Annotated in this window: 40 protein-coding genes, 2 pseudogenes and 1 riboswitch (1 of these 43 running past the window's edge); of the genes and pseudogenes, 14 read left to right on the top strand and 28 right to left on the bottom strand. The window is 65.6% G+C overall.

The window, feature by feature from the left end:
- On the bottom strand, positions 1 to 763 hold the 5' portion of the coding sequence (gene ntrC / locus BMY90_RS13385; protein ID WP_092704614.1) for a nitrogen regulation protein NR(I). Its footprint begins 614 nt before the window's first position; 763 of the gene's 1,377 nt are visible here — the first part of the coding sequence; its start codon is at positions 761 to 763; its stop codon lies off the left edge, out of view.
- Positions 756 to 1,766, bottom strand: a complete 1,011-nt coding sequence (locus BMY90_RS13380; protein ID WP_092704613.1) for a two-component system sensor histidine kinase NtrB — start codon at positions 1,764 to 1,766, stop codon at positions 756 to 758. The genes ntrC and BMY90_RS13380 overlap by 8 nt, the downstream gene beginning before the upstream one ends.
- A gap of 219 nt (positions 1,767 to 1,985) precedes the next feature.
- On the opposite strand from BMY90_RS13380, the gene BMY90_RS13375 reads away from it, so the two are divergent.
- Positions 1,986 to 2,516, top strand: a complete 531-nt coding sequence (locus tag BMY90_RS13375) for an acyloxyacyl hydrolase (protein ID WP_139201747.1) — start codon at positions 1,986 to 1,988, stop codon at positions 2,514 to 2,516.
- An 8-nt stretch (positions 2,517 to 2,524) separates the two neighbouring features.
- Here the strand turns inward: BMY90_RS13375 and BMY90_RS13370 are convergent, their stop codons facing one another.
- The 7 genes from BMY90_RS13370 to BMY90_RS13340 form a co-directional block, all read right to left on the bottom strand.
- Entirely contained in the window at positions 2,525 to 4,666 is a 2,142-nt protein-coding gene (locus BMY90_RS13370; RefSeq protein ID WP_092704611.1) for an FUSC family protein, read from the bottom strand.
- 166 nt (positions 4,667 to 4,832) lie between these two features.
- The gene (locus BMY90_RS13365; RefSeq protein WP_092704609.1) at positions 4,833 to 6,362 is read right to left on the bottom strand and encodes a DHA2 family efflux MFS transporter permease subunit; all 1,530 of its coding nucleotides are present in this window, start codon (positions 6,360 to 6,362) and stop codon (positions 4,833 to 4,835) included.
- 37 nt (positions 6,363 to 6,399) lie between these two features.
- Entirely contained in the window at positions 6,400 to 7,926 is a 1,527-nt protein-coding gene (locus BMY90_RS13360; RefSeq protein ID WP_092704607.1) for a DHA2 family efflux MFS transporter permease subunit, read from the bottom strand.
- Positions 7,927 to 8,021: 95 nt separating this feature from the next.
- Entirely contained in the window at positions 8,022 to 9,215 is a 1,194-nt protein-coding gene (locus tag BMY90_RS13355) for an HlyD/EmrA/EmrK family protein (protein WP_008212464.1), read from the bottom strand.
- A 9-nt stretch (positions 9,216 to 9,224) separates the two neighbouring features.
- Positions 9,225 to 10,712: an efflux transporter outer membrane subunit gene (locus tag BMY90_RS13350; protein ID WP_092704605.1), complete on the bottom strand. Its 1,488-nt coding sequence runs from the start codon at positions 10,710 to 10,712 to the stop codon at positions 9,225 to 9,227.
- A 31-nt stretch (positions 10,713 to 10,743) separates the two neighbouring features.
- Positions 10,744 to 11,202 carry a MarR family winged helix-turn-helix transcriptional regulator gene (locus BMY90_RS13345; RefSeq protein WP_037099874.1) on the bottom strand — a complete coding sequence of 153 codons (459 nt, stop codon included), beginning with the start codon at positions 11,200 to 11,202 and terminating at the stop codon, positions 10,744 to 10,746.
- A 79-nt stretch (positions 11,203 to 11,281) separates the two neighbouring features.
- Positions 11,282 to 11,545: a hypothetical protein gene (locus BMY90_RS13340; protein ID WP_092704603.1), complete on the bottom strand. Its 264-nt coding sequence runs from the start codon at positions 11,543 to 11,545 to the stop codon at positions 11,282 to 11,284.
- Positions 11,546 to 11,742: 197 nt separating this feature from the next.
- Between BMY90_RS13340 and BMY90_RS13335 the strand changes: the two genes are divergently transcribed.
- Positions 11,743 to 12,585, top strand: a complete 843-nt coding sequence (locus BMY90_RS13335; RefSeq protein WP_092704601.1) for an AraC family transcriptional regulator — start codon at positions 11,743 to 11,745, stop codon at positions 12,583 to 12,585.
- 50 nt (positions 12,586 to 12,635) lie between these two features.
- Here the strand turns inward: BMY90_RS13335 and BMY90_RS13330 are convergent, their stop codons facing one another.
- Positions 12,636 to 12,890, bottom strand: coding sequence for a hypothetical protein (locus BMY90_RS13330; protein ID WP_008211612.1), 255 nt, complete (start codon positions 12,888 to 12,890; stop codon positions 12,636 to 12,638).
- A gap of 299 nt (positions 12,891 to 13,189) precedes the next feature.
- Between BMY90_RS13330 and BMY90_RS13325 the strand changes: the two genes are divergently transcribed.
- Positions 13,190 to 14,050 carry a helix-turn-helix transcriptional regulator gene (locus BMY90_RS13325; RefSeq protein ID WP_008211615.1) on the top strand — a complete coding sequence of 287 codons (861 nt, stop codon included), beginning with the start codon at positions 13,190 to 13,192 and terminating at the stop codon, positions 14,048 to 14,050.
- A gap of 105 nt (positions 14,051 to 14,155) precedes the next feature.
- Here BMY90_RS13325 and BMY90_RS13320 read toward each other — a convergent pair whose 3' ends face one another.
- Both BMY90_RS13320 and BMY90_RS13315 read right to left on the bottom strand, forming a co-directional pair.
- Entirely contained in the window at positions 14,156 to 14,962 is an 807-nt protein-coding gene (locus tag BMY90_RS13320) for an alpha/beta hydrolase (protein WP_092704668.1), read from the bottom strand.
- Between the two features lie 142 nt (positions 14,963 to 15,104).
- Positions 15,105 to 17,084, bottom strand: a complete 1,980-nt coding sequence (locus BMY90_RS13315; RefSeq protein ID WP_092704666.1) for a S1 family peptidase — start codon at positions 17,082 to 17,084, stop codon at positions 15,105 to 15,107.
- 236 nt (positions 17,085 to 17,320) lie between these two features.
- On the opposite strand from BMY90_RS13315, the pseudogene BMY90_RS17435 reads away from it, so the two are divergent.
- Positions 17,321 to 21,505: pseudogene (locus BMY90_RS17435) on the top strand (DEAD/DEAH box helicase); the annotation flags it as partial.
- A 147-nt stretch (positions 21,506 to 21,652) separates the two neighbouring features.
- Positions 21,653 to 22,174, top strand: a pseudogene (locus BMY90_RS17575) (Lhr family helicase); the annotation flags it as partial.
- Positions 22,175 to 22,461: 287 nt separating this feature from the next.
- On the opposite strand, the gene BMY90_RS13300 reads toward BMY90_RS17575, so the two are convergent.
- The 4 genes from BMY90_RS13300 to BMY90_RS13285 all read right to left on the bottom strand — a co-directional run bounded on the left by BMY90_RS13300 (position 22,462) and on the right by BMY90_RS13285 (position 26,234).
- Complete coding sequence (locus BMY90_RS13300) at positions 22,462 to 23,151, bottom strand: HAD family hydrolase (RefSeq protein WP_092704599.1); 690 nt, start codon at positions 23,149 to 23,151, stop codon at positions 22,462 to 22,464.
- A gap of 49 nt (positions 23,152 to 23,200) precedes the next feature.
- Positions 23,201 to 23,572, bottom strand: coding sequence for a nuclear transport factor 2 family protein (locus tag BMY90_RS13295; protein ID WP_008211504.1), 372 nt, complete (start codon positions 23,570 to 23,572; stop codon positions 23,201 to 23,203).
- A 68-nt stretch (positions 23,573 to 23,640) separates the two neighbouring features.
- Positions 23,641 to 25,224: a S10 family peptidase gene (locus tag BMY90_RS13290; RefSeq protein WP_092704597.1), complete on the bottom strand. Its 1,584-nt coding sequence runs from the start codon at positions 25,222 to 25,224 to the stop codon at positions 23,641 to 23,643.
- A 119-nt stretch (positions 25,225 to 25,343) separates the two neighbouring features.
- Positions 25,344 to 26,234, bottom strand: a complete 891-nt coding sequence (locus BMY90_RS13285) for a hypothetical protein (RefSeq protein WP_092704595.1) — start codon at positions 26,232 to 26,234, stop codon at positions 25,344 to 25,346.
- Positions 26,235 to 26,373: 139 nt separating this feature from the next.
- On the opposite strand from BMY90_RS13285, the gene BMY90_RS13280 reads away from it, so the two are divergent.
- The 3 genes from BMY90_RS13280 to BMY90_RS13270 all read left to right on the top strand — a co-directional run bounded on the left by BMY90_RS13280 (position 26,374) and on the right by BMY90_RS13270 (position 29,587).
- The gene (locus tag BMY90_RS13280) at positions 26,374 to 26,973 is read left to right on the top strand and encodes a DUF2239 family protein (protein ID WP_092704593.1); all 600 of its coding nucleotides are present in this window, start codon (positions 26,374 to 26,376) and stop codon (positions 26,971 to 26,973) included.
- A gap of 240 nt (positions 26,974 to 27,213) precedes the next feature.
- Entirely contained in the window at positions 27,214 to 28,650 is a 1,437-nt protein-coding gene (locus tag BMY90_RS13275) for an MATE family efflux transporter (RefSeq protein WP_245735043.1), read from the top strand.
- 52 nt (positions 28,651 to 28,702) lie between these two features.
- Positions 28,703 to 29,587, top strand: a complete 885-nt coding sequence (locus BMY90_RS13270; RefSeq protein WP_008211510.1) for a PhzF family phenazine biosynthesis protein — start codon at positions 28,703 to 28,705, stop codon at positions 29,585 to 29,587.
- 61 nt (positions 29,588 to 29,648) lie between these two features.
- On the opposite strand, the gene BMY90_RS13265 is transcribed toward BMY90_RS13270, so the two are convergent.
- The 5 genes from BMY90_RS13265 to zwf form a co-directional block, all read right to left on the bottom strand.
- Positions 29,649 to 31,457 carry a beta-1,3-glucanase family protein gene (locus BMY90_RS13265; RefSeq protein WP_092704591.1) on the bottom strand — a complete coding sequence of 603 codons (1,809 nt, stop codon included), beginning with the start codon at positions 31,455 to 31,457 and terminating at the stop codon, positions 29,649 to 29,651.
- A gap of 502 nt (positions 31,458 to 31,959) precedes the next feature.
- Positions 31,960 to 32,613: a bifunctional 4-hydroxy-2-oxoglutarate aldolase/2-dehydro-3-deoxy-phosphogluconate aldolase gene (gene eda, locus BMY90_RS13260; RefSeq protein WP_092704589.1), complete on the bottom strand. Its 654-nt coding sequence runs from the start codon at positions 32,611 to 32,613 to the stop codon at positions 31,960 to 31,962.
- 134 nt (positions 32,614 to 32,747) lie between these two features.
- A complete protein-coding gene (gene edd / locus BMY90_RS13255; protein WP_092704587.1) occupies positions 32,748 to 34,595 on the bottom strand; it encodes a phosphogluconate dehydratase in 1,848 nt (615 codons plus the stop codon).
- Between the two features lie 247 nt (positions 34,596 to 34,842).
- Positions 34,843 to 35,532 (bottom strand): 6-phosphogluconolactonase, encoded by a 690-nt coding sequence (gene pgl / locus BMY90_RS13250; protein WP_092704585.1) that lies wholly within the window; start codon positions 35,530 to 35,532, stop codon positions 34,843 to 34,845.
- Positions 35,532 to 37,001: a glucose-6-phosphate dehydrogenase gene (gene zwf / locus BMY90_RS13245; protein WP_008215145.1), complete on the bottom strand. Its 1,470-nt coding sequence runs from the start codon at positions 36,999 to 37,001 to the stop codon at positions 35,532 to 35,534. Before zwf ends, pgl begins: the two co-directional genes overlap by 1 nt.
- Before the next feature lie 348 nt (positions 37,002 to 37,349).
- Here zwf and BMY90_RS13240 point away from each other — a divergent pair, with 348 nt between their 5' ends.
- Positions 37,350 to 38,102, top strand: a complete 753-nt coding sequence (locus tag BMY90_RS13240) for a GntR family transcriptional regulator (protein ID WP_037101812.1) — start codon at positions 37,350 to 37,352, stop codon at positions 38,100 to 38,102.
- Positions 38,103 to 38,273: 171 nt separating this feature from the next.
- Here BMY90_RS13240 and BMY90_RS13235 read toward each other — a convergent pair whose 3' ends face one another.
- Positions 38,274 to 38,675: a type II toxin-antitoxin system MqsA family antitoxin gene (locus tag BMY90_RS13235; RefSeq protein ID WP_008215143.1), complete on the bottom strand. Its 402-nt coding sequence runs from the start codon at positions 38,673 to 38,675 to the stop codon at positions 38,274 to 38,276.
- 2 nt (positions 38,676 to 38,677) lie between these two features.
- Positions 38,678 to 38,974: a type II toxin-antitoxin system MqsR family toxin gene (locus BMY90_RS13230; protein WP_008215142.1), complete on the bottom strand. Its 297-nt coding sequence runs from the start codon at positions 38,972 to 38,974 to the stop codon at positions 38,678 to 38,680.
- A gap of 109 nt (positions 38,975 to 39,083) precedes the next feature.
- Here BMY90_RS13230 and BMY90_RS13225 point away from each other — a divergent pair, with 109 nt between their 5' ends.
- The gene (locus BMY90_RS13225; protein WP_092704583.1) at positions 39,084 to 40,652 is read left to right on the top strand and encodes a tetratricopeptide repeat-containing sulfotransferase family protein; all 1,569 of its coding nucleotides are present in this window, start codon (positions 39,084 to 39,086) and stop codon (positions 40,650 to 40,652) included.
- 98 nt (positions 40,653 to 40,750) lie between these two features.
- Here the strand turns inward: BMY90_RS13225 and BMY90_RS13220 are convergent, their stop codons facing one another.
- Positions 40,751 to 44,020 carry a TonB-dependent receptor gene (locus BMY90_RS13220; RefSeq protein WP_175481576.1) on the bottom strand — a complete coding sequence of 1,090 codons (3,270 nt, stop codon included), beginning with the start codon at positions 44,018 to 44,020 and terminating at the stop codon, positions 40,751 to 40,753.
- Between the two features lie 863 nt (positions 44,021 to 44,883).
- Positions 44,884 to 45,118, top strand: a riboswitch (cobalamin riboswitch).
- Between the two features lie 133 nt (positions 45,119 to 45,251).
- Between BMY90_RS13220 and btuB the strand changes: the two genes are divergently transcribed.
- The 3 genes from btuB (at position 45,252) to BMY90_RS13205 (ending at position 51,257) form a co-directional block, all read left to right on the top strand.
- Positions 45,252 to 47,171, top strand: coding sequence for a TonB-dependent vitamin B12 receptor (gene btuB, locus BMY90_RS13215; protein WP_092704662.1), 1,920 nt, complete (start codon positions 45,252 to 45,254; stop codon positions 47,169 to 47,171).
- 527 nt (positions 47,172 to 47,698) lie between these two features.
- The gene (locus tag BMY90_RS13210; protein WP_092704580.1) at positions 47,699 to 50,869 is read left to right on the top strand and encodes an efflux RND transporter permease subunit; all 3,171 of its coding nucleotides are present in this window, start codon (positions 47,699 to 47,701) and stop codon (positions 50,867 to 50,869) included.
- A gap of 94 nt (positions 50,870 to 50,963) precedes the next feature.
- Positions 50,964 to 51,257, top strand: a complete 294-nt coding sequence (locus BMY90_RS13205; RefSeq protein WP_092704578.1) for a DUF6916 family protein — start codon at positions 50,964 to 50,966, stop codon at positions 51,255 to 51,257.
- Here BMY90_RS13205 and BMY90_RS13200 read toward each other — a convergent pair.
- From BMY90_RS13200 to BMY90_RS13185, 4 genes are read right to left on the bottom strand one after another with little or no spacing between them, the layout of a single operon-like run.
- Positions 51,239 to 51,820, bottom strand: a complete 582-nt coding sequence (locus tag BMY90_RS13200) for a GNAT family N-acetyltransferase (RefSeq protein WP_092704576.1) — start codon at positions 51,818 to 51,820, stop codon at positions 51,239 to 51,241. The two genes, BMY90_RS13205 and BMY90_RS13200, sit on opposite strands and share 19 nt — an antisense overlap.
- Positions 51,820 to 52,359 (bottom strand): phage tail protein, encoded by a 540-nt coding sequence (locus tag BMY90_RS13195; RefSeq protein WP_092704574.1) that lies wholly within the window; start codon positions 52,357 to 52,359, stop codon positions 51,820 to 51,822. The genes BMY90_RS13200 and BMY90_RS13195 overlap by 1 nt, the downstream gene beginning before the upstream one ends.
- A gap of 40 nt (positions 52,360 to 52,399) precedes the next feature.
- Entirely contained in the window at positions 52,400 to 52,927 is a 528-nt protein-coding gene (locus BMY90_RS13190) for a phage tail protein (RefSeq protein WP_092704572.1), read from the bottom strand.
- A gap of 32 nt (positions 52,928 to 52,959) precedes the next feature.
- Positions 52,960 to 53,466, bottom strand: coding sequence for a phage tail protein (locus BMY90_RS13185; RefSeq protein ID WP_092704570.1), 507 nt, complete (start codon positions 53,464 to 53,466; stop codon positions 52,960 to 52,962).
- A 423-nt stretch (positions 53,467 to 53,889) separates the two neighbouring features.
- Between BMY90_RS13185 and BMY90_RS13180 the strand changes: the two genes are divergently transcribed.
- Positions 53,890 to 57,671: beta strand repeat-containing protein (locus BMY90_RS13180; protein ID WP_175481575.1), on the top strand; the 3,782-nt coding region annotated here is incomplete at its 3' end.

The raw sequence follows: 57,671 nt of genomic DNA, 5'->3' as shown, positions 1-57,671 counted from the left end.
CGGCCAGCACACGCAGCAGGCGCGTCTGCAGCGCCAGCGGCATGTCACCGATCTCGTCGAGAAACAGCGTGCCGCCTTCAGCCTGCTCGAAACGGCCGGCCACGCGGCGCGCCGCGCCGGTGAAGGCGCCGGCCTCGTGACCGAACAGTTCGCTTTCCAGCAACTCGGAGGGAATCGCCGCGGTGTTGAGCGCCACGAACGGCTTGCTGCTGCGCGCGCTTTCCTCGTGCAGCGCGCGCGCCACCAATTCCTTGCCGGTGCCGGTTTCGCCGGTAACCAGCACGTTGAGATCGCTGGCGGCGACGCGGCCGATCAGGCGAAACACCTCGCGCATCGCCGCGCTTTCGCCCAGCAATGCATGGCTGGGCAGCGCGACCGCCGGAGCAGGTGCATCCGCCTGCGGCGCATCGGCCAGCGCCCGCTGCACCGACGCCACCGCCTGATCGAGGTCGAACGGCTTGGCCAGGTAATCCACCGCGCCGGCACGGTATGCCGCGGCGGTGGTGGCGACATCGGTGTAGGCGCTCATCACGATCACCGGGCCGATCTCGCGTGCCTGCAGCTCGCCGAGCAAGTCCAGCCCGCTGGCGCCGGGCATGCGCACGTCGGTGACCAGCAACGCCGGCCGCCCCTTGCGCAAGGCTTCGCGCACCGTGGCCGCATCGCCGAATTCGCGCACGGACAAGCCCGCATCGCGCAGCGCCTCGGCCAGCACGAAGCGCACGCTGCGGTCGTCGTCGATGATCCAGATGTCGTCAGCCATGCGTGCGCTCCAGCGGCAAATACAACGAGAACGTGGTCTCGCCCGGACGGCTGGCGTAACGCAGCTCGCCGCCGTGCTCATGCGCGATCTCGCGCGACAGCGCCAGGCCCAGCCCGCTGCCGTCGGCGCGACCGGAAACCAGCGGTTCGAACAAGGTCTCGCGCAGCTCCGCCGGTACGCCGGGGCCGTCGTCGATCACGTCGATGCGCAAGGCGCTGCGCAACACACGCTCCCCCACGCGGATGCCATGCTCGGCGCGGGTGCGCAGGGTAAGCGTGCGCGCGCCGGCCTCGATCGCGTTCCGCGCCAGGTTCAGCAGGATCTGCTGCAGGCGATCGGCATCGCCGTGCACGTCGGGCAGGCTGGGGTCGTAATCGTGGCGCAGTATCGGCGGCGGCGACTCGGCCCGCAGCAGCTCGACCAGGCGCTCCAGCAAGGCGTGCGGATTGACCGCGCCGAGCCGTGGCGCGCCATCGTGATGCAGCAGGCGATTGGCCAGCGTGGTCAGCCGGTCGGTTTCGGCCAGCACCATCGCCGCCAGTGCTTTCAGGTCGTCATCGTGCAGGCGCCGCTGCAGCAGTTGCGCCGCGCCACGCAGGCCGGCCAGCGGGTTTTTCACCTCATGCGCAAAGCCGCGCAAGGTCGCTGACAACGGCGAAGCCACGGCCGGCAGTTCGGCCAGGGCATGCACTTCCAGCAGCAGATGGTCTGCATCGAAGGGCTGCAACGTGACGTCCAGCCGGCGCGTACCGCCAGTGGCCCCGCCCAAGCCCACGCCCCGCACTTGCAACAGCCGCTGCTCGGCCAGTGCCCGCGCCGCCTGTTGCGCCAGCTCCGGCGTGGCCACCAAGCCCGCCAATGGCACGCCGATGGCACTGCGCAAGCCCAGCTCCAGCCATTCGGCCAGCGCGGCGTTGTGCCACTGCACGCGCAAATCCGCGTCGACCAGGGCCAGCCCGGTTGCCATTTGCTCCGCCAGTGATCGCCACGGCATCGTTTCCATTGCACCACTATGGGCAATGAATTGATTTGGTGCAAATGGCGAAATCCAAACCGGGCTTGCAAACCTGTTCTCTCCCCTCTGCGCGGCTCCGCGACGAACGTGCATCTGGCGCAACACTGTGTTGCTTCCATGCGACTTTTGTAGGAGCCACAAGGGCTGGCACAATTAGTAAACTTACGAGTGCAGCAAGCATTCCCCCTTCCCCAAGGCCCGTTCCCCATGCGATCAAGCACCTTCCTCCGTCGGCTCGCTGTTCTTGCGCTGCTTGCCCTCCCCGCGCTGCCCGCTACTGCCGCCACCCGCATCGAAGTGCAGGCCGGTCGCAGTTACATGGACGGTTACGGCAGCAACGCCGCCTTCCTCGAAGGCGTGTTCGGCGAACACCGTATCGGCAGCACCCGCCTCACCTGGTCGCCGGATGTGTCGGTCGGCTGGATCAACGGCCGCGACGTGTCGCGTTACCGCAACTCGCGCTACACCACCAGCGATTCGGTATGGCTGGCGGCCGCCGGCGCACGCTTCCATTACGGCGATGCCGATGCTTGGTATCGCCCGCTGTTCTTCAGTTTCCAGCCCGCGTATCACAGCGGCCGCACACAGGCGCTGAGCAGTGGCTACGAATTCGTCAGCACGCTGGGTTGGCAGGGCAAGCACTGGAGCTTCCAATTGCGCCACATCTCCAACGGCAGCATGCACGAGCCGAACCGCGGCGAGACGATGGCGCTGGTCGGCCTGGCCTTCAACATCTGAGAACCAGCCTACGCGGGCGGCAATCGTTCGCCGCCCAGCGTGTAGGCCGCGTCGCGCAGTTGCGTGCGCAGCAGGTGGAGCTGGATCAGCAGCGGCCGTCGCCCGGGCGGCGCGTCCATCACGGCGATGCGCATGGCCTCGTCGAGTGAGGCCAGGGCACGTGCGTGGGTGCCCGCGCCTGGCCGTTCGAACAACTCGGCCAGGCGCGGCAGCGCGTCGTGCTGCAAGGGTTCGCTCAATACGGCCGGCGGCGGTGCCACCTGCATCCGCTCGCGCAGATCGAGCACGCCACGACCGATGTTCATCACCAGCTGCGCCCAGCGCAGGGTTTGCGCAGTGGTCTCGGCCGATGCGCCGGGCTGGGCCAGCAGCTTCTGCAGCAAATCACGCGGCGCCGTTTCCAGTCGCGCACGCTGGCCGCGCAGCGGCGCGATGCAAGCCTCCACCACATAGCCGCGCAGACGATGCAACATGCGCCGACGCATCCAGCGGCCACCCGCCGGCATGATGGTGGACAGCAACACCAGTGCCAGCAATACGCAGGACAGGTCGGCCAGCACGTCGTTGAGGATGCCGGCCCAGTCGAACACCTGCGGCGCGCGCACGCCCACCGCGTCGACGAAGATGATGTTGAAGCCCGCGCCGATCGCCGCCAGTGCCGGCCGCGTCAGCATGTAGCTGCCGACCATCAGGAACGGCACCAATGCACAGCTCAACATGACGAAGCCGTCGGCCTGCGGCAGCAGCACGGTGTAACAGAACAGCGCGCAGACCGAGGCCAGCAGGAAGCCGGTGACCAGATAGCGCAGCGACGCGACCGGATTGGGGCTGGAACTGTACAGCGCCACGAACACGGTGGCGAGGATCACCATGCCCAGTCCGCTCGGCCATGCGGTGAGGATCCAGATTGCCGCGCCGATCAGCAGCGCCAACCCGGCCCGTGAGCCGGCCACCAGGTCGACCAAGGTGTCGGTGTGCGGCACGAAGCGGTGCCGGCGCGAGGCGGGCGCCGCGTCACTGTCCACCGGCGCACTGCGCAAGGTGGCATAGGTGGAGGCGTAGCGGCGCAGCGCACGCGCGTAGTCATCGAGCAAGGTCAATGCCACGTCGAGATCGGGCCGGACGCGCGCGGGCAGGCCTTCGCGCAAACGGGTCGACTGCGCGGGCAGGGCGGCGCTGAAGCGCGACAGCGACAGCGCGAGATCACGCGCATGCTCGCCGGTATGCGCATCCAGATCCACGTCGAATGCGGTGGCCAACGGTTGGTACAGCGTTTCCACCGCCGTCACCACCGCGGCGACGGCGGCATCACGCGGCACCTCACCCGTGCTGCCACGCTGCTGGCGCAGGCGGTGCATCCAGTGATGCAGACGCAACAAGCGTGTATTCGCATCCATGAATTCCAGGTTCAGCCGCTGCACCATCGCGCTGCGCGCCCGGGTCTGCGGATTCTCGAAGATGGTGGAACTGCGCTGGGCTTCCAGCCCGATCGCCTCGATCACGAAATCGCGCCAGCGTGCCTCGATGCGGGCGTGGTCGTAGGTTCCGGTGAGCGCATCATGGCTGTAACGCACGAAGGCGACGAAGCGCGCGCGCACGCCACGCACCAGCGCGTCGCGCAGGCGCTGCGGGAAGATCACGTCGCTGACCACACCGGCGCAGAGGATGCCCAGCATCACCTCGGACACACGGGCCACCGCGTCCTCGAAGATGTCGGTGGGCGCGCTCACCGCGGGCAGGCCGATGATGCAGGCGGTGTAGCCGGACAGCACGAAGGCATACGCGGCGAAGTTGCGGTAACGCGCCGCGCCGAACGTGCATGCACTCACCCACAGCGCCAGCCCGAGCAGGAACAGCACGCGCTGCTGCGGCAGCAGTGCGTACAGCAGCAAGATGGCCGCCGCACCGGCCAGGGTGCCGATGGCACGGTAGAAGCTTTTGGCCAGCACCAGGCCCGACTGCGGACGCATCACCACAAACACGGTGAGCATCGCCGTATACGGCTGCGGCAAGCCGAAACGCAAGGCCAGCCACAGCGCCGACAGCGAGGCGAGCATGATCTTGGCCACGAACAGCCACGCCAGGCCCTCGCCGCGCAGCAGGTTTCCCCACGCGACCGATTCGCCAAAGCGCCGGATCATGGCATTCATGCCGTCATTGTCGCCACGCTACGGGGCCGATATGCAAGCGGATGCGCGTGTACGCTCCGCCCGGGGTGACACCGGGCGCGCGCAACAGATGCCCCGGTGTCTCTGACGAAGGGGGGACTTCCGTCGCCGGCAAGCCCCCGGTTCGAGCGCACTGCCCGCGAGCGCGTCAGTGGCCGCCAGCCGTCGCCGGGCCACCTTTCGACACGAACGGCGGTTTGGCCATCCAGATCACGCCCATCAACACGATGAAGATCCAGCCCAGCACGTAGAACACTTCGTTGAACGAGATCTGGAAACTCTGCTGGGTGATCATGCCGTTGATCATGCTGCCGGCCAGCTGCGGGTTGCCGTGGCCCAGGTGCTGCATCGCCGCCTGCGATACCGGGTTGTACGGATTGATGTGCTCGGCCAGCTGCTCGTGGTGGGTCACCGCGCGCCGCGTCCACATCAGCGTGGTGATCGATGCCGAGAAGCTGCCGCCCAGCGTACGCAGGAAGGTCGACAACCCCGAGCCGGCGGCGATCTCGTGGCCTTGCAGGTCCGACAGCAGGATGGTCAAGGTGGGCATGAAGAACAACGCCACGCCCAGGCCCTGCCACAGCTGCACCATCGCCACGTGGTAGAAGTCGACCTGCAGGTAGAAGTCCGCGCGCATGAAGCAGGTGGCGCCCATCACCATGAACGACAGCGCAGCAAGCAGGCGCAGATCCATGCGCGTGGCGTACTTGCCGACGAAGAAGGTCAGCAGCACCGGGATCACGCCCAGCGGCGCGGTGGCAAAGCCGGCCCAGGTCGAGGTGTAGCCCAGGTTCTGCTGCAGCCACAGCGGCACCAGCAGCGCGATCGAGAAGAACGCCGCGTAACCCAGCACCATCGCGATGGTGCCGGTGGTGAAGTTGCGGTGCCGGAACAGCTTGAGGTCGACGATCGGGTCCTTGTCGGTCAATTCCCAGATCAGGAAGATCGCCAGCGAGATGGCCGACACGATGCTGGTGATGATGATGAAGTTGGAATGGAACCAGTCCGCATCATTGCCCTTGTCCAGCACCACCTGCAGCGCACCCACGCCGATGATCAGCGTGACCAGGCCGACGTAATCCACCCGCGGTCGCTCCAGTTTCTCCAGCTTCTCGCGCAACTGTGCGGCCACCACCACGCTGGCGAAGATGCCGATCGGCACGTTGATGAAGAAGATCCACGGCCAGGAATAGTTGTCGGTGATCCAGCCGCCCAGGATCGGGCCAGCAATCGGCGCCACCACCGTCACCATCGACAGCAATGCCAGCGCCATGCCGCGCTTTTCGTTCGGATAGACACCGATCAGCAGGCTCTGCGTGACCGGGTACATCGGCCCTGCCACCGCGCCCTGCAGCGCACGGAACAACAGCAGCATGCCCATGCTCTGCGACACGCCGCACATGAACGAAGTGAGCGAAAACAGCAGCGTGCACCACACGAACAGCTTCACCTCGCCGAAGCGGCGGGTGAGGAAGCCGGTCAGCGGCAGCGAGATCGCCATGCTCACCGCGAACGAGGTGATCACCCAGGTGCTCTGGTCGTTGCTCACGCCGAGGTTGCCGGCGATGGTCGGCAACGACACGTTCGCGATCGTCGTGTCCAGCACCTGCATGAAGGTGGCCAGCGACAAGCCGATCGTGGTCAGCGCGAGATTCGGTGGACGGAAATGGGTGCTCATGGGGACAAGCTCGGTGGGGTAGGGGGCCGGGCGAAAATCAATCGGCTTCGGCGGTGGCGCGGCTGCGTGTCAGGAACGGCGGCCGCGCCAGCCACAACACGGCGATCAGGCCGAGGAAAATCCAGCCCAGCGCATGGAAGATTTCGTTGAAGGCGATCTGGAAGCCCTGCTGGCCGATCGAACGGTCGAGCAAGGCCAGTGCATGCGTGCGATGGGCCGGGCTGTCGCCGGCCAGCGCGTGCTGCAACAACGGGTTGTACGGATTGATGTGTTCGGCCAGCCGCGCGTGATGGATTCCCGCTCGACGATCCCATACGAAGGTGGTGATCGAGGCGGTGAAACTGCCGCCCAGCGTACGCAGGAAGGTCGACAGACCCGAACCTGCCGCGATCTCGTGCGGCTGCAGGTCCGACAGCAAAATGGTCAGCGTCGGCATGAAGAACAATGCCACGCCCAAGCCCTGGAACAGCTGCACCAGCGCCACATGCATGAAATCGATCTGCATGTAGAAGTCCGAGCGCATGAAACAGGTCATGCCCATCACCACGAATGCGCCGGCAGCCAGCAGGCGCAAATCGACGTGCGTGGCGTACTTGCCCACGAAAAACGTCAGCAGCACCGGCAGCACGCCGATCGGCGCGGTCGCGAAGCCGGCCCAGGTCGCCGTGTAATGCAGGTTGCGCTGCAGCCACAGCGGCATCAGCAGGCCGATCGCGAAGAACGCCGAATACGACAGCACCAGTACCAGCGTGCCCGCGCTGAAGTTGCGGTGGCGAAACAGGCGCAGGTCGACGATCGGGTCCTTGTCGGTCAGTTCCCAGATCAGGAACACCACCAGCGCGAGCGCCGAGACGATGCTGGCGATGATGATGAAGTTCGAATGGAACCAATCCGCATCGTTGCCCTTGTCCAGCACCACCTGCAACGCGCCCACGCCCACGATCAGCGTGACCAGGCCGACGTAATCCATGCGCGGCCGCTCGATCCGCTCCAGCTTGCCGCGCAATTGACTGATCGCCACCGTGGCGGCGAAGACGCCGACCGGCACGTTGATGAAGAAGATCCAGCGCCATGAATAGTTGTCGGTAATCCAGCCACCCAGAATCGGTCCGGCGATCGGTGCCACCACCGTCACCATTGCCAGCAGCGCCAGTGCCATGCCGCGCTTGGCCGGCGGGTACACCGCGATCAGCAGGCTTTGCGTGACCGGATACAACGGTCCGGCCACCGCGCCCTGCAACGCGCGGAACAGCAGCAACATGTCCATGTTCTGCGCCAGGCCGCACAGGAACGAACTCAGCACGAACAGCAACGTGCACCACACGAACAGTTTCACTTCGCCAAAGCGGCGGGTGAGGAACCCGGTCAGCGGCAACGAGATCGCCATGCACACCGCGAACGAGGTCACCACCCAGGTGCTCTCGGAAATGCTCACCCCGAGATTGCCCGCAATGGTTGGCAACGACACGTTGGCAATCGTCGTGTCCAGTACTCGCATGAACGTCGCCAGCGACAGGCCGACCGTGGTCAATGCAAGATTGGGCGGACGAAAGTGCTCGCTCATGCGTTGCCCGACGCCGCGCCAGCGTGATGCTTTCCATGACGATGCCGATCACCATGTCCAGCGCCCTGCCGATCGCGGCGGCGGCGGCTCCTATGTCATTTCCCGGCGCCCGCCATGTTGGCGTGGATGATCTGCGCGATCTGCGCATCTGCCTTGGCCAGCTGCTTCTCGTACACGTCGGTGCTGAAAGCCGGCTTGGTCGGCGCCTGCTGCGACAGCATCGGGCCATCCTGGTTGTGCAGGTTCACGTCCACGTTCAGCGACATGCCGATACGCAGCGGGTGCTTGTCGAGCTGGGCCGGGTCAGTGAACACCACGCGTACCGGGATGCGCTGCACGATCTTGATCCAGTTGCCGGTGGCGTTCTGCGCCGGCAGCAGCGAGAACGCGCTGCCGGTGCCCACGCCCAGGCTTTGCACCTTGCCCTTGTAGGTGACCGCGCCACCGTAGACATCGGACTCGATCTCCACCGGCTGGCCGATACGCATGTGGGTAAGCTGGGTTTCCTTGAAGTTCGCGTCGATCCACACGCCGTGCAGCGGCACCACCGCCATCAGCGGCGCGCCCGGCTGCACGCGCTGGCCGACCTGCACCGAACGCATCGCCACGTAGCCGGTCACCGGCGCCACCAGGGTGGTGCGCACGTCGTCCAGATAGGCGGCGCGGAACTTCGCGGCGGCGGCCTGCACGTCGGGGTGCGAGGCGACCACGGTGTCGTCCACCAGCACCTTGTTGGTCTGGTACTGCTGCTGGGCGGTGATCAACGCGCTCTGCGCGCTGGTCAGCTCGTCACGCACATGCGCCAGTTCCTCGGTCGAGATCGCACCGGACTTGGCCAAGGCCACGCGACGGTTGTAATCGGACTGCGCCTTCTGCACCGCCACCTTGCGCGCGGCCACGATGGCCTGGGCGCCGTTGACGCTGGAGTACAGGCCGCGCACCTTGCGCACGGTGTTGGCGAGGTTGGCCTTGGCTTCGGCCAGCGCCACGTCGGCGTCGGCCTGGTCCAGCTTCACCAGCATGTCGCCCTGCTTCACCAGGTCGCCATCGTCGGCGCCGATGCTGACCACGGTGCCGGGAATCTGCGGGGTGATCTGCACCACGTTGCCGCCGACGTAGGCGTCATCGGTGCTTTCGTACCAGCGCCCGTCGAGGAAGTACCACAACAGCCAGCCGATGAAGGCCAGCAGCACGATCACGCCGAGCAGGCGCAACAGGAAACCCCGCCGGTTTTTCTTCGGCGGCTTGGCGGCCGCGCTATCGGCCGTGGATGACATCTGGCTGGACATGGGGCTGCCTCAGGAACGGTTATCAGGGGTGGGGGAAACGGAAGACGATGCGGTAGCTTTCGGTTCGGGCGGAAGCTGCCCGTGCGCCGGACGGTAACCACCGCCAAGGGCCTGGATCAGCTGCACCGACTGGTCGGACTGCTGCGCCTTGAGCGCGGCCATGCGCTGCTCGGCCACCAGCAGCTGCTGGCGCACGGTCAGCGCTTCCAGGTAGCTGCCGACGCCGGCCTTGTAGCGCTGCTCGGCCAGCTTCCACGCGCTGCGCGCGGCATCGAGCGCCTGCTGCTCGGAAGTCGCCTGCTGCTGCAGCGACTGCAACGCATCGACATCGTCGGCGACTTCGTTGACCGCCTTGACCAGGGTCTGGTTGTACTGCGCCACGGCGATGTCGTACTGCGCATCCTTGCCGCGCAGGTTGTAGCGCAGCCGGCCGCCGTTGAAGATCGGCAGGCTGAGCGCCGGCGCCACGCTGTAGAAGCGCGACGGCAGGTTCAGGATGTTGCTGCCGCCGAAGCCGATCACGCCGGCCAGCGCGGTCAGGCCCAGGTTCGGCAGGAACTCGGCCTTGGCGGCCTTGATGTCTTCACTGCTGGCTTCCACCTGCCAGCGTGCGGCAACCAGGTCGGCGCGGTGGCCGATCAGGTTGACCGGCAGGTTGGCCGGCACGCTCAGCATCGACGGCGGCAACAGCTGCGGCCGGGTGATGTCGCGGCCACGGTCGGGACCCTTGCCCAGCAACACGGACAAGGCCGAACGCGCCGCGTCGATCGCCCGCGAGGCCTGCTCCGCCTGTTGCTGCGCGCCGGCCACCTCGGCATTCGCCTGTTCCAGCTGGATGCGATTGTCGATGCCGGCATCGACGCGCTGATGGGTCAGCTTGCGCGCATCGTTGGCGCGCTGCAGTTCGGCCTGCGCCACGTCCTGCTGCGCATAGGCATAACCCAGCTGCACGTAGGCACGCGCCACGCTGCCGGACAACTCCACGCGAGCGGCATGCGCCTCCACCTCGGCGGCGCGACCCTTGCCGATCGCGGCCCGCCACGCGGCGTGGCGGCCGCCCCACAGGTCGGGACTCCACTTGAAGCTGCCGTAGGCGTACTTGGCCCAGCCGAAATGGCCATTGCCGAGCGCCGGCACGCTGGCCGGCAGGCGCGCGCCGGCCACGCTGGCGCCGGCGCTGATGTCCGGCGTCAGGTCCGCATGGGCCACGCCCGCGGCGGCCTGGGCTTCACGCGCACGCGCATCGGCCACGGCCAGACCCGGGTTGTCCTTGAGTGCCTCGGCGATCAGCGCATCGAGCTGCGGATCGCCCAACCCGGTCCACCAGTCCGCCTGCGGCCAGGTGGCATCGGGGGCCGACGCCTGGCCCAGGCTTTGCCCGGTGGCCAGCGAGGACGGATCGATCGGCTTGCCCTGCGGATGCAGGCCACCGCTGCTGGCACATCCAGCCAAAGCGAAGGTCAGTCCGACGGCTGCCGCGAGTAGATGCAGACGCATGAGTTTCAGTCTCGGGGTAGTGAGGGGTGAATCAGTCTTTGTCGCGAAGCGCGCGCAACACGCGCTCCAGGTAAGCGTGCAACTGTTCGCGCTCGGTCTTGTCCAGCGAGCGCTGGGCGGCGGCCAGCACGCGATCGTTGCAGCTGGTGAGCTGCTGCCAGAGCGCGTCGCCGTCTTCGGTCAGCTCGATGCGCAAGGCGCGGCGGTCCTGTTCGTGCGGGCAGCGACGCAGATAGCCCTTGCGCTCCAGCTGGTCGAGTTGGCGCGTCATCGCGCCGCCATCCAGCTCCACCGCGCGTGCCAGCTCGGTGGCCGACATCGGCCCCAGCATGGCCAGCCGCTTGAGGATCAGGAACTGGTTGAAACGCAGGTCCAGGCCCTTGTCGGCAATCTCGGCTTCCATGGCGCGCACCACTTCGGCGCGGACCAGGCCGAGCAGGACGCCGAGGCTCTCCCGCGGAGATCCAGGATGGACGGATGAAGTGTTCATGGACGCGCATTCTATTGCCGGAAATATATTTGTCAAGGCAAATATATTCTTCGCAGTGTTTGCCGGGGCAAAATTGGCCTCAAGCCACCGTCCGCAAGCCCTTGCCCAGCACGGCCAGTTCGTCGTCCAGCCAGGCGCGCAGGGCCGGATCGCGCAACTTGAACAGGCTGAACACGCCCAGCGCGCGCAACACCGGCAGTTGCGCCAACAAGCGCGGCTCGATGGCGCGGCGCACCGTCTCGGGCGTGGCCGGATCGAGCATCTGGTGGGCACAGGTCACGAAGGCTTCGATCGGCGAATCCGTGGCCTCGGACGGTCCTGAAAGCGGAATGATCGACAACATGAGGGTTCTCCGAAGGTGTCACCGCGAAAGCCGGTGCGACAACCACGCACGGGCAGCGGCTGGGGTGGCGGAAAACCGCGAGCGGCGGCAGCGGCAGACGGCCTCGACGCGCAGACGGCGCCGGACCCGTGCAAGGTTAAGCAGGATGGCCCGTTTACTGATAACGTTATTTGGTCAAAAAGTATCGAGAATCGGACATGAGCTTCTCGCACGAGCAAATCTACGACTGGATCGAGCGCCCCGACGGCCCTGCGCTGATCGCCTACTGGAACGACGGCGACGCCGCCAGCGAATACGGCGACCGGGGAATCCGCGAATACGACTGGCACACCCACCGCCGTGGCCAGTTCCACTGCGTCGAAAGCGGCTTGGTGCACGTGCGCACCGCGCACGGTTCGTGGCTGCTGCCACCGCATCGCGCCGGCTGGATGCCGGCAGGGGAACGGCACACGGTGAGCATCAGCGGCCCGATGAGCGGCTGGAGCGTGTTCATTGCACCCGACGCCTGCGACGGCCTGCCCGACCGCCCCTGCGTGCTGGGCGTGAACGAGCTGATGCGCGCACTGGTGCGACGCGCCAGCGCGTGGGCGCCATGCGAGGACCTGGATGCCGAACAATCGCGCGTGACGGCGGTGCTGATGGACGAGATCCGGCGCGCGCCGCACGAACCGCTGTACCTGCCGATGCCGGTCGATCGACGCCTGCTGCGTGTTGCGCACGCCGTGCTGGATCAACCCGACGACAACCGCGCGCTGGAGGATTGGGCCACGCGCGCCGGCCTGTCCTCGCGCAGCCTGAGCCGCCTGTTCCGCGCCGAGACCGCGTTGAGTTTCGCGCAGTGGCGTCAGCAGGCGCGACTCAGCCGGGCGCTGGAACGGCTGGCCGAAGGCGAACCGGTGGCGGTGGTGGCCGAACACCTGGGCTACGCCAGCGTCAGTGCCTTCATCGCCATGTTCCGGCGCGCGTTCGGCCACTCGCCGGCGCGCTATTTCGAGCACGCCGGCCGGCTGATCCATGGCGCCCAGGCAAACCCCGCCTGAGTACCCGGCGACCCGCCGGACCGGCCTCGCCACATGGCAGCCGCTCCGGCTCAAGCCTGGCGCGCCTCCAGTTCGTCGCGCACCAGCGCGGCCAGCGCCGGGTCGCGAATCGCGAACAACTCGAACACACCCAGCGCCTGCAACACGGGCAGCAGCGCCAGCAAGCGCGGTTCCGCCTGCCGACGCACCGACTCGGGAGTGATCGGGTCGAGCATCAACTGGGCGTTGACCACGAAATCGGTCAGCGCATCGGTGTCCGAAACTTCGCCGTCGACGGCGGGGCTGTCGGTCATCAGTAACGACATGTCGTTCTCCTTCGGGTCGATGCAACAAGGACGTCGGACAGAGCCGCGACGTTACGGGCAGTGCGCCGGACGGGAAATCCGGTTCGTGCGATTGAGCGGGTGGATCGGCCAGGGGGCAGGCCAAGGGTCGCGCCTTGCGCGCAACCGCGGGATATCCCGGCCCGTCTGGACCTCCGTGCTGGACGGGTCGGGGTAGCCGTTGGATCGAGTGGGTGTCTCAAACTTAACCGCTGCGCGCTACCATGGGCAGACCATTCCCGCTGCTGGTAGTCGCACTACCACCCCAGCTCCCAGGACGCATGGAACATTCCCGCCAACGCACCGAGCTGAAAGCCTTCCTGCGCACGCGGCGCGCCGCGTTGCCGCCCGAAGCGGTCGGCCTGTCGCGCGGTGCACGCCGGCTCACCCCGGGCCTGCGCCGCGAGGAAGTGGCCGCGCTCGCCAACGTCGGCATCACTTGGTACACGTGGCTGGAGCAGGGCCGCGCGATCAACGTGTCCGCCGCCGCGCTGACCCGCATCGCGCAGGCGCTGCAACTGTCGGCCACCGACGAGGCCTACCTGTTCCATCTGGCCGGCCTGCCCCACGCGGAACCGGTGACGCGGCGCATCGTGCTGCCGCCGTCGCTGCAGGGCCTGCTCGATCTCTATCAGGCGCCGGCGTTCGTGATTGATCCGGTGTTCGACGTGCTGGCGTTCAACGCCATGGCCGACCGGCTCTACCGCTTCGACGACTTCGATGGCCGCTTTGCGCGCAACCATCTGTGGAACGCGTTCATGAATCCGCTGCGGCGCGAGCTGTACGCGCCCAGCTACGAGCCGGGCCTGCTCAATCTGCTCGGCGTCTTCCGCATGAGCCACGCCGCGCATCCGGACGACCCGCGCTTCGACGTGCTGATCGATGCCTTGAGCGAAGCCAGTCCGCTGTTCGTCGACCTGTGGCAGCGCCACGAGGTGTCGCCGCTGCGTGCCTGGAGCGCGCACTTCAACCATCCCGAATTCGGCGAGATACGCGTGCACTCCAACCGCTTCCCGCTGCGCGACGGCAAGGCCGACGGCGCGGTGGTGTTCTTCTTCGTGCCCGAGGACGAGGCCACGACACAATCCTTCGCCCGCATGACCGAATGCCTGCGCGAGGAAGAAGGGACGACGGCAGCCTGACTCACGGCCCGTTGAACGTCTTTTCAGGAGCCGCTCCTACGATTCGCCTTTACCTGTCGGGAGAGAACGAGGTACGGACGCACTGACCACGACCTCTAGCAAGCGCTAGACCCTCACGCGCCCGAGCCAGTCGCCAAGCTGCTTCAGCACCTGGCTGCGGCCCGGTTCGGCTTCGTTGAACAGCTCGTGGTACAGCGTGTCGAAGAAGCGCGTGGTGAGTTGCTGCGTGGCCCAGGCACCGTTGGCGAAATCACGGCTGCCGGAAGCGTCGACCAGCCGGTCGCTGCCGGCCACCAGCAACAGGGTGGGCACGCGCAAGCTCGCCGCATCGGCAATGCAGGCTGCACCCGCGCCGAAGATGAAATCGGCCATCCGCGGCGTGACCTGCGCCGTGCGCAAGGGGTCGCTGCGGTAAGCCGCCACCACGCGCGGATCATGCGAGGTGCCGTCGGCGGGCAGGCCGTTGTTCAACGGCAGGTTGGGCAACACGCGGGCCAGGCCATGCGCCAGTCGCTGCAGCCATGTTGGCGTGTGTGCCCGCAGTGCCGGCGAGGACAGCACCAGCGCCGGTGGCGTCACGCGCCCGTCAAGCACGGTGCGCAAGGCAACCAGGCCGCCCATGCTGTGGCCGAGCAGCAGCGGTGGGCGCGGCAGGTCGGCGGAGTAGATGGCGTAGACCATGGCCAGGTCGGCCAGCAGGTCATCGGCTTGGCGCAAGGCCGCGCGCTGGCCGGGCGTGCGCCCGTGGCCGCGCTGGTCGTAACTGCGCACCGCGTAACCGCGCGCCTGAAACCAGCGGGCCAGCTCGCCATAGCGGCCGGCATGCTCGCCCAGCCCGTGCACGATCAGCACCGCATCGCGCGCGCCCGGCAGCGGCCAGTCGTACACACACAACGACTGGCCATCGGCCATCACCTGCTCGTGTCGTTCCGCCTCGCCCGCCGCTGCCACCTGATCCACGTTCGTTCCTGTTCTGCATGACATCGTGCCAAGCGGAAACCGTACCCGGTTCCGTCGCCGACCGGCAATCCACATCGGCAACGGGCGGGATCGGTCAATGCTCCATGACGCGCAGGTTTTTCATCAGCAGGTCGAGTTTGGTCTTCATCTCCGCCTGCGGGTGGCTGCCCTCGGCATCGTAATAGGCGGTGTAGAGCACCCCGGGTTTCACGCCGGCCGGCACATCGACGACACGCATGATCTTGGTGGTGTCGTCGCCATCGATGACCACGCCGTCATACGGGTGGCGATGCTGCAGCAGCTTTTTCCACTCGCTCTGGTAGCTGTCGTCGAGGTCGGGCGAGGGCATCACGTTGCGTGCCAGGTTGACCCAGTAGTGATCGCTGGCGCTGGCCGCCAGCCACACGTCGCCCACGTCCCAGGTCACCTTGCCGTGGTCGTCGGCATAGGTGAAGCCGAGGGTGAGCAGGCTTTGCGGGTCGATCTTCTGCAAGGCCGGGGTGAAGTCGAAGCTCAACCGCTGCGAGGCGTAGCTGAAACGATGGCCATAGTCGATGCCGATGTGGATGTGCTCGAACGCACCCGGCAGCAAGGCGGTGTTCCCGAGGAAATCCTTCCACTGCGCCAGCGTGCCGTCGTAGGTGACGAAGGCGAAATCGGCGATCGCCTGCAGGTTGATCATGTAATCGTGCACAAAGCCCGCCGGCAGGATGCGCATCATCACCGCGTAGCCATCGGGTACCGGCAGCGCGAAAGTGATCACCCGGGCATTGACGTACGGCATCGGCCACACCCGCACCTGCCAATGGCGCTGCCAGCGATCGGTGTACAGCGTGTCCTGCGTCGGCTTGCCCAGCGAGGTGACCTGCACCCGCTCGGGACCGACCCGGCGCTTGACGAAGCCGGTCTTCAGCAAGGTATCCATCAGCATGACCGGATCGCCGTAGAGCTTTTTCGAGCTGATGCTGTCGGGCTTGCGCAGGTGGAACAGGAAGGTGTGGTTGGCCATGCCGGGGGTCAGGTAGCCGTTGTCGGGCAGGGTGACCTTGCCGCCGCTGCGCCCGGCCAGCGCCCAGGTGCCACTGCTGTTGCGCGTGATCAGGGTGGGGAAGTCACCCATCGACGGCATGCCGTGCAGCAGTTCGCTGGAACCTTCGCCGTTCGGGAACAGCTTGGCCGATTCCTTCGCCAGCAAGGCCTTCAATTGGCCATCGGCGAAGTCGTCCATCACCTTCTGGTAGCTGGCGCTGAACTGCGCGAAGTCCAGCGGCAACGCGAACTGTGCCTTCAGCACGTTGCTGAGCATGCTGTCGAACAGGTCGAAACTGTAGGGAATGCGCTTGTCGATCACCGCCACGTTGTCCGGCGCGTTCAACACTTCGCTGATCGGCAACGCGTAGTTGAGGTTCTCGTTGGCCGATTTCATCAGCACCACGCCGATCACCTTGCCGTCCTTGTCCAGCAGCGGACCGCCGCTGTTGCCGGGCGAGGCGGCGGCGGAGAAGCGCATCCACTTCCACTGGCCGTCCTGCTGCTCGGGCGTGTCGGAGGTGTACAGGCCATCGCGGATCACCACGCCGGTGCCCAGCGCGTTGCCCACTGCGTACACCACCTGGTTCAGCGCCGGCTTCGCGTCCACCGTCAGCGCCGCGTCGCCGGGCGGCGGGCTGGCCAGCGAGAACACTACGAAATCCTTGCGCAGCGAGAACTTCTCGATCTTGCCGATGGCATACACGTGACCACTGGCGTCGCGCAGTGCCGGCGGTCCCCACAGGCCGTTCATGCCGGCCAGCAGCACGTGGCCGGCGGTGACGTAGCGGTTGTGGCCCAGCGCGAACGCGGTGCCGATAGAGTGGTATTTGTCGGTGCGCTCCTGATACGGCAGCAGATCCAGCGGCAGCGGTTTTTCGTAGGTCAGCGGATCCTTCGCCGGCTTCGCTTCCACCACCTCGAACGTGGCCGACTGGATCGTCGGCAGCACCGCCGGGTTCAGCGTGGCGGCCACGGCCGGGCCGGCGATGCCCCAACTTGCGCAGGCGACGAGCGCCAGCAGGGCGAAAACGGATGCCCGCACCGGCGGCTTCCCTGTGATTCCGGATGAAATGCGCATAGGTCCCCTTGATGGAATGACCGCGGCCGGATGCCTCCCGGCTTCCCGCACCGCCACGGTCATGCCCGCGCATGGTGGCACGTGAACCGGACATTTGCATGGCCATGCACGGCACGTGCCGAGGCTTGCCGAAACGGTCGCGCGACCGCATGTAGTATCGGCAAATCTTCTTCCCCGTCGCGCATCGGCGCCTCTTCAGCATGCGACCGGATACTCGCCCGCAGGACGCATTCCATCCCGCCGTCGCCCATTGGTTCGACGACACGTTCCCTGCGCCCACCGCGGCGCAGGCGCAGGCGTGGCCGGCAATCCGCGCGGGACAGCACACGCTGGTCGCCGCGCCCACCGGCTCGGGCAAGACGCTGACCGCCTTCCTCGCCGCCATCGACGAACTGGTCTGCGAAGGTTTGGCACACGGCGGCGCATTGCCCGACGAAACGCGGGTGGTCTACGTGTCGCCGCTGAAGGCGCTGTCGAACGATATCCACGTCAACCTGGAAGCGCCGCTGGAAGGGATCCGCGCCGAGCTGGAAAAGCTCGGCCTGCCCGACGTGGCGATCCGCACCGCCGTGCGCACCGGCGACACGCCGCAGGCCGAGCGCGCGTGGATGCGCAAGACGCCGCCGCACATTCTGGTGACCACCCCGGAATCGCTGTACATCCTGCTCGGCTCGGCCTCGGGCCGCGAGATGCTGGGCAGCACGCGCACGGTGATCGTCGACGAGATCCATGCCATTGCCGGCAGCAAGCGCGGCGCGCATCTGGCACTGACCCTGGCGCGACTGGAAGCGCTGTGTGGAAGACGGCTGCGACGCGTGGGTTTGTCGGCGACGCAGAAACCGATCGAGGAAGTGGCGCAATTTCTGGTCGGCGCGCCAGCTCCCTCTCCCCTTTGGGGAGAGGGTTGGGGTGAGGGGTCACTCTCGCCAAGACCTACACCAGAGCGTGCTTTTGGAAGGGACCCTGCGAGCACTCGCCCCTCACCTCAATCCTCTCCCCAAAGGGGAGAGGAAGCGAACGCGAAGCGCAGCGTCACCATCATAAATACGGGCCACAGCCGCCCGCGTGACCTCGCCATCGAAGTACCTCCCGTCCCGCTGGAAGCGGTGATGTCGAATGATGCGTGGGAACTGGTCTACGACCGGCTGGCGCAGCTGGTGCAGGCGCATCGCACCACGCTGGTGTTCGTCAACACGCGGCGGCTGGCCGAACGCGCGGCGCGGCATCTGTCCGAGCGACTGGGCAAGGACGTGGTCGCCGCGCATCACGGCAGCCTGGCCAAGGAGCAGCGGCTGGATGCCGAGCAGCGCCTGAAACAGGGCGAGCTGAAAGTGCTGGTCGCCACCGCCTCGCTGGAATTGGGCATCGACATCGGCGACATCGACCTGGTCTGCCAGCTTGCCTCGCCACGTTCCATCGCCGCGTTCCTGCAGCGCGCTGGGCGCTCCGGCCACGCCGTCACCGGCACGCCGAAGGCGCGATTGTTTCCCACCACCCGCGATGATCTGGTCGAATGCGCGGCCCTGCTCGACTGCGTGCGTCGCGGCGAGCTGGACACGCTGGTGCAGCCGCCGCAGCCGCTGGACGTGCTGGCGCAGCAGATCGTCGCCGAAGTGGCCTGCCGCGAGTGGGGCGAGGATGCACTGTTCGACCTGGTGCGCCAGGCGCATCCGTATCGCGCATTGTCGCGCGCGGATTTCGACGCAGTGGTACGCATGCTGGCCGACGGCTTCACCACCCGCCGCGGCCCGCGCGCCGCCTACCTGCACCGTGATGCCGTGCATCACCGCTTGCGTGCGCGGCGCGGCGCGCGACTCACCGCCATCACCTCCGGCGGCGCGATTCCCGATACTGCCGACTACCTCGTGGTGCTGGAACCGCAGGCTACCGTGGTCGGCACCGTGCACGAGGATTTCGCCGTCGAAAGCCTGGCCGGCGACATCTTCCAGCTCGGCAACACCAGCTACCGCATCCAGCGCGTGGAACCGGGCCGCCTGCGCGTGGAAGACGCGCACGGATTGCCGCCAAGCATCCCGTTCTGGCTGGGCGAGGCACCCGGTCGCAGCGACGAGTTGTCGTTCGGCGTGTCGCGCCTGCGCGAGGAAATCGGTGCACGGCTGGATGCCGAACCGGTAGGAGCGCACCCTGTGCGCGATAGCCTTTCGCCGGAATCCATATCAGGGCATTCGCGCACAGGGTGCGCTTCTGCATGGCTGCGCGACGAGCTCGGCCTAGGCGAATCTGCCGCACAACAGCTGATCGATTACCTCGCCCGCGCGAAAGCCGCGCTCGGCCTGTTGCCCACCCAGTCGACGCTGGTGTTCGAACGCTTCTTCGACGAATCCGGCGGCACCCAGTTGGTCATCCACACGCCATGGGGCAGCCGCATCAATCGCGCGTGGGGGTTGGCGTTGCGCAAGCGCTTCTGCCGCCAGTTCAACTTCGAACTGCAGGCCGCCGCCACCGAAGACGCCATCGTGCTGTCGCTGTCCACCAGCCACAGCTTTCCGCTGGAGGAAGTGGCGCGCTACCTGCACTCGAACAGCGCCGAGCACGTGCTGGTGCAGGCGCTTCTCGATGCACCGCTGTTTCCCGCGCGCTGGCGCTGGAATGCCGTCACCGCCCTGGCGCTGCCGCGTTTCACCGGCGGCAAAAAGGTGCCGCCGCAGCTGCAGCGCATGAAGAGCGAGGACCTGCTCGCCGCGGTCTTTCCCGACCAGGTCGCCTGCCTGGAAAACATCGTCGGCGAGCGGCAGATCCCCGACCACCCGCTGGTGGCGCAGACCCTGCACGATTGCCTGCGCGAAGCGATGGACATGGACGGCCTGTTGCACTTGCTGCATGGCCTGGAAGACGGTTCGATCACGGTGGTCGCGCGCGACCTTGCCGCGCCCAGCCCGTTCGCCGCCGAGGTGCTCAACGCCGCGCCTTACGCCTTCCTCGACGATGCGCCGCTGGAAGAACGTCGCACCCGCATCGTGCGCACACGCGGCAGCGATATCGAGAACGCCGACGACCTCGGCCGGCTCGACCCCGACGCCATCGACGCGGTGCGTGCCGAGGCCTGGCCCGAAGTGCGCAGCACCGACGAGATGCACGAGGCGTTGAACGTGCTCGGTTTCGTCACCGCCGACGAGGCTGCGGCGAACGACGGCTGGAACGACAAGCTGCACGCACTGGCCCACGACCACCGCGCAACTCGCCTTTCTCCCTCTCCCCTTCGGGGAGAGGGCTGGGGTGAGGGGACACTCTTGCCGCAGTCTTTATCGGAGCACGCAACTAGCGGCGTTTACGCGAGCACCCACCCCTCATCCGCCCTGCCGGGCACCTTCCTCGCTCCCCAAAGCCGGGGCCATCCCTGGCCCCTCTCCGCGTGCTCCCCTCAGGGGAGAAGGGAAAATGACATGTGGGTCTGCGCGGAAAAGCTGCCGCTATGGCAAGCCGTTCATGCCGACGCCACACTGCAACCGGCGATTGCCGCGCCGGCCGAGTACGCCGCCCAGGCGTGGACCCGCGACGAGGCCTTGCGCGAGCTGGTGCGCGGCCGGCTGGTCGGGCTCGGGCCGGTCACCGTGGCGACGCTGGCGCAGTCACTGCAGGTCACCCCGAACGATATCGAAACCGCCCTGCTGCACCTGCAGTCGGAAGGCTACGTGATACAGGGCCGTTTCACGCCCGCCGCGATCGACATCGAGTGGTGCGAGCGCCATTTGCTGGCGCGCATCCACCGTTACACGCTGGGCCGCTTGCGCCGCGAGATCGAGCCGGTGAACCGGCGCGACTTCATGCGTTTCCTGCTCGACTGGCAGCACCTCACGCCGGCCACGCGCCTGCGCGGACCGGACGCACTCGATGCCGTGCTGGCGCAACTGGAAGGCTATGAAGCGGCCGCCGGCGCCTGGGAGTCCGAGTTGCTGCCCGCGCGCATCGCCGACTACGCCAGCAGCTGGCTGGACAACCTGTGTCGCGCCGGCCGGATCGGCTGGACCCGCCTGCGCGCGGGCAGTGGCGGCAGCGGGCCGGTGCGTGCCACCCCGATCGTGTTGCTGTCGCGGCGGAGCATGGCCATCTGGACGTCCATTTCCGCAAGCGACGCGCCGCAGGAAAGCCTGCTTTCCTCGCGCGCGCAAGCCGTCGCCGACGCGCTGCGCGATCACGGCGCCCTGTTCTTCGACGAATTGCTGCAAGCCACGCGCCTGCTGCGTAGCGAGCTGGAAGATGCGCTGGGCGAGCTGGTCGCCACCGGCCGTATCACCGCGGACAGTTTCGCCGGCCTGCGTGCGCTGTTGCTGCCGGCGGCGAAACGCGAGGCGCCACGCCATCGACGGGTGCGCAGGCATCAGTTTGGCGGCATCGAAGATGCCGGGCGTTGGGCGCTGGTGCGCCGCCCCCTTCGCCCCTATGGGGAGAAGGGGCCCGACAGGGCGGATGAGGGGCGGGTGCTCGCGGAAGCTTCTCCAAAAGCGGGCTTCAATGCGGATCGAGGCGAGGTTGTCCCCTCACCCCAACCCTCGGCAATCGCTCCATGCATTGCTCTACCTCCTGCATCCATGCAGTCGTCTCCCCAAAGGGGAGAGGGAGATGAAAGCGTGGAACACGTCGCGCGCACGCTGCTCGCTCGCTACGGCGTGATGTTCTGGAAGCTGCTGGAACGCGAGGCGCCGTGGCTGCCGACGTGGCGCGAACTGCTGCGTGTGTACCGCCGATTGGAGGCGCGCGGCGAGATCCGCGGCGGGCGCTTCGTGGAAGGCCTGGTCGGCGAGCAGTTCGCGCTGCCCGAGGCGATCCCGCTACTGCGCGACATCCGCCAGCGCGAGCACGACGGCACGCTGGCCTGCGTCTGCGGCAGCGACCCGTTGAACCTGGTCGGTACCGTGCTCGCCGGCGACAAGCTGCCCGCCGTGCCCGGCACGCGCGTGCTGTACGAGGACGGCGTCGCGGTGGCGGCGCTGGTGGCGAACAAGCCGCAATGGCTGGTCGAGGGCGATGCCACGCAACAGCAGCGCTGGCGCCAGGCGCTGTTGCGTCGGTCGGACCCTGTCGCGCGCAACTGATTATCGAGGGGGCCCGCAAACAACAACAGCGCGATCACCCTCCTGGTTAGCGACAAGGTTCAGCCGATGCCTCACCGTTCGCCCTGAGCGGAGGCCCGTAGGGCCGGAGTCGAAGGGTGATCGCCTGCAGGCGCTTCGACTTCCTCGCTCCTCAAAGCCGTAGCCATCCATGGCTACGCTCAGCGCGAACGGTCTTTTTTTTAGCTGAGCATCGTCGCCAATCAGGTCACCCTTTGATTTCGCTACGCTCAGGGCGAACGGGATCTCCGGCCTTTTTGTCGGCCCCATCAGTTAACGCCGGTCCACCCGGCCAGCAGACTTGGCAATTCGGCCATATCGCGGAACACGTGGGCCGCGCCGGCGCGGCGCAGCTCGGCACTGCCGGCGTGGCCCACGGGATTGGGGTTGTAGCCGAACACGGTGGCGCCGGCGGCGACGCCCGCCATGGTGCCGATCACGGTGTCTTCGATCACGGCGCAACGCGTGGGGTCTGCGCCCAGCGCGGCGGACGCGGCGAGATAGACATCCGGGTGCGGCTTGCTGCGCGGAAGATCCTGGCCACTGAACACATGGCCGCCAAAACAGTCGAGGATGCCGATCTTGGCCAGCTGCATCTTCACCTTGGCCAGGTCTGCGCCCGAGGCGACGGCGATGCGTCCATCCAGCATCCGCTGCAGCGCGCGCACGGCCATGGGCGCCCCGGCGATCTCGGCCAGCTCACGTTCCAGTGCACGGTTTCGGCGCGCCCGGAACTGTTCCAGCCACGCCTGCGTGAGGCGCACGCCGGTGCGCTGCTCGATCAGTGCAGCCTCGTCCCGCACCATCTTGCCTATGAACAGGCGCGTGGTTTCGGCCACGCTGATCGCCCAGCCCAGCTCGCCCAGCATTTCGGCCAGCACGCGGTTGACGATCGGTTCGGAATCAACCAGCACGCCGTCGCAATCGAACAGGACGGCGTCAAAGGGAAACGGGGTCATGGCCATCCATGTTGATGCAGGAGGTGCGACGCGCAGTGTGTCGAATATGTCAGTCGCTGTGGTCGGCGATGTGGATCAGCAAGCCGTCGAGCTCACGGAACTCGCTGCGGCCGGGCATGGCGATGGACTGGCCGGCGCGCACGCCATTGGGCAAGTCCACCGCGAAGGTGCCTTCGAAGAAGATCTGCACGTAGGCGACGCCGGCTTCCTGGTGATAGCCGGTGATGGTCTGATGGCGTGCCGAGAACAGGTGGCGCGAATTTTCCGCCAGCCGGCGCAATTCCTCGATGCCCAGCGTGCGCACCGAGGGTCGGCCGCCGGTGTAGTTTTCGAATACCACTTCGCGGTGCACCGTCGCCAGCATGGCATCCACGTCCATGCGGTTGTAGGCGGCAATGTAACGGTCGATCAGCTCGCGCATGCGGGCCGGCTCCTGGTGAGTGGCGGGGACACCATTCCAGCATGCCCCCGCCGCGAGTTCCAGTGAGCTCAGCGCGACACGTTGTCGGTGCTGTCGATGAAGCTCGCCACGTTGTCATGCAGCTTCTTCAGCGACGGCACGTGCGCGTAGACCATGTGGCCGGACGGATACCAATGGTAGGAAATGTTCTTCTGCAGCGCCTCCGGAATCGGCAGGTGGTCCATTTCGTATTGCGCGGTGTAGAACGGCGTGGCCAGGTCGTAATAGCCGCCGTTGAGCATCACCTTCAGGTCCGGGTTGGTCTTCATCGCCATTGCCAGATCGCCCATCACGTTGAGCGAGCCGTCGTGGCCATGGTGCTTCATGTCCCAGTGGTCGATGTCGGCGTACAGGCGATAGGTCTGGTTCTGGCCGAACTTCAGGTCCTTGCGCACGTAATTGTTGAACGCCGCCACGTAGGCCGAGCTGATCGCCGAGGACTGCGGGTCGTATTCGGAGCTCTTGCCCATCGGGTCGATCGACGGACCGGAGAAACGCGTGTCGAGGCGGCCGGTGCTGTCGTCACTGGCGGCCAGCAATTCGTGCTCGAACATGCCGCCACTGACGCGCAGGTTGGCCTTCAACAGGTAGGCCACCGGCAGGCCGATGTACTGGTGCAGTTTTTCGGCCACCGCCTGCTTGCGCGCGGGATCGAGCGTCGCGCCGGCCATCAGCGCGCTGGCGTACTCGCCGGTGGCGTACTGCTCCACTTCCTTGAGGAAGCTCTGCAGGTCGGCCGGCGGCGAGGGCAACTTGTGGTGGTAATACGCGGTGGCGGCAAAGGTGGGCAACGCCAGCTCGTAGGGCAGGTCGATACCGGGATTGTGACTGGGGCCGTCGATGCTGAGGTCGAAGTTGAGGATCTGCGACAGCAGGATCACGCCGTTCAAGTCGACGCTGTCCTCGTTCTCCAGATCGTTCGCCACCACCGCCGAACGCGTGGTGCCGTAGCTTTCGCCGAACAGGTACTTGGGCGAGTTCCAGCGGCCGTACTTGGACAGGAACTGGGTGATGAACTGGGCGAAGGCATGGCCGTCGCCATCCACGCCGTAGATCGCCTTCTTGCGATCCTTCATCTGCTTGGCGCGCTTGGCCGGGTCCTTGTCGTTGGCGATCAGGCGGCTGAAGCCGGCGCCGGGCGCGTCGATGAACACCAGGTCGGAGGCATCGAGCAGGCTGTAGTCGTTGTTGATCAACTGGTACGGCGCGGCCGGCGTGTGGCTGTCATCCGCGGTCACCACGCGACGCGGTCCGAACGCACCCATGTGCAGCCACACCGTCGCCGAACCGGGACCACCGTTGTAGATGAAGGTGATCGGTCGCTTGCCCGCTGCCACGCCCTTCTTGAAATAGGCGGTGTAGAACATGCTGACCGTGGGCTCGTTTTCCTTGTCGCCCTTGCCGTGCAGCACCAGCGTGCCGGCCACCGCCTGATAATCGATGCGCTTGCCTTCCACCGAGACCGAACCACTGGTTGTCGACGACTGCGGCACCAGCATCGCCTGTGGCGAATCGGCGGCCGGGGTTTTGTCGTGGTGCTTGTCGCCGCCGGCCAGGGCGGTGGTGCTGAGCAGCAGGGCGGCCAGGGCGGTGGCCAGGGGCAGTTTGCGCATCGGTGGGGATTCCTCGACGGTGGGGCGCGCGGAGCGCAGGGAACCGGTCGAGCTTAGGCGTCGCCCACCTGTCGCTTCACCCCCCAGAAGTCACGCCCACGCTCCTGACATCGCTGCGGTCAATGCGCGGCCACTTCCCAGCCATGCGTGAGCAGTGCCACCGCCAGCAATGCCAATCCCAGCGCGGCAAGATTCAAGCGGCTCAACCGTTCGCGGAACAGCCACAGGCCGACCAGCGCGCCCAGCACCACCGCCCCCAGGTTCATGCTGGCGAACACCAGCGCCGGGTCATGCGGCAGAGCGCGATGCGCATGCAGGTAGAACAGGATGTTGCCGAAGTTGAGCAAGCCCAGCAGCACGCCGCCGGCCAGGCTGCGCGCGGTGAAGCGTGCCCGTCCGCGCAGGCAACGCGTGATCTCGATGGCAAACGCCACCAGCAGCGCCAGCGCGAACATCGCCTGCAGCGACGTGCCCAGCGCCAGTCCGGCCGCCGCCACGCGCTTGAGCAGGATGTCGATCACGCCGAAGCCGACGAAGACCAGCAATGGGTAGCTCCACCGCGGCATCCCGTCTGCCAGCAGGACGTTCGTCGCAGCACCGCGTTCCGCACGCCATACCATGCCGGCCATCGCCAGCAGGCCGAGTACGCAGCCGGCGGCCTTCAGCGCATCCAGCTTTTCGCCGAACAGCACGAACGCAGCCAGCAGCGAAATCAGCAGCGACAGCCGCTGCGCCGCATCCGAACGCACGATGCCGGCGTGCCGCACCGAAGCGCCCAACGCCAGGAAAATCGTTGGCAGCAACACGCCCAAGCCAACCAGCGCCAGCCACGGCACGCCGGACTGCTGCAGCGGCGCCAGCGACGGCCGCAGCATCAGCGTGGTGAGTACGCTCGCCACCGCGTAATTCCACGCCACCGCCTGGCCGATATCGATGCCGAAACGCCGTGCCAGCTTCAGCAGCACCGACACCAGCACGCTGCACAGCACGCTCAGCCACACATAGACCATGGATCGATTCCGGCAAAAGGCAGTCGGCGAGCGTACATCGCCGTGCCGCACGTGACGCGCCCCGGAATTTGACCCGGGTGATATTGACAATGGTTTTTACCCGGGCATAATGCGCCAACCTTTCCCATGGACGCGCGCCATGTCGCCACACGACAGCACCACCTGCACCGCCTTCGACGGTCACCGCCTGCTCGCCTCCGGCCCGCTGGACGAGGTGGCGCTGGCGGCCAGGCAGGCGCTGGATGCCGGCGCGCAAGGGCCGCTGCTGGTGCTCGACGATGCCAGCAGCCTGCCGGTGGAAATCGATTTCCGCGGCACCCCAAAGGAAATGCTGGCCCGACTTCGTCGCACCACCGCCGCACCGACGCCCACCGCCGCACGCGGCCCCGGACGACCGAAGCTTGGCGTCACCGCGCGCGAGGTGACCTTGCTGCCGCGCCATTGGGATTGGCTGGGCCAGCAGCCCGGCGGTGCCTCGGCGACGTTGCGCCGGCTGGTCGAAGATGCAAAACGCAGCAGTGGCGCGAAGGAACGCGCGCGCCTGTCCGGCGAGTCCGCTGACCGCTTCATGCGCGTGATGGCCGGCGACCTGCCCGGCTATGAAGAAGCCTCGCGCGCGTTCTGGCGTGGCCAGCGCAGTGTCTTCGCGCGCTGCATCAAGACGTGGCCGCAGGATGTCCGCGATCACCTGCAGCGACTGGCCACCATCGCCTGGGATGAACAGGCCGACGTGCGCTGAAGTTCATCTCGCTTCTCGATAACGGTTTGTAGATACCTCCCACGGGCGAGGCTTTTGCCCTGGCATCCGAAAAGCCTGAAAGGCATCGCCCGCGAGCGGGCTCCTGCAGGGCCGGGGAACGATCCATCGTTGCAAAGACTTTGGGCGGGCTCTCGGGCTACGCTCGACGCTCGCCGTCGCATGACCATCCTTCCGACCGTCCATCGCCTCCCTCCATCCCATCCCCAGCCCAGAGCCACCATGCCACCCACTGCCACCCGTCGCCCCTCGCTCACCGAGGGTCCGATCGCCCGCACCCTGCTGACGTTCTCGCTGCCGATCCTGGGCGCGAACGTGCTGCAGTCGCTCAACGGCTCGATCAACATGGTGTGGATCGGCCACTTTCTGGGCGAGTCGGCACTCACCGCCAGCGCCAACGCCAACCTGCTGCTGTTCCTGCTGCTGGGACTGGTGTTCGGCATCAGCATGGCCAACACCTTGATGGTGGGGCAGGCGGTGGGCGCAGGCGACATCGACCAGGCCAAGCGCGTGGTCGGCACCAGCGTGGGCTTTTTCGTGGCGTTGTCGGCGATCGTCGCCGCGCTGGGCTACGCGTTCGCGCCCGAGATTCTGGCCGCCATGCGCACGCCGCCCGACGCGCTGCCATTGGCGGTGGCGTATCTGCGCATCATCTTCCTCGCACTGCCGTCGATGTACCTTTACAACTTTTTGATGATGACGCTGCGCGGTGCCGGCGACTCGCACACGCCATTCCTGTTCATGCTGATTTCGGTGGGACTGGATATTGGCCTGAACCCGCTTTTCATCTTCGGCATCGGGCCGTTTCCGAAGCTCGGCATCGCCGGTTCGGCCACCGCCACGCTGATCGCGCAGACCACCGCGTTGCTGGCGCTGCTGGCATGGCTGTACCGGCGCAAGCATTTCCTCTGTCTGCATCGCGGCGAGCTGCATTATCTGAAACCCGATTTCGCCATCCTGCGCGCGCTGGTGCTCAAGGGCCTGCCGATGGGCATGCAGATGGTGGTGATCTCGACCTCGGCGCTGGTGATGATCAGCCTGGTCAACGCCTACGGCTCGCAGACCACCGCCGCCTACGGCGCCGCACTGCAGTTGTGGACTTACGTGCAGATGCCGGCGCTGGCGATCGGCTCGGCGGTATCGTCGATGGCGGCGCAGAACGTGGGCGCGCAGCGTTGGGACCGGGTCGGCCGGATCGCGGCCATCGGCCTGGGCTACAGCCTGCTGCTCGTCGGCACGCTGGTGGCGATCATCTACCTGTTCAACCACGGCGCGCTGGCGTTGTTCCTGCCGCGCGACGGCGAGGCGATCACCATCGCGCAGCACATCAACGCGATCGTGGTGTGGTCGTACCTGTTCTTCGGGCTGGGCTTCGTGCTGTTCGGCGTGATCCGTTCCACCGGCGCGGTGATGCCGCCGCTGGTGATCCTGGCCATCGCGCTGTGGTGCGTGCGCGTACCGTTCGCGTGGCTGCTGCACGGCCACTTCGGCGCCAATGCGGTGTGGTGGAGCTTCCCGCTGGGTTCGCTGACCATGTTGTTGCTGGCCGCCGTGTATTACCGCTGGGGCGGCTGGCGCAAGGCGCGACTGCTGGCGCATCCGCCGCGCACCGGCATGGCCAGCGCGCCGGTCGGCGCAGCAGCGCCAAGTGAAAGCTGAGCCACCCCTCCGACTCACGTTCCCTGCATTCCACTGTGGAGTTTCCTCACCCATGAACACGGCTCGTACCGTCCGCTTCCGGCAAATCGACGCCTTCACCTCGGTGCCGTTCAAGGGCAATCCGCTGGCGGTGGTGTTCGATGCCGACGATTTCGACACCGCGCAGATGCAGGCCATCGCGCGCTGGACCAACCTCTCCGAAACCGTGTTCCTGCTGCAGCCGGATCATCCGGACGCCGATTACCGCGTGCGCATCTTCACCACCGGCGGTGAACTGCCGTTTGCCGGTCATCCCACCCTGGGCAGCGCGTACGCCTTGCGCGACAGCGGCTATCAGCCGCGCCAGCCGGGCCGCATGGTGCAGCAATGCGGTGTCGGCCTGGTGGAACTGAGCGAGCGCGATGACGGCCACTGGGCCTTCGCCGCACCAACGGCGCGGATCACGCCACTGCCGACGGAGCACCATGCGGCGCTGACCCATGCGCTAGGCAGCACGGCGATCGATTTTGGTGCACCGCCCTGTGCCGTCGACAACGGCGCACCGTGGCTGGTGGTGCGCATGCACTCGGCCGCCGACTGTCTTGCCGTGCAGGCTGACGCCGCCGCGCTCGCCGCAGTCACGCATGCCGCTGGCACCCACGGCGTGGCGATCTACGCGCCGCATGGCGCGGAGGGTCCGACACATTTCGAAATGCGCTGCCTGATGAGCGGCGGCGATTTCGGCCTGGGCGAAGACCCCGTCACCGGCAGCGCCAACGCGGCGCTGGCGTGCTTGCTGGAGGCCCAGGGAAAGCGTCCCTCCGCCACCTACAGCGTGCGCCAGGGCACCGTGCTGGAACGCGACGGCCGCGTGGCGATCAGCCACGACGATGATGGTCGCATCTGGATCGGCGGCGATTGCGTCAGCGTGATCGAAGGCAGCTTTCGGCACCCCTGAAACAAACTTCAGGCACATGGCCGTCGGAAGGCCCCGTCGAACGGGGCCTTCCGACCGCTGTTTACCAACCCACCGTGATGGTCGCCACCGTGGGATTGGTACCGATCAGCGATGAGCTGAAACCGCTGACGTCGTCATACGGAAAACCGTAGGTGAGCTGATTGATGCTGTGCGTGTGCCAGAACGCGGAGTAGTAGTTGGTCGGGCCGCTGTTGTAGAAGTCCGCCGAGGTATTCCAATCGGCCGAATTTCCGGCGACATGGCGGTTCAGCGCCGCATCCAGCTGTGCCTGGATCTGCAGCTGCTTGGCCGTCGCCACCCCGGGCGCCGCATTGCTGGCATCGTTGAACACGCCGTTGCCCAGCAGCACTTCCTGCGTGCTCGGCATGTTGTTGACGTAGTACGTGCCCTGGCCGTCGGTGAACACGAACTGGTTGCCGACGACATGCCCGGTGAAGGTGCCCTGCGCATCGGTGAACACCAGCGACTGGCTGCGATACTGGTTCCACACCGACTGGATATAGCTGTCCAGATAATGCGCGTTGGCACCGCCGCTGCCGAAGCCGCCATGCGTGGGCGCCACGATGCGGTACGGCGCCTGCACCTGGGCCAGCGCCTGGAACGGTTGCGGCACTTGCGCCACGAATTCCTGGAACAGCGCGGCACGCGTTTCCGTTTCGCCGACGGTGTGGTCGTAACCGCTCGGGTCCTGCAGCCGCAGCCGCACCGGGAAACCGAACTGGTCGACGCGCGTGGTGTTGCCGTAGAAATTCGTGGCGTTGATGTTCACCTCCACGAAATCGTAGGTCACGTCGATGTTGGGATCGCTCGGGTTGTCGATGTTCGGACCGGTGTAACCATAGACCGGACTGCCCACCGCCTGGATGTACATCGGGCTACCCACGCTCAGGTAGATCCGCGCCGACAGGATCTGCGGCACCGTGAACGATTTGCACTGCGAGAGCGGAATCGAATAGTTGACGTAGTTCTGGCCGTCCTTGGTCAATGCACCATCATCGCCGGGCTGCATCGGGATGAGGGCCCCGGCGCAGTTGACGTGCACGAAGGTGCCCGGATGAGCCGGATCCTGGCCGACCATGGTCCAGTAAACCTGGTTGTCCTGATAGGCGCCGTGGGTGCCGTTGATCAGGTTGAACGTGGTGCCCACCGACGGAAACACCGGGCTCGGCGAGGGTGAAGGCGTGGGCGAAGGAGTCGGCGTCGGCGCGGGTGCCGGTGCGGCGTAACTCAGTGTCTGTGTCGGCGTATTCACCGCCGAGCCATCGCTCTGGCCGATGGTGAACCAGTAGCTCACCACCTCGCCGCTGCTGAGGCCGGAAATCTGGTAGCTGTTGCTGGTGCCGCTGTTGTTCATGCGCACATTGAGCTGGCTTCCGCCCGCGAGGCTGTAATGCACGTCGGCCCAGGCACCGCCATTGGCGTAGAACTGCAAGAGGCCACCCGCCTGAGCGGTGGCGCCATAGGTTGCCGTGGGTGCGGGCGTTGGCGCAGGCGCGGGCGCGGGAGTTGGCGCGGGTGCTGGGGCGGGCGTCGGACTGGGTGCCGGCGAACCGCCGCAGGTGCCAGTGACCGTCCACGGCTGGCCGCTGCCAGCGCCGCCGTTATTCGTGGCCGGGTCGTTACCCTGCGTCCACCAGTTGGCCACGTAATTCACACCGTTCTCGCTGGCGGTGTTGCCGGCGGTGTACACCGATGAAGCATTCCAGGCGGCCGCACAGGTCGTTTGTGCGTGCACGGCCTGGATCGGCATGAGCGTCAGCGCGGTCGTGGATAGCGTGGCGCAGATCGCGGCACCCAACGAGCTCACTGCGAGCATCGGCCATTTCGTCGATCCAATCTTCTTATGCATGGGTTGTCTCCTCCACTTCGGGCGAAATCACAAGCAATGATGGATATCGACGATTGAGTGGCCACGCTCCGTGCAGCCATGTGGGGACAGTCGCCATGACGCTTCCTTGCCGAAACCGCTTGTCGTGGTGTGATCGCAAGCCGGACCGGGCAAGTCAGGGTTGCGCCAACGGAAAATCATCGTGCGTTACACGCCGACCTTCGAGCCGATCCGGCCGTTCCCCCATGGCATGGTCGAATGGCTGCGAAGATCCTGCGGCAGCGCGAACAACTCTGAAAATACCAGCGCTGGCATTTTTGAAAATACAAGCGCTGGTATTTTTGAATTGAGAGCTGCGTCGCCGAATCGGCGTTTTCCCTGCCTCCATTGGCGGCCAGGAACGTGGGCGGCAGCGGATTCCGGCTGACGTGTCCCGTGGAACATTCGGAACTGCCAAACGATTACGCCGGCACAAGCCGGCGTGATGGCCTGCTTGCCCCGGTACGCGACCGGGACTGGCGGATCAACGGTTCGTGCGCAACGCCGCGGCTTCGCGCGCCAGCAGCTCGATGCCGGCCCAGTCGCCGGCCTTCAGCTTGTCCTTCGGGGTCAGCCATGAACCGCCGACGCAGGCCACGTTGGGCAGGGCGAGGAAATCCGGCGCGCTGCTCAGGCTGATGCCACCGGTAGGACAGAAACGGATCTGCGGCAACGGACTGGCCCAGGCGCCGAGCAGCTTGTGGCCGCCCACAGGCACCGCGGGGAAGAGCTTCAGATGGCGATAACCGCGTTCGAGCAGGCTCATCGCCTCGCCCGCGGTGGCCACACCCGGCAACAGCGGCAGCTCGCCGGCATCGGCGGCGTCGAGCAGTTTCGGCGAGGCGCCGGGCGACACCGCGAAGCGCGCGCCAGCCGCACGCGCGGCTTCCAGCTGATACCCGTCGAGCACGGTGCCGACACCCACCACCGCACCCTCGACCTCGGCGGCAATGGCGCGGATCGCATCCAGCGCCACCGGCGTGCGCAGCGTCACCTCGATGCTGCGGATACCGCCGGCGACCAATGCGCGCGCCATTGGCACGGCATGGACCAGCTCATCGATGATCACTACCGGCACTACCGGAGCGAGCGCGAGGATCTCGGCGAGTTGCTGTTGCTTGGTTTCTTGTGGGGTCATAGGAAGGGCGGCTCGCAAAATTAAAGTGGCAGAAAAGAGAAGTGAGTGGAGAGGAGTGAGAAGTGAGAGAAAGCTTGCGAGGCAGCGCGTTCTGCCTTTCTCTCACGCCTTACTTCTCATTCCTCACTCCTGAATCACACGTCGGCCGCGTGATGGCGATCGTGCTTGCCGAAGATGGTGGCGCCGGTGTCGGCCGATCCGACCGCGTTGCGCAGGCAGGCGAACAGTTCGCGGCCCATGCCCACGTGGTGGCTGGAGAGGTCGGCATGGACCTGCTCGCGCGCGGCCCATTCGGCGGCGTCCACCTTCGCCTCCAGCGTGCCGTTGATGGCATCGAGGCGAATGATGTCGCCGTCGCGCAGCTTGCCCAGCGGACCGGCGTCGATCGCTTCGGGAGTGACATGGATGGCCGCCGGCACCTTGCCGGAAGCGCCGGACATGCGCCCATCGGTGACCAGCGCCACGCGGTGGCCACGCTCCTGCAGGATGCCCAGCGGCGGTGTGAGCTTGTGCAGCTCGGGCATGCCGATGGCCTTGGGGCCCTGGAAGCGCACCACGGCGACGAAGTCGCGATCCAGCTCGCCGCGGCTGAATGCAGCCTGCAATTCTTCCTGTTCGTGGAAGATCACTGCGGGCGCCTCGATCACCATGCGATCGGCCGGCATCGAGGACACCTTGATCACCGAGACGCCGAGATTGCCCTTGAGCACGCGCAGGCCGCCGTCGGGGCGGAACGGTTCCGTTGCCGGGCGCAACACGTCGAGGTTGGCGCTGGCGGTGACTTCATTCCAGACCAGCTTGCCGTCCCCGTCCAGCGTCGGCATGCAGCGGTAAGCGGCCATGCCCTCGCCCCACACGGTGCGCACGTCGCCATGCAGCAGGCCGGCGTCGAGCAGGGTGCCGATCAGGAACGGCATGCCGCCGGCGTGGTGGAAGTGGTTCACGTCGGCACTGCCATTCGGATACACGCGCGCCAGCAGCGGCACCACCGCCGAGAGCGCGTCGAAATCTTCCAGCGTGAGCACGATGCCACCGGCGCGCGCCATCGCCACCAGATGCATCAACTGGTTGGTCGAGCCACCGGTGGCGTGCAGGCCGATCACGCCGTTGACGATGGTGCGCTCGTCCACCATCCGGCCGACCGGGGTGAACTCGTTGCCCAGCGCGGTGATCGCCACGGCGCGGTACACCGCGGCACGGGTCAGCGCGTCGCGCAACGGCGTGTTGGGGCTGACGAAGCTGGCACCGGGCAGGTGCAGGCCCATGATCTCCATCAGCATCTGGTTGGAGTTGGCGGTGCCGTAGAAGGTGCAGGTGCCCGGCGCGTGGTAAGCACCCGCTTCCGCTTCCAGCAGATCTTCCCGCGTCGCCTTGCCCTCGGCGTAGCTCTGGCGCACCTTGGATTTCTTGTCGTTCGACAAGCCGCTGGGCATCGGCCCGGCCGGCACGAAGATGGTCGGCAGGTGACCGAAGCTCAGCGCGGCGGTGACCAGGCCCGGCACGATCTTGTCGCAGATGCCGAGCATCAGCGCCGCGTCGTAGGTGTCGTGCGACAGCGCCACCGCGGCGGCCATCGCGATCACTTCGCGCGAGAACAGCGACAGCTCCATGCCGGCGCGGCCCTGGGTGATGCCGTCGCACATCGCCGGCACGCCGCCGGCCACCTGCGCCACCGCGCCGACCAGCCGCGCGGCCTCGCGGATCTGCTGCGGATAGGGCTCGTAGGGCTGGTGCGCCGAGAGCATGTCGTTATAGGCGGTGACGATGCCCACGTTGGGCGTGACCTTGCCGCGCAACGCGCTCTTGTCGGCCTCGCTGCTGGCGGCGAAGGCGTGCGCCAGGTTGCTGCAGCCCAGTCGATGTCGGTAGACGCCCTTGCTGCATGCCTCGTCGATGCGCGCCAGATAGGCGTCACGACTGTGGCGGCTGCGCTCGACGATACGCTGGGTGACTTCGGCAACAACGGGATGCAGCGTGTTCATGGGTGACTCCTGGCCGCGCGAACGTCAACGCGGCCTGCAAGGGGATGTGAGATCGGGTGCCGTTTGCACGAAATGCGATAAGGGAACCACTCAACAACGGCTGGCGACCACTTATCAGATTCGTCATTCCGGCGCAGGCCGGAATCCAGGGACGGTACGGCTTGAACCGGCCTTGCCGCTACTGGATTCCGGCCTGCGCCAGAATGACGAACAAGAGCAATGAGCCGACCGTTTTTCATGGCTTCTTTCACGGGCACCAGTAGATGTCCAACTGCGGCGCGGCACGCAGCACCGCCGCCATCGGCAGCGTGCTGCCGGGTTCGCGCGCGGCATCCAGCACGGCGCGCTTGGCCTCGCCCTCGATGTGCACGAACAGCGTGCGGCTGTCGAGCAGGGCGGGCAGGGTGAAGGTGATGCGCGGCTCGCCGGCACCGGCGGCGCGCATCGGCAACACGCGTGCCGTGCCGTTCAAGTCCAGTACTTCGGCCAGACGATCACCACCGGGAAAGAACGAGGCGGTATGGCCATCGCCACCCATGCCGAGGACCACCACGTCGAACGTGGTCGGCAGCGTAGCGATCCGCGCGCGCAGCGCGGCAATCGCTGCTTCCGGCGTCGGCGCTTCCACATACAGCGGCACGAAGTTCGCGTCGGCCGCGGCATGGCGCAACAGCAGCGACTTCACCAGTCGCGCATTGGATCGTTCGCTGCTTTCCAGCACCCAGCGCTCGTCGACCAGGGTCACGCGCACCTTCGACCAGGCCAGTGCCTCGTGCGAAAGCCGCTCGAAGAAACGCGCCGGCGTGCTGCCGCCGGAGACCGCCAGCAGTGCCGCACCGCGTGCCGCGATGGCCGCGCGCAACCGCGCGGCGACCTGCGTGGCCAATGCTTCGGCCAGGGCATCCGCATTCGCGTAGCGGTGCAGCGCGTCGGGCATCAGTCGTTGTCCTCGTGCCAGGTGCGGCCATCGCGTTCGATCAGTGCCACGGCCGCGCTCGGGCCCCAGCTGCCGGCGGTGTACGGACGCGGCGGCTCGTTGCTGGCAGCCCATGCAGCCAGGATCGGACCGGCCCAGCGCCACGCCGCTTCCACTTCATCGCGACGCATGAACAAGGTGGGATTGCCGCGCACCACGTCGAGGATCAGGCGCTCGTACGCATCCGGCTGCTGCACGCCGAAAGCCTCGGCGAAGCTCATGTCCAGCGGCACGTGGCGCAGGCGCAGGCCGCCCGGGCCCGGGTCCTTGATGGTCAGCCACAGCTTCACGCCTTCGTCCGGCTGCAGCCGCAGCACCAGCTTGTTCTGCGCCAATGCGCCAACGCTGCCTTCGAAGATGGAATGCGGCACCGGCTTGAATGCGACCACGATTTCCGACACCCGCTCGGGCAGGCGCTTGCCGGTGCGCAAGTAGAACGGCACGCCAGCCCAGCGCCAATTGCCGATCTCGGCCTTCAAAGCCACGAAGGTCTCGGTGCTCGACTTGCCGCCGTCCAGTTCATCCAGATAGCCCGGCACGCTCTGACCTTCGGAAGCGCCGGCGCGATACTGCCCGCGCACGGTGAGCTGGGCGGCGTTGTCGCCATCGATCGGCTTCAGCGCGCGCAGCACCTTCAGCTTTTCGTCGCGCACCGCGTCGGGCGAGAGCGAGGCCGGCGGCTCCATCGCCACCATGCACAGCAGCTGCAGCATGTGGTTCTGCACCATGTCGCGCAGCGCGCCGGCACGGTCGTAGTAGCCGGCGCGGCGACCCAGGCCCAGCGTCTCGGCCACGGTGATCTGCACGTGGTCGATGTGGCTGGCGTTCCACAGCGGCTCGAACAGCGCGTTGCCGAAGCGCAGCGCCAGCAGGTTCTGCACCGTTTCCTTGCCGAGGTAATGGTCGATGCGATAGGTCTGCGACTCGGCGAACACGCGGCCGACGTCGTCGTTGATCTTGTTGGCGCTGGCCAGGTCGCGGCCGATCGGCTTTTCCAGCACCACGCGCGAGGCGCCCTGGTTGAGGCCGTATTTGCCCAGTCGCTCGCAGATGTCCACGAACAGCTCGGGCGAGGTGGACAGGTAGAACACGCGGATGTTGTCCGGCCGCTCGCCGACCAGGGCGGCGAAGCCATCCCAGCCCTCGTCCTTGCGCGCGTCCAGCGGGCGATAGCCGATCAGGGCCAGGAAATCGTCGCACTGCTGCGGCAGATCGGTGGCGGCCTTGCCCAGCGCATCGCGCACCATGCCGCGGTAACCGTCGTCGTCGAGCGGCTCGCGCGCCACGCCGATGATGCGGCTGGCGGGTCGGATCTGCCCGGCCACGTAGCGGTGGAACAGGGCCGGCAACAACTTGCGCACGGCCAGATCGCCGGTGCCGCCGAAGATCACCAGGTCGAACGGATCGACCGGCAGGGAGGCTGGGGTCACAACGCACCTCGAACGCGCTAGGGGCAGGCAGCAGGAGGCCACTTGCCGTGAACAGGCACTGATCGTACCAATGAAATACCAGACGATACCAGTCCTTTGTGCAAGCGACCTTATGACGATCGGTCCATTCGAGACCACCGCGCATGGCGCACTGCGGATTGTTCCAGTGGTGTTTCATTGGTATGGTACGCGCAGCCTGTCTGGGGTCACGGGCCTGCATCTGACGGTATCGCTTCGCTGGCCATCAGGGCGGCCACGGCTTCCACGCGGCCACTCGCTCCCGCCCACCGCATCCTCATTCGACCCGTTGCAGAAAAGGCGGAAACCTTGGACAAACCCTTCCAATCCATGCAAAACGCCCTCGCCGACGAATACCGCCGCCTGTGCAGCGATGCCGCCGCGCACCAGCCACTGGCCTACCTGCGGCTGCGCCGGGCGATCCGCAACGTGATCGAACAACGCGCCATCGAACCGGGCCAGACCCTGCCGAGCGAGCGCGACCTGGCGCAATTGCTGACGCTGTCGCGCGTCACCGTGCGCAAGGCCATCGCCGGACTGGTGGAAGAAGGCGTGCTGACCCAGCGCCACGGCGCCGGCACGTTTGTGGCCGAACGCATCATCAAGCCGATGTCGCGGCTGACCAGCTTCACCGAGGATCTGCGCGCGCGCGGCCTGAACCCGCGCTCGGAATTCTTCGAGCGCGACGTCGGCGAGGTGACCCCGGAAGAATCGATGGCGCTGAACCTGTCGCCCGGCGTGCAGGTGATCCGCCTGCACCGCGTGCGCTACGCCGGCGACGAGCCGCTGGCGATCGAGCGCACCGTGGTCCCCGCCAGCGTGCTGCCCGACCCGATGCTGGTGCACGACTCGCTGTACGAAGCCCTGGAAGCCCGCGGCTGCCGCCCACGCCGCGCCTTGCAACGCTTGCGCGCGGTGCTGCTGAACGCCCGCCACGCCCGCCTGCTGCACGTGCCCACCGGCAGCGCCGGCCTCAACATCGAACGCCGCGCCTTTCTCGACGACGGCCGCGTGGTCGAATTCACCACGTCTTGGTACCGCGGCGACATCTACGATTTCGTGGCGGAATTGCAGACCGACTGAGCCTTGGAACGAATGGCACTTATTTAAGGCCAGCCGATTCCCATAACCGTCGTAGCCCACGCAGCGGGCGAAGTCGAAGCGCTGCCGCGTCTGGACAGTCCATCGACGTGGCGGGAGCCGAAGGGTTAAAGCTCGCTCGCATGGTCAGGTTGGCAAGTATCCAAGCGCCGGTTATGCGGCCCTGACCTCGGTCAACAGATCAGGATGACGATCCAGCACCCTGAGTAGCTTCACCAGTGCCAAGGGTGGCTTGGTTTTGCCGTTCTCGTATCGCGAAAACGCATTGACACCGCCCCCGAAGATTTCGGCAGCTTCGCGTTGATCGAGTGCCAACTTCTTTCGGACACTGGCAATGAAGCCAGGATCAACGATCGAGGCGTTCACCTGCTTGTTGAAATCCAGCATCGCCGTACTGGTGCGCGTCGACTCGGCTGCATCGAGGATCATTTCCCCACAGCTCGGGCAAAAGTCACCGGTGACGTCAGGAATGAGGGTCGACTCGCCCTTGTAGGTGTAGGGCATGTCGCGGGTGTCATGCACCAGTTCCGCGGCTGCGCAGGAAGGACACTTCATGATCAAAGCTCCTTGAAGGACACGATGAGCACATCATCCATGACCGTCAGTTTCAGGTAGACCTCGCCAGCGGATGTATTGGGTCGATACACGTCTTGCCACACCCGATGATCCGCATGCGTGGTCATGCTCTTGTAGAAATCGGACGGGGTCAGTGACGCGACCACGTCGATGATTCCGGCAAAGTCGAAACCCAAGGCGGCACCGCCCGTCAAGGCCGAGAACGTGGAGCGCACCTTCCCGGCGGCAAGCAGAGTCTTTACGATGGACAGCTTGCAGTGAGGCGTCCCTTTCTCCATGCCCGAAGACTAACCCACTAGGTTAATTTTAGCAAGTAGGTTAATACATGTCCCGACGCTCAACCGAGGCTGGGTGTCACCGCGCCCATGGAAACTCGCGCCAGACCCCATGCCATCACATACCATTCCGCCCGATTCCGCTCTCCAACACCTACTGGCCGACGCAGGAAAAGCACTGAGCCTAGGCCAGTCCGAACGTGCCCGACAGGCGCTGCGACAGGTGCTTGCCCAGGCTCCCGATCAGGTCAATGCGCAAATCCTCTACGGCGTCGCTTGCCTCATGCATGGCGATTTCGCCGAAGCCGTCAGCTTCCTGCAAAAGGCCGCCCGGCAACGCCCGGAGGACGCCACCGTCCAGATGTATCTGGGCAGCGCCCTGCATGACTCGGGATCAACGGACGAAGCCCTGACCCATCTGCGCCGCGCTTGCGAACTGGCGCCGCGCCAGGCCACGCCCTGGTACAACCTTGGCAAGGCGCTGAAACAGAATGGACAGTTGCCGGAAGCCGACCAGGCCTATCGCCACGCGCTGGCACTGGACGAAAAGCATGTGCTGGCCCGCATCGGCGTGGCCGACATCGCCACCATGCAGGGCGACATCCCGCGTGCCGTGGCCGAGTACCGGCACGTGCTGCGCCAGCAACCCGAACGCGCCGAAGCGTGGCACGGGCTGGCCAATCTCAAGACCGAGTCGCTGGGACCGGCCGACATCGACCTGATCCGTGGCGCCCTGCGCCAGGCCAACCTGCCCGCCGACACGCGAGTGATGCTCGGCTTCAGCCTGTTCCGCGCGCTGGAAGACCAGCATGACTACGCCGGCGCGTTTGAAGCGTTGCGCCAGGCAAACGCGGACAAGCGACGCCAGGTGGCATGGGACGCCGCCGCCGAGCGCGCGCAGATCGACAGCATCATGGAGGCCTTCAGCGCTCCGCTGCCTGCGCCGATGGATCCCACACTGGGCCATGAAGTCATTTTCATCGCCAGCATGCCGCGCTCGGGCTCCACGCTGATCGAGCACATCCTCGCGACACACCACGACGTCGAAGGCGCCAACGAGATTCCCGATCTGCCCCAGGTCATCGAGGACGAATCACGCCGCCGCGGCCAGCCCTTCCCGCAATGGGTCACCGCCGCCACACCCGATGACTGGCACCGGCTAGGCGAGGACTACCTCGCACGCACCGCACGCTGGCGCGAGCAACGCCCGCGCTTCACCGACAAGAACATCGCCAATTGGCCGCTGCTGGGTGCAGCGCGCCTGATGCTGCCCGGCGCAAAGATCATCCATTGCCACCGCGATCCGGTGGAAACCTGCTTCTCTTGCTACCGCCACCTGTTCCGGCACGGCGTGCATTACAGCTACGACCTCGACGAAATGGCCGAGTACTACCGCGAGTACGAGCGCCTGAGTGCGTTCTGGCTGATGCGCCATCCGCAACACGTATTGGATTTCCCCTACGAAGCCCTGGTGCAGGAACCGGAAACACAGATCCGCCGCCTGCTCGCCTTCTGCGACCTGTCCTTCGATCCCGCCTGCCTGACGCCGCACCAGACCAAACGCGAAGTGCTCAGTACCGCCAGTGCAGCGCAGGTACGCGAGCCTATCCGCGCCGATACGACGCATAGCGCACCGTATATGGAGTGGCTGCAGCCTCTGCGCGAGAAACTGGCACACTGAAACGAACAAGGCCGCCGGTTGCCCGGCGGCCTTGTTCGTTTCTGTATCTCTTTCCTTCATGCCGCCGCCCGCGGCGGCATGAAGTTGGAGGGTGTGACTTAGAAGTCGTACTTCACGCTGAAATCCATGTAGCGCGGTGCTTCCGTTGACGCTGCGGTATGGTAAACCGGGTTGTAAAGGAACGTTCCCGAGTTGCCGCCGCCAGCCCCGCCGCCATTACCAATAGCGTATTGGGTGTAGTAAAGCGTCGCTTTCTGCTCGTTGAGTACGTTGTGGATTTCCCACTGCAAAGTGAGGTGCTTGTTCGCCCAGTCTGGCGTGTACGTCACGCTTAGGTTGAGCTGGTGCGTCCACGGCGTATGACCGCTATCGCCAGGGGGAGACGAGTGGCCACCATAACCCACGAGGCTACCATCGGGTGCGATCGTCAGCGTCGGGTTGTTGCCGCCCGGCACACCGCCACAATAGTGCTGATAGGGACCGTTATATGCATCAGCAAAAATGGTGTCACCGAAACCACTCAGGCACACGTTCGGCGCACCCGATTGCATGATGAAGGTGCCGCTGATCATCCACTCCGGCGTGATGGCATACGAACCGAAAGCCTTGATCGTGTGGCGATGGCTGTTGGCTTGCTCGCCATTGGCGTACTGCATGAGATCCGGGAAGTCCCACTGCGCCGTCGTGGAGCCAGAGAAGCCGCCGTTGGTCTGGTTCGTGATCTGCCCGATGGGCGTGTCGGTCGGACCCTCGGTGCTGCCGTACGACTTGGAGAACAGGTAGTCGATCTTGCCAAACCACTTGCCGTCCCAGGTGTGTTCCAGATAGCTGTCCAAGGCATAGTACTTGCGCGACGGCTTCGGGAAACCGACAAACGGTTGACCTTGCGTGTACACGCCATAGCCCGTGTTCGGATTCCAGGCGACTGCGCCACCCGGCTGCGGGATGTAATTGGTCTTGCCCGGATTGACCAAGCCAGCAATGACGTTGACGACGTTGCCGCTTGCGTCATACACCGCGACGTCGGTGTCATCCACGAGGTTACCGGCCTTCTCGAAGGTCGCCTGCTCACCCCACACCAAACCGGTATTGCCGAGCATCTTCTGGAAGCCCAGCACATACTCATCTTGGTACTGCGGTTTGAGGTTGGTCGAGGCATAGTCCTTGATATTGCCAGGAACGCCGTTCTCGCCATCCGACGAGAAGTACCCTGCGGGAAGTGACACACCCGGAATCGCTGCCACGGGCAGCGCAGTGAAACCAATCGGCAAACCAGTCGGGCCAATACCTGTGTAGGTACCAACGATGGTGCCGTTGATCGAGCCGAATGCAGAGTTGCGTGCAGCCAAACCGGCCGGCAGCGCCAAATAGTAACGCCCCGCATTACCGAAGACCTTGAACGTGCTGTCGCCCATCACGTCCCAGCTGAAGCCCAGGCGCGGTGCCCACTGCGGGCTGGTTTCCTTGATGTAGGCCTCTCCGCCGGGACCGGTGTTCTCGAACTGGTCATTACGCAGACCAAGGTCGAGCAGCAGGTTCGGCGTGACCTGCCACTTGTCTTCCACGTATTGCGCTTTTTGGCGAGCCGCAATCGTGACGTTCTGCTGTGTGAGGGTTTCGACGACGTAATTGCCAGGACCAGGATTGCCGATAAAGGGCGAATTGGAGAAAGTGGCCGGAGCACCCTGCACATAGTTGTAGGCACCACCACCCAGGATGGATGTGCCGTCGTCATCGTCCCGATACCGGACGTTGTCGATACCGAACTTGAGGTCGTGGTCGGCCGTGATCTTCCAATCGAGATCAATGCGCAGGTTGGCGTCCTTGGTGGTGTGACCCGGGTTGCCAATGGTGGTATCAACCAAGTTCGGAACGGTAACACCCGCCGGCACGGGAACCCCGCTGAAGGTCACCGGAGCTACAGCCTCACCACCCAGGCCGCTATAGTACTGGCCCTTCATCAGGCCGTACTGCATTTCGAGTGTCAGGTTGTCGGTGATGTACGAGGTGTACTTGAGGATACCAATCTTGAAGGTATCCTTGGTCGTTACACCGGCACCGTAAAAGTTGGCAACTTTCTGGTCCGTATAGTCGTAGTTGTAGAAGTTGTTGGTTGTCTCTTCGTTCTTGGTTTGGACACCTGTCAACTCCAGCACGTTGTTGTCATTGATGTTCCAGTCCACCTTGGCGTAAATCTTGGGAGACTTGGTAGCCGTCGACTGGTAGTAACCCTGCGGCGACGTGATGCCGAACGTACCCAAACCACCCTTATCGCTGTCGTGCTGCCACTCGGCCGTGAGGAAGAAGAACAGCTTGTCCTTGATCAGCGGGCCGCTGAGGTAGGCGTCATACACTGTCGACCAGTTTTCGTTCTGCTTCCTGCCCCTCTGAATCTTGCCGTAGCCGGGAAGGTAGTTCGTCGTACCCTGGTTGGAGGCCATATACGGCTCCCACTTGTAACCAGAGGGCGCCTGCGGATCATTCGGATCAGCAACCCAACCATCAGCACCGACAGGGGTGAGCGGATTGTTGTAGTGCACGTTGTCGAAGCTGCCTTGAGCCCAGCTCGGGCGCCAGGACGCATACACGCCGGCATGCCACTCGTTGCTGCCGCGCTTGCCAATCTGGCTGATCACGCCGCCGGTTGAGCGACCGTATTCGGGACCATAACCGCTGGTGATGGTCTGCTGTTCGGCAATGGCGAAGTACGGCAGCGCGACGCCGCCTGCTCCACCGATCGGATCAGTAGTGTTGAAACCGTTGAGGTAGTAAGCATTTTCCACGACGCTGTTGCCGCCCATGGAGACCAGCGGCGTACCGGTGGGTCCATTGCCGAGAGTGGAACCACCCATGTTCACACCCGGAGCCAGCAACGCAATGTCTTCGGCACTGTGAGCTATCGGCAGCACCTTCAATTGCTGCGCGGTTATCACCTGGGTCTGACGTGTGGAGGACACATCAATCGCGGGCAGCGCGTTGGCCGTTACCGTGACTGCGCTGAGGTTCTCAACGTTCTTTCCGGTAGTAGTCGCGGCAAACATGACCGGCGCGCCACCAGACACACTCACCAGCACATGGTTGTGTGTAGACACCACGTTGCCGTTCTGCACCAGTGATACGGTGTACTCACCCACCGGCAACTGGTTGGCGGAGTAGCGGCCATCGCTACCGACCGACACTTCGCGGGTCAGGCCTGTCTGATTGCTGACAACCCGGACCGTCTCGCCCGCAGCCACAGGTGCGGTACCGAAGACGGAACCGGTGGTGGCCTGGCCATAGGCCACGCCGGTAAGGCCGAGGCTCAAGGCCAGGGCGGCGGTCAGGGCGTTGCGGCGGTACTGGTTTCCCCGCACATAGCGCTTGTTCATGTGTTTCTCCCCATCAAAGACAACCCAAATCCGGGCAATGGACACTGCCTTGTCAGTCGCTACGCGCGACTGCTGCAGCAATTGATTCAGGGGCATCGGTCTGGCGCGGCGATCCTTGGCTTTCGAACAGTCTCGCAATCACTGTGACCCTCATGCACAGCATCACGAACAATGTAATCAAAACCGCCCAGACAAACCCTCCGACTGGGCCAGAACTTAATTTGAACAATTATGACTGTCAACACTTTCTTAGCGTTTTTACAAGGGCGCTTTTATATTCGGTAAAGGGGTAATTTCTTGCATATTCGAAATATATTGACGCATACCATCCCCGGATAATCACTGCCGCTCATCAAGCCAGCAAAAAGCACATGTTCCAAAGGCAGATGTCGCTCAGGGCCTCAATCGCCTGTCGCCTGATATGTGTGTAATTTTCAGTGACTTAGGAGGCGAGTCAAAGCAACAACGAAGAGGGTTCGTGGGGTGCGCCCGAGGAGCACGCCAGCAATGCATGAAGACGTTATTTATTGCGGTTAAAGTAAGTGTTCTTGCGAAACCCAAGCGAATCATCAGCAAACCGGGTGCCTCGTCAGGCGAACCACGTTGCATCACGGAGAAAAACGCCTTTCCACTAATTCGCGTAGTAATATTTTGCGGAAATCTACCGCATACTTCTTTTAATGTTCTTTAGTTGGTCTCGCCAGCCGGCCCACGAGCATTTCGCTGCTGCATTACGGCCATGGCATCTTCTTCCGTGACAAGGCTCTTTACCTGATGTCCGGCCACCCGGCGGAACCATGAAACGTGCAGGACTGCCATTCCATCTCAAGCCGCCTCGTTTGCCCCCACCCACCCCCAACCGCTAAAGTTCGCCCGTTTCGGGTGTCCTGCGGGCCTTCGCCCACGGGATGAAACGGGAAGCCGGTGCGTTGCGCGCGAAGCGCAGCAAGGCCGGCGCTGCCCCCGCAACGGTAAGCGAGAGAACATCGGACGGCGGATAGCCACTGTGCTGCGGCACGGGAAGGCGTCGTCCGTTGGCATGTGCCATGGCCCATGCGGCTCGCAAGCCCGGAGACCGGCCCGAATCGAACGTTTCTGGTGACTCGCGGTGGGCGAGGCTGGATCGCGTGCCGTGGCGATTGCCGCTGCATGCCGTTCCGCCTTCTTTCGCATGTCACCAGCCCAGGCAACCTGTGCTGCGCGGGGACGCGTGGCGGGACACGACATGATGATGAAGAACACCTTGCTGGCCACCGCTTTGCTCGCCGGTCTGGCGATGACGGCCACGGCTGCCGCCGACCAGGCGGATGCCACCCTCGAACCGGTGATCGTCACCGCCACGCGCACCGCGATCACCGCCGACGAAGCCTTGTCCTCGGTCAGCGTGATCACCCACGACGACATCGTGCGGCTGCAGCCGGTTTCGCTGGTGGACCTGCTGCGCGGCCTGCCCGGCGTCACCATCACCCAGTCCGGCGGTATCGGCGAGCAGACCTCGCTGTTCCTGCGCGGCACCAATTCCACGCATACGCTGGTGCTGCTCGACGGCATCCGCATCGGCTCGGTCACCGCTGGCCTCGCCGCTCTCGAGCAGATCCCGGTGGATCAGATCGAGCGCATCGAGATCGTGCGCGGGCCGCGCTCCAGCCTGTACGGTGCCGATGCGATCGGCGGCGTGATCCAGATCTTCACCAAACACGGCCAGCGCAATGGCGGCCTGCCTTCATCGGACCCGTTGCCGTCGCTGAGCGTCACTGCCGGCAGCCACGGCCTGGCCGGAGGGCAGTTCGGCGTGTCCGGCGGCGACTCGCACGCTTGGTACAACCTGAACCTGGGCGGCGAATACACCAGCGGCTTCCCGACCTGCCGGATGGGTGCGGCCGAGGTCGGCGCCGGCTGCTTTGCCGACGATCCGCGCAACGACGCCTACCGCAACTGGAATGGCCTGCTCGATGCCGGCTATCGCTGGGACAACGGCACCGAACTGGCCGTGACCGGCCTGCGCAGCAAGAGCTACGTCGAGTACGGCGGCAGCCCCTATGGTGGCAACCGCGCACTGGAGGAACAGCGCGTGGCCGGCGCCCGCTTGTCGTTCGCGCCGCTGGACCCGTGGAAGGTCACGTTGAGCGCCGGACAGAGCCGCGACCTGTCGTCGACCGCCTACCAGGGCACCTATTACGGCATGTACTACCCCACCACGGCCACCGGCTACACCCGCTCGCGTCGCAACCAGGCGTCGTGGCAGAACGACTTCAGCCTCGGCTCGAACCAGTTGCTCAGCGCCGGTGTGGACTATCGCCAGGAACATATCGCCAGCAGCACCGGCTACCTGGCCAGCACCGTCAGCGATACCGGCGTGTTCGCGCAGTACCAGGGCACGTTCGGTCGCAATGAAGTGCAGCTCTCGGCGCGCCACGACCACAACAGCCAGTTTGGCAACCACGACACCGGCGCCGTGGCCTGGGGCTACCGCTTCGACCATGGCCTGCGCCTGACCGCCAGCTACGGCAGCGCCTTCCACGCACCGACCTTCAACGACCTGTACTACCCGCCGTATTACGGCGTGGCTTCGGCCAACCCGAACCTCAAGCCGGAAACTTCGCGCAGCGCCGAACTTGGCCTGTCGCAGCAGGGCGAGGGCTGGAACTGGGCGCTGAACGCCTATCAGACGCGCATCCATGACCTGATCACGCTGAACGACGTCTATTACCCGGAGAACATCAGCCAGGCGCGCATCCGCGGGCTGGAAGCGCAGGCCGGTGCCACCCTGGCCGGCTGGCGCGTGCAGGGCTACCTGACGCTGCTGCAGCCGAAGAACGACGGCGGCGCCAGCGACCCGAACAACGGCAAGCTGCTGGCACGCCGGCCGGAGCGCACCGTGCGCGTGGACCTGGATCGCCACTTCGGCGCATTCGGCGTGGGCGCCACGTTCTATGCCGCCGGCAAGCGTTTTGACGACGCGGCCAACCGGCACCACCTGGGCGGTTACGCCACCACCGACCTGCGCGCCAGCTATGCGTTCGCACGCGACTGGTCGGTGTCGGCACGACTGGCCAATGCGTTCGATCGCAAGTACGAAACGGTGTGGTACTTCAACCAGCCCGGCCGCACCTGGTTCCTCACCTTGCGCTACAGCCCGGCGGCGCACTGAGGTTGATCCGGTTTCCCCGCGTACCGGGGAACCGGAAGCGCGCCCATCCTCCGAACCATCGGGAGTGATGAGTGTCGATCCTCAGCCAGCTTTTCCCCTTCTCCCTTTGGGAGAAGGTGCCCCGAAGGGGCGGATGAGGGTTCGGGCAAAGCGAAGTGCCCGGCACGATGCAGGCCTGCATGCGGCGCTTCGCCCGAACCCTCTCCCCAACCACTCTCTCGGGGGAGAGGGGCTTCAAACAGCTGAGTTTCGACGCCAATCACCTTCCGCAAGACGCCTGTGCATCGCTCCGCCAAGAGCGGTGCGCAAGCGCTCATCCTGTCACGTCCGAAGCGGCCAAAAACCCGCGCCGCCGCGCCCATGCCTTTCGGCACGGACCGACTTCAGGCACATTCATGCGTCCAGCCATGAAGGCATAAAGGCAGCATGACCCCGTTTCCCTGCCACGACGCACCTGCCGCCGCGCGCCATTTGCACGCGACGCTTCACACGGATGTACGCTGCGCCGACCGCGCGGGAGGCCATCCGTGAACCTGTTTGCACCGATGATCCGCCGCCCGGCGGGCACCTCGTTGCTGGCGATCGGGCTGGCCATTGCCGGCTTCTGTGCCTACCTGCTGCTGGGCGTAGCGGCGTTCCCGTCGATCGAATTCCCGTTCATCGCCGTTTCCGCGCAACTGCCCGGCGCCAACGCGCAGACCATGGCCACCACGGTGATGGCGCCGCTGGAGCGCCACCTCGGGCGCATCCCCGGCGTCTCGCAAATGAATGGCACCGCAACAGACGGTGCGGTGCAGATCGGCCTGCAGTTCGATTTCAGCCACAGCACCGACAAGGCCGCGCGCGACGTGCAGGCTGCGATCAACGCAGCGCTTGCCGACCTGCCGCAGCTACCCACGCCCCCGGTTTATTTCAAGGCCAACAGCTCGAACATCCCGGTGCTGCTGGTCGCCATCACCTCGCCCAGCCTGCCACCGGACAAGCTGTACGACCTGACCGATACCTTGCTGAAACCGGCCGTGTCGCAGATTCCCGGCGTGGCCCAGGTGCAGTTGGGCGGCAGCACGCCGCATGCCGTGCGCATCGCACTGAATACCGGCGCGCTGACCAGCGCCGGCATCACCGCGAACGATGTCGCCAACGCCTTGCGCGCGGCGAATGTCACTTCGCCACAAGGCACGCTCAGCAACGGCTTCACCCGCATGACGGTGACCGCCAACGACTCGCTGCACAGCCCGCAGGATTTCGCCAGCCTGATCATCGCCAGCCACAATGGGGTGCCGGTGCGGCTGTCCGACGTGGCCACGATCAGCAGCGGTCAGCAGGACAAGTACGCCGCGGCGTGGTTCAACGGCCAGCGCTCGGTGATGATGCGCATCACCAAGCGCCCGGAGGCCAATGCGGTCGCGGTGGTGAAGGCCATCCGCTCGCGCCTGCCCGAGCTGCGCAACCTGATGCCGGCCGACGTGACGATGGTGCCGATCTTCGACCTCACGCCGACCACCGAGTCGGCGCTGCACGAGGTGGAAGTGGCGCTGCTGATGAGCATCGTGATGGTGGCGCTGGTGATGCTGGTGTTCCTGCGTCGCACCCGTCCCACCATCATCGCCATGTTCAGCGTGCCGCTGTCGCTGGCCGGCGCACTGGTGGTGATGTGGGTGATGGGTTTCACGCTGAACATCTTCTCGCTGGTGGCGCTGGTGCTGTGCGTGGGTTTCGTGGTGGACGATGCGATCGTGGTGATCGAGAACATCGTGCGCCACATCGAGAAAGGCATGAAACCGCTGCCTGCCGCGCTCACCGGCGTACGCGAGATCGGCTTCACGGTGATCTCGATCACGCTGTCGCTGATCGCGGTATTCGGGCCAATGGTGTTCGGCGACAACATGTTCACCAAACTGATGCGCGAGTTCTCGGTGACGCTGATCGCCACCATCGTGATCTCCGCAGTGGTGTCGCTGACGCTGACCCCGGCGCTGTGCGGCCGCTGGCTGACTGCGGAGCACGATGTTGTCCCCTCGCCCGGACGACTGGAGCGTCTGGCCGAACGCTTTGACGGCTGGATGCTGCGCACCTACGAGCGGGGACTGGACTGGGCGATGCACCATCGCAGGATGATGCGCTGGCAGCCGATCATCCTGCTGGTGCTGACCATCGTGCTGGCCGTGGCGGTGGCCAAAACCGCCGGCGGCGGACTGATGCCGAAGGAGGACACCGGGCTGCTGCGCACCCGCATTACCGCGGACGCCAACATCTCGCCCGAAGCGATGGCCAAGCGCACCCAGGAGGTCGCAGCCAAGCTGCTGGCCGATCCCGCGGTCAGCGACGTCTCCGCCTTCCTCGGCAGCAACAACGGCGGTGCGGTGGGCAACGAGTCGAGCATGTTCGTCGACCTCAAGCCGATCGGGAAGCACAAGGGCGATCGACAGGATTCTGCCCAGCAGGTGGTGGATCGCCTGACCAAATACTTCAAGCAGATTCCCGATATCAACGTGTCGGTAAGCGCGGTGCAGTTCATCAGCGGCGGCGGTGGTGGCGGCAGTGGCATCGGCCAGTACTCGTTCGAACTGCAGAGCACCAGCGGTGCGTCACTGCAGGACCCCACGCTCAAGCTCGCGCGGATCATGCGCAACATGAAGCAGTTCCGCGATGTCACCACCAGCTTCGACAGCATCGGCATGCAGCAGATGCTGCAGGTGGATCGCAACGCCGCCTCGCGCCTGCACGTAAGCATGGCCCTGGTCGACGACGCATTGGCCAACGCCTTCGGCCAGCGCGTCGTCTCGACGATCTATTCCGACATCAACCAGTATCGCGTGGTGCTCACCGCCGACAATGCCGAGTCACTGAACCCGGGTACGCTGTTGAATACCTACGTGCGCAACAGCCAGGGACAGATGATCCCGCTTTCCGCGCTGGCGAAGATCCAGCCGCATATCGCGCCAGTGGAAATCGATCACACCAACCAGATCGAGTCGTCCTCGATCAACTACAACCTGGCCAAGGGCGTGACCCAGGGCGACGGCCTGAAACTGGTCGACCAGGCCATCTACGCGGCCAACCTGCCCGCCGGCATCCAGAAAAAATACACCGGCAACAACAAGGACTTGATGGATGCGCTGAGCAATTCGCTGATCACCCTGCTCGCGGTGATCCTGACCATGTACGTGGTGCTCGGCATCCTCTACGAAAGCCTGATCCATCCGCTGACCATCATTTCCACCCTGCCGGCAGCGGGCATGGGTGCCTTCCTCGCCATGCTGGTCACGCATACCCAGCTCACCCTGATGTCGGTGATCGCGGTGCTGATGCTGATCGGCATCGTGAAGAAGAACGCGATCCTGATGGTCGACTTCGCGCTGGTGGCCGAACGCGAACACGGCCGCTCCGCACCGGAGGCGATCCGCGAGGCGGCGTTGGTGCGCTTCCGTCCGATCACCATGACCACCCTGGTGGCGATGGGCGCGGCGCTGCCGCTGGCGGTCGGCTTCGGCCAGGGTTCCGAAATGCGCCAGCCACTGGGCATCGCCATCCTCGGCGGCCTGTTCGTGTCGCAATTGCTCACCCTGCTCTCAACGCCGGCGATCTACCTGTGGCAGCACGACCGGCGCGAGCGCAAGGCGAAGCGGCGGCAACTGCGCGAGGAAATCCGGCGGCAGCGCGAGCTGACAAAACGGATGCCGTCACTGCCACGGTAATTTGTTCCACTCCTGCCGCCGGCGGTCATCGCGATGAACATGCCGTTATGTGACACTGCGTGCCGTCACGAGGACGGGAAGGGGGCGCAACCACATGTCATTTTTGATGCTGGAAGATTTCGCATCGCTGCTCAACGAGGGTTTCGCGGTCGACGTCGGCGGTGATCGCACGACCTTCACCCTGGTCGAGGCAAGGCCGCTGCCGGCGCGCGATGTCAGCGGCATGCAGCGTGCGCCATTTTCGTTGTTGTTCCACCACGCCTCGGCGGTGATCTTTCCGCAGCGCATCTACCAGATGGAGAATCCGCGCATGGGCGGCTTCGGCATCTTCCTGGTACCGGTGGCGCGCAACCAGGACGGTTTCATCTATCAGGCGGTGTTCAACTGAGCTACGGCAGTCGGTACGTCCCAGTGCATGCGCTGGTGCAGGCCTTCCACGCCGCCTTGCTCCCGAAAGCCCAGTCGGACATACAACGCATGGGCCCGGCCATTGTCCAGCCGCACGTGTAAGGCCAGGCCCTGCGCGTGTGAGCCCTGTGCATCCCGCTGCAACTGCCTGAGCAGCGCGCCGCCAATGCCGCGTCCCTGCCATGCCGGCAGCAGGCCGATGTCGATGACCAGCCAGCGTGGCGATTCACGCAGCAGATAGAGCCGCCCCACGGCTTGGCCCCGGTGTTCCAGCACGAGGAATTCCGCGTGCTGGAACTGGGTAGTGAAATGCCGGTGCTGCAAGGTGAACTGGCTATCCAGGAAAGACTGGCGCGCCCCTTCGGGCCACGCCACCCGTGCCATCTCCTCGGCGCGCAGCGTTTCGTACAGCGCGCGCATGAAGCCCAGGTCGCGCTGCTCCGCGATGCGCACCCCGAAACCCTGCTTGCGCAGATCCGCGGGTACCCGCGTGGATGGCTCGCGCGACGGTGGAAAGGCGAGGCCGGACAGCGGCAGTGTCATCACGGGCGCTGGGGAAACACTCCTGCCAGCGCAATGCAGAAGTTCAGCGCCAGCAGCGGCTGGCGATTCTCGTGCGGTATTCCCTGGCCGGTGATGCCGATAATGGTCGGTGCAAAGTTCACGGTGGGGCTGGTTTGCGCGGCGAAGGGCGTAGCTTTGACATTGCCGGGCAGCAGCAGGGCATCGCCGGTCGCCGGTACGCCGTGCCGCAAGTCCTGGTCCTTCTGGCCATGCAGGTTCAGGTTGTGGTTGTGCGAGGGCATTTCCGACTGCAGCAGGCTCACCGTCTCGCTGCCGAACGATTCGCCCACCGTGCGCGGCGCGAGGCCGGGCCCCCGGCCTGAACCACAGGCCGCGTTGCCGCCGTAGTTCGGCAGGCCGAAGGTGCTTCTGCCGTCACCGCCGAAGGTGGTGCCGAGCAGCGAGAACAAGGCGGTGTTTTGCGAAATCGGCATGATTTGCCCGGCGCAGATCGCCCATCGGTACGGCGCGAAGTTGAAGCCGAAGATCTGTATTTCGCCAATGTACGGAGTAGTCATGCGGATGTCCCCTGGGCGCGCAATAAAAGGCGCGCGCCAATCAGTTCTGCGACGGAAATATGCCGAACAGCGCGATGCAGAAATTCGCGGCGAGCGTGGGCATGGTGTTGTCGTGCGGCTGGTTCCCACCGACCTGCGAGACCGTGGCGTTGGCCGTAGAAACGGCGTCGCCGACGATCGTCCCCGAGTACATCGTGTCCGCGTCCAGCCCGCCGAACTCGGCCGTGCCCGCAGGTGCATCGAGCGAAGCGATGCTGCTGGAGGCGACAAAGGCATGCGTGTGCGCGGGCAATTGCGCGGTGGTGACGGTGACGCCCTCGGTGCCTCCCAGCTGGCCCATCACGCGGGGCGTGAGCCCGTTGCCGGCCCCCTGGTGGACGGGAACGCGCCCGCGCAAATCCGGTACCGCGAAGGTAGTGACGCCGTCGCCGCCGTAGGTGGTGCCGAGCAGGGTATACAGCGCCTCATAGGTGGCGATGCTCAACAGGCTGCCGTCGCACAGCTGCCAGTCGACCGGGGCGAAGGTATAGGGAAACAGCCGGACCTCGCCGAGGAAAGGTGTACTCATGGGCAATGCTCCGATACGCGGATATCAGTCGATCAGTTGCGCGGAGGGAAGACGCCGGTCAGCGCAATGCAAAAATTGAGCACGCCGAAGGGCTGCATGTTCGGATGCGGCTGTGAGCCGCCCGTGCTGGACAGCGTGCCGGGATTCAGGACCACTTGCGGACCGCTGGCCGGGGCGTACAACGGCTCGCCGGCGACAGCCCCGTAGAGGCTATTGAGTGGATTGCGCCCGGTGCCTGCTGCGGTGGTGCCGTTACCGAGATGGAGGTGCGGTGGCATCGTCTGCGTCGTCAGGCTGACGTTTTCGACGCCGCCGACCGCGCCCACCGGATAGTCGCCGTTACTGCCGATCGGTGTGCGCCCGCGCAGGTCCGGAAGCATGAACGTGCGGACACCGTCGCCGCCGAACTGCGTGCCGAGCAAGGAGAACAAGGCCTGGTTCTGTGCGATGGGCAGAACCTGCCCGTTGCACAGGGCAAAGCCCTTGGGCGCGAACGCGAATCCGGTGGGCATGACCTGCCCGACAAAAAAATCCGACATGGTGTTTCCCCCTGATGAAGGCGATGCGACCCGTCCCGGCGCTGCCTTCTGCAACTCTGATCCCATCGCCCGGGCTTGACAAGTCCTCACTGGCCGAAAGGCGATGATTGGCCTACGATGCGGCGCACGTCGTGGTGTTTTAACACTTTGCGCACAATCTCCGGCATTGCGATGGCCATGGATGCGCGCGCAGACAGCAGACGGCTGGTCAGGGAGCGCCCGCCACCGCAATGAAGCGGGCGGGCCACACAGGGGGACAACATGCATAAGTATTCTTGGTCGCGTGGACCGGCGATGGCGTGCCGCGGCATCCTTCAGTGGAACTGGCGCGGCGCGCTCGTCCTGTTATGCATTGCGCTCGCGTGGCCAAGCCTGGCGCACGCCGCCGACTGCCCCAACTTCAACGTGCCCGACTCCCATACCATGCCGTCCACGTCACCGATGGCTTCCGGGGGCACGATCACCATCGATGCCTCGTCCTGCGATCCGACCGGCGGCATCGCGGGCATCGAGGGCATCTTCTCGGCTCCGTCGCACGGAACCGCGTCGGTCGACGCCGTCGCCGAAACCGTCACCTACACGAACAACGGCGACGGCGCCACCACCGATTTCTTTACCTTCGGCGATCCCGATAGCAACGCGATCACCGTCACCGTCTCGATCGGCGCAGCGACATCCCCGATCACGGTAACGCCGGCATCGCTGCCGACGCCGCAGGTGGGTGTCGCGTATTCCCCCGTGACCCTCATCGCCAGCGGCGGCACCGGCCCGTATACGTATACCAAGACCGGCGGTTCGCTGCCGCCGGGCATGACCTTCGCCGGCGGCACGTTCTCCGGCACGCCCACGCACTGGGCCAATTACTCGGTCAGCATCGAGGTCGCGGATTCGGCCGGCCACAGCACCACCAAGAGCTACGCGCTGGACGTGCCCCAGCCGACCATCACCTTGTCGTCGCTGCCATCGCCTGCCGTCGGCGTCTCCTACAACCAGACCATCACGGCGAGCGGCGGCACCAGCCCGTATGGCAACTTCTCCGTCAGTTCGGGAAGCCTGCCCCCCAACCTTAGCCTCAGCAGCAGCGGCGTGCTGTCCGGCACACCCACCACGGCAGGCACCTACCACTTCGTGGTACAGGCAGCCGACAGCAGTGCGCCCACCACGTACTACGGCACGCATACCTACGACCTGACGGTGAACAACGCCACGGTGCCGGGAGCGCCGACGATCGGCACCGCCACCGCCGGCAACGCCCTGGCCCATGTGAGTTTCAGCCCCCCGGCCAGCAACGGTGGGGCGGCCATCTCCAGCTATACCGCCATCTCCCATCCCGGCAACCTCAGCGGCAACTGCACCAGCTCGCCGTGTACCGTGAACGGACTGACCAACGGCACGGCCTATACCTTCACCGTGACCGCGACCAATGCCGTCGGCACAGGCGCAGCATCGAGCGCGTCCAACAGCGTCACGCCATCGACCGTGCCCGATGCACCGACCGGCGTTGCCGCCGCAAGCACCACCAGCGCGCAGGCCACCGTCACGTTCAACGCTGCCATCGACAATGGCTCGGCCATCACCGGCTACGCGGTAACGTCCAGCCCTGCGGGCGGTATCGATGCCAACGCCGGCACGACCTCGCTCAGCCATGTCATGACCGGGTTGGCCAACGGCGTCCTCTACACGTTCACCGTGACGGCGACCAATGCGAACGGTGCCGGACCGGCTTCATCGCCGTCCAACAGCGTGATGCCGAAGGCGGCACAGACGATTACCTTCGCCAACCCGGGTACGCAAAATTTCGGCACCACGCCCACTCTCACGGCCTCGGCCACATCGGGCCTGACGGTGACGTTTACGTCGACCACGACCACCGTGTGCACGATCAGCAGTGGCGGGGCGCTCGCCTTCATCGCGGCCGGCACCTGCACCATTGATGCGAACCAGGCCGGCAACGGGGCCTACGCCGCCGCCCCGCAGGTCAGCCAGTCGTTCACCGTCAACGGGATCCTGCCGGGCGCGCCCATCATCGGCACGGCAACGGGGAGCGACCAGCAGGCGACGGTGAACTTCACCCCGCCGGCCTCGTCGGGTGGTTCACCGATCGTTGGCTATACCGCCACCAGCAGCTCGGGCGGAAATACCGGAACGTGCGCCGCGTCACCATGCACCGTGGCCGGACTGGTCAACGGCACGTCGTATACCTTCACGGTGACGGCAACCAACGGGGTGGGCACCGGCGCGGCATCGGCCGCATCGAACAGCGTGATTCCCCTCGGCATTCCAACGGCTTCCGCCAAGTCGGCGACGGCGACCTATAACACCGCCACGACCATCGACCTCACCAGCTCGATCACCGGTGCCGACATCACCGGCATCACGGTCGGCTCCGGGCCTTCGCACGGCACCGCCACCGTCTCGGGCGAAACGGTGACGTACACACCGGCACCCAGCTACTACGGCAGCGACAGCTTCACCTATACCGCCACCAACGCCGCCGGCACCTCGACCCCGGCCACGGTGACCATCACCGTGAGCCCTGCACCGCCTTCGAACCTGGCCTACTCGCCGGCCAACTACTTCTTCACGAAGGGCCAGGCGAGCACGACGGCGACGCCGACGTACGACGGCACCCCGTTGACGGGTTGCACGGTGAGCCCCGCGCTGCCGACAGGGCTGTCCATCGATACGGGCAACTGCGAGATTTCCGGGACGCCAACGTCGTTGTCTACCGCCCCGATCGTCTACACCGTAACGGCAAGCAACCCGGCGGGCTCCACCACCGCGATGGTAACGATCACCGTGAACGACGTGGCACCCTCGAACCTGGTCTATACGCCGGGTAGCTACACGTTCACGCAAGGCCAGGCGATCACGCCGGCGACGCCGACGTACGTGGGCGGCTCGATGACGAGCTGCACGGCAAGTCCGGCGCTGCCGGCGGGACTGTCCATCAGTCCGGGCAACTGCACGATTTCCGGGACGCCGACGGTGTCCGCTCCTTCGTCCAGCTACACCGTGATAGCGAGCAACTCGGGCGGCTCCACCACCGCCATGGTGACGATCAACGTGCTGCCGACGGCACCTACCGTGGCCAACACGTCGGCGACGGCGGCCTACAACACCGCCGCCACCATCGACCTCACCAGCTCGATCACCGGTGCCGACATCACCGGCATTACGGTCGGCTCCGGACCTCTGCACGGCACCACCTCCGTCTCGGGCAAGACGGTGACCTACACGCCATCGCCCACCTACTACGGCGGCAGCGACAGCTTCACCTATACCGCGACCAACCCGGGCGGTACCTCGACACCGGCCACGGTGACGATCACCGTCACCCCTCCGCCGGCACCCACCGTGGCCAACGCGTCGATGACCGCGGCCTACAACACCACCGCCACCATCGACCTCACCAGCTCGATCACCGGTGCCGATGTCACCGGCATCACGGTCGGCTCCGGGCCTTCGCACGGCACCGTCACCATCTCGGGCAAAACGGTGACCTACACGCCGTCGTCCAGCTACTACGGTGGCAGCGACAGCTTTACCTATACCGCCACCAACCCCGGTGGCACTTCCGCCCCGGCTACGGTGTCGATCACCGTCGGCGTGCCGGCTGCTCCGACCGTTGTCGCAAAATCGGTGGCGACGGCCTACAACACCCCGGCCACGATCGACCTCACCGGCTCGATCACCGGCGTGGGTATCACCGCCGTGACGATCGGTATGGCGCCCGCACACGGCACGGTCAGCGTGTCGGGCGAGACCGTGACCTATACGCCGTCGCCCACCTACTACGGTGGCAGCGACAGCTTCACCTATACCGCCACCAACCCGGGCGGCACCTCGGCTCCGGCGACGGTAACGATCTCGGTCAGCGCACCGGCAGCCCCCGTCGTCACCCCGAAGTCGGTGACCACCGCATACAACACAGCGGCGAGCATCGATCTCACTTCGTCGATCACTGGCGTGGACATCACGGCGGTTACGATCGGCACCGCGCCGACGCACGGTACGGTGAGTGTGTCAGGCAAGGTGGTGACCTACACTCCGAGTGCGACGTACTACGGTGGCGCGGACAGTTTCACCTACACCGCGACCAATCCCGGGGGCACGTCCAGTCCGGCGACGGTGTCGATCACCGTCGGCGCACCGGCGGCACCCGTCGTGGCGGCGAAGCCGGTGACCACCGCGTACAACACCGC

The organism is Rhodanobacter glycinis (assembly GCF_900114325.1).
In the GTDB taxonomy this organism is placed as follows: Bacteria; Pseudomonadota; Gammaproteobacteria; order Xanthomonadales; family Rhodanobacteraceae; genus Rhodanobacter_A; species Rhodanobacter_A glycinis.
The sequence above is the reverse complement of the archived record's forward strand: the minus strand, read 5'-3'. Positions and strand labels throughout refer to the sequence as shown.

Bases quoted from the DNA above. Each gene is read 5' to 3' on its own strand.
- BMY90_RS13300 (WP_092704599.1), bottom strand. From the start codon at position 23,151: ATGACCCCGTTTCCCTTTGACGCCGTCCTGTTCGATTGCGACGGCGTG.
- BMY90_RS13360 (WP_092704607.1), bottom strand. From the start codon at position 7,926: ATGAGCGAGCACTTTCGTCCGCCCAATCTTGCATTGACCACGGTCGGC.
- BMY90_RS13240 (WP_037101812.1), top strand. From the start codon at position 37,350: ATGCAAAACGCCCTCGCCGACGAATACCGCCGCCTGTGCAGCGATGCC.
- BMY90_RS13320 (WP_092704668.1), bottom strand. From the start codon at position 14,962: ATGGCCGATGGCCAGTCGTTGTGTGTGTACGACTGGCCGCTGCCGGGC.
- BMY90_RS13365 (WP_092704609.1), bottom strand. From the start codon at position 6,362: ATGAGCACCCATTTCCGTCCACCGAATCTCGCGCTGACCACGATCGGC.
- BMY90_RS13325 (WP_008211615.1), top strand. From the start codon at position 13,190: ATGGAACATTCCCGCCAACGCACCGAGCTGAAAGCCTTCCTGCGCACG.
- BMY90_RS13235 (WP_008215143.1), bottom strand. From the start codon at position 38,675: ATGAAGTGTCCTTCCTGCGCAGCCGCGGAACTGGTGCATGACACCCGC.
- BMY90_RS13275 (WP_245735043.1), top strand. From the start codon at position 27,214: ATGCCACCCACTGCCACCCGTCGCCCCTCGCTCACCGAGGGTCCGATC.
- BMY90_RS13290 (WP_092704597.1), bottom strand. From the start codon at position 25,224: ATGCGCAAACTGCCCCTGGCCACCGCCCTGGCCGCCCTGCTGCTCAGC.
- pgl (WP_092704585.1), bottom strand. From the start codon at position 35,532: ATGCCCGACGCGCTGCACCGCTACGCGAATGCGGATGCCCTGGCCGAA.
- eda (WP_092704589.1), bottom strand. From the start codon at position 32,613: ATGACCCCACAAGAAACCAAGCAACAGCAACTCGCCGAGATCCTCGCG.
- BMY90_RS13370 (WP_092704611.1), bottom strand. From the start codon at position 4,666: ATGAATGCCATGATCCGGCGCTTTGGCGAATCGGTCGCGTGGGGAAAC.
- BMY90_RS13285 (WP_092704595.1), bottom strand. From the start codon at position 26,234: ATGGTCTATGTGTGGCTGAGCGTGCTGTGCAGCGTGCTGGTGTCGGTG.
- BMY90_RS13375 (WP_139201747.1), top strand. From the start codon at position 1,986: ATGCGATCAAGCACCTTCCTCCGTCGGCTCGCTGTTCTTGCGCTGCTT.
- BMY90_RS13345 (WP_037099874.1), bottom strand. From the start codon at position 11,202: ATGAACACTTCATCCGTCCATCCTGGATCTCCGCGGGAGAGCCTCGGC.
- BMY90_RS13380 (WP_092704613.1), bottom strand. From the start codon at position 1,766: ATGGAAACGATGCCGTGGCGATCACTGGCGGAGCAAATGGCAACCGGG.
- BMY90_RS13195 (WP_092704574.1), bottom strand. From the start codon at position 52,359: ATGACTACTCCGTACATTGGCGAAATACAGATCTTCGGCTTCAACTTC.
- BMY90_RS13225 (WP_092704583.1), top strand. From the start codon at position 39,084: ATGCCATCACATACCATTCCGCCCGATTCCGCTCTCCAACACCTACTG.
- BMY90_RS13230 (WP_008215142.1), bottom strand. From the start codon at position 38,974: ATGGAGAAAGGGACGCCTCACTGCAAGCTGTCCATCGTAAAGACTCTG.
- BMY90_RS13340 (WP_092704603.1), bottom strand. From the start codon at position 11,545: ATGTTGTCGATCATTCCGCTTTCAGGACCGTCCGAGGCCACGGATTCG.
- BMY90_RS13270 (WP_008211510.1), top strand. From the start codon at position 28,703: ATGAACACGGCTCGTACCGTCCGCTTCCGGCAAATCGACGCCTTCACC.
- BMY90_RS13295 (WP_008211504.1), bottom strand. From the start codon at position 23,572: ATGCGCGAGCTGATCGACCGTTACATTGCCGCCTACAACCGCATGGAC.
- BMY90_RS13355 (WP_008212464.1), bottom strand. From the start codon at position 9,215: ATGTCCAGCCAGATGTCATCCACGGCCGATAGCGCGGCCGCCAAGCCG.
- BMY90_RS13220 (WP_175481576.1), bottom strand. From the start codon at position 44,020: ATGAACAAGCGCTATGTGCGGGGAAACCAGTACCGCCGCAACGCCCTG.
- BMY90_RS13185 (WP_092704570.1), bottom strand. From the start codon at position 53,466: ATGTCGGATTTTTTTGTCGGGCAGGTCATGCCCACCGGATTCGCGTTC.
- edd (WP_092704587.1), bottom strand. From the start codon at position 34,595: ATGAACACGCTGCATCCCGTTGTTGCCGAAGTCACCCAGCGTATCGTC.
- BMY90_RS13265 (WP_092704591.1), bottom strand. From the start codon at position 31,457: ATGCATAAGAAGATTGGATCGACGAAATGGCCGATGCTCGCAGTGAGC.
- BMY90_RS13190 (WP_092704572.1), bottom strand. From the start codon at position 52,927: ATGAGTACACCTTTCCTCGGCGAGGTCCGGCTGTTTCCCTATACCTTC.
- BMY90_RS13335 (WP_092704601.1), top strand. From the start codon at position 11,743: ATGAGCTTCTCGCACGAGCAAATCTACGACTGGATCGAGCGCCCCGAC.
- BMY90_RS13330 (WP_008211612.1), bottom strand. From the start codon at position 12,890: ATGTCGTTACTGATGACCGACAGCCCCGCCGTCGACGGCGAAGTTTCG.
- BMY90_RS13200 (WP_092704576.1), bottom strand. From the start codon at position 51,820: ATGACACTGCCGCTGTCCGGCCTCGCCTTTCCACCGTCGCGCGAGCCA.
- btuB (WP_092704662.1), top strand. From the start codon at position 45,252: ATGAAGAACACCTTGCTGGCCACCGCTTTGCTCGCCGGTCTGGCGATG.
- BMY90_RS13205 (WP_092704578.1), top strand. From the start codon at position 50,964: ATGTCATTTTTGATGCTGGAAGATTTCGCATCGCTGCTCAACGAGGGT.
- BMY90_RS13350 (WP_092704605.1), bottom strand. From the start codon at position 10,712: ATGCGTCTGCATCTACTCGCGGCAGCCGTCGGACTGACCTTCGCTTTG.
- BMY90_RS13280 (WP_092704593.1), top strand. From the start codon at position 26,374: ATGTCGCCACACGACAGCACCACCTGCACCGCCTTCGACGGTCACCGC.